The organism is Marinibium conchae, from assembly GCF_015595035.1.
Classification (GTDB): domain Bacteria; phylum Pseudomonadota; class Gammaproteobacteria; order Enterobacterales; family Alteromonadaceae; genus Glaciecola.
Map to the genome: position 1 here is coordinate 1095761 of NZ_JADNRN010000001.1, position 57671 is coordinate 1153431.

Genomic DNA, 57671 nt, shown 5'->3' on the forward strand with positions numbered 1-57671 from the left:
GATAGAACTCGTGAAGGTATTCGTAGAGCCAATATTTTCTACAATGGCAACCCAAATAGTCGTTTAGGGACTGCAAGCGAGACTAGTCTTGCTGCGGCAATGAATGACCAAGATATCGTGAAAATGACGATGGCTGGGACATTAACCGACTTCGTGCTCGAGACATCGGGTGGCAGTGCTACAGAAACTAGCTCTTTAGGGGGTTATACACTAGATCCGGCAGATAGCATTAACTATGTGTCAAAACACGATAATGAAACACTGTGGGATCAGTACAATTATAACTTACCAAATAACCTTAGTTTGGAACAAAGGATCCGCGCACAAAACATTGGTATTGGCATTCCGATGTTGTCTCAGGGTATTCCTTTCCTTCAAGTAGGTGGTGATTTCCTTCGCTCTAAATCAATGGATAGAAACACTTTTGATTCTGGTGATTGGTTCAGCCGCATAGACTTTTCTATGGAAACGAACAACTGGAATGTTGGTTTGCCAATGGCTCAAGACAACGAAGGAATGTGGGATACTATCTCGACCTTCATGTTTGCTCCTGAGCGCGCCGCAGCAATGTCTGATATTGAAATGGCGGCTGAGGTTTTCCAAGAGTTCTTAAGCATACGCTCTGGTAGCAAGCTTTTCCGTTTAACAACGGCTGAAGATATTAAGCAGCGTTTAGGTTTCCACAACATTGGCGCTCGTCAACAGCAAGGTTTGATTGTGATGAGTCTTGATGATGGTATTACGCCTGACAGCGCTGTTGAGCTAGATGATCTCGACCCAATGCATGATGCTATTGTTGTAGTGGTAAATACTGGTTATGAAGAGAAGTCAATTGAAGTATTAACAGCTACTGGCTTCGAGTTACATAGTGTTCATGCTAATTCAATCGATCCAACTGTGCGTAGCGCAACTTTCACCGAAGGTGCTGATGAGTCGGGTAACGGCACATTTACTGTTCCGGCCCTAACCATGGCTGTTTTTGTAAAGAATCAGGGTACGGAGCGTGGATACGGATTATCTGCTATAGCGACATCTGGCGCGCCTGATATTGTGCCATTTGGAGATACTGCAGTATTCCTTCGTGGGTCAATGAACGATTGGGGTGAATCTACTCAATTCGATTATAAAGGCGACGGTGTGTATGAAGTAGCGTTTGAATTAACAGGTGCAACTTCTTATGCCTTCAAAGTAGCATCAGCAGATTGGTCAACCGTGAACCTTGGTGATTCAGCTGACCCTATTGTTGTCGAAGATGTTGCAAAAACACTTGTACCTGGTGGTGAAAACTTGAGCTTTACGCCAAGCATTGACGCAACTTATGTGTTCAGTCTTGATGCAAGCGATACCTCTGCGCCAGTATTAACTATTGTTAATGAGGAGCCTTACGTAGGTAATCCTATCTACCTTCGTGGCGGTATGAACGGATGGGGTCTTGACGATGAATTCAACTATGATGGCGGACGCTTGTACTCGGTAGCCGTTAATTTGAATGCTGAAGAGTATCAATTCAAAGTTGCTAACGAAGGTTGGGCTAATCCTAACTTGGGTGCATTCAGCGAAGATGATATTGATGACACCATTGTGCTTGGCCAGAACACTTTCTTAACTGAAAATGGCACTAACCTGTTCATCTCGGTAGCGGAAGCAGGCGATTATGTATTTATCTTTGACAGTACAGACCTTAGTGAACCTAAGATACGCGTATTTGCTGAAGAGTTCTTCGGTGCCTCTACAGTGTATGTGCGCGGTAGCCTAAATGGTTGGGGTGAAGTAGATGCGCTTGCCTACCAAGGTGATGGTGTTTACTCGGTAAATATTGACTTAGATGGGGCAGATGTTGCTTTTAAAGTAGCAACAGGTGATTGGTCTACAGTTAACCTAGGTGCGGCGTCGGACGAAACTGCTGCTGTTACTCTGGGTGAAGCTAAAGTCTTATTCCAAGATGGAAACAGTTCAAACCTAACCTTGACTGCCCCGGCAGCAGGTACCTATGAGTTCAGGGTTGAAGGACCAGACGCTACTGCACCAAAAGTGACAGTAACTGCTGTAGATTAAAGCTTTCCCCCGAAGCTTTAGTGTGTGATAGCCAGCGCTCTGCGCTGGCTTTTTTTATGCACAGAAAACACGATGCACAGAAAACACGATGCTCAAAACACGCAGACCCAAACACTGAGGCTAGCGCTACTAATTACATTCTACCTTAGGAAAATGCAAAGAAACGAGCGGGAGAGGGTGACAGGGTTGGTGCGAGATACAAGGGAGCGAGCGGGCTACATCAACAGCAGGCGTGGGCTACATCAACAGCGGGCGTGGGCTACACCAACAGCAGGCGTGGGCTACATCAACAGTAGATGTCAACCCAGTGCCTTATGCTGCATATAAATTATAGTAGACTGTTAATGGCAGCAATGTTTGAATCTATTGCACTACCTATGGCGCCGGCTAATTTTGCTCTTTTGTAGTAGTGCAATGACTCGCCATATCTACCTTGTTTGAATTTAATCTCTGCGATTTGCAGATTATACAAACCATTGTGGGGTAATGCATCGGCTAGAATTTGCAGCGTTTTAGCTCTCATCTTATGGTTGTCACTGGTCGTGTAGCGCTTTAGGCTCAACTCCATCATTTGCAACCAGCCCAGTTTTTTTAAATAAAAGTCTTGGCCAAGCTGTTGTTGCCAATCGGCAGGCGCCGGTAAGCTTGGTGTCTTAGCTTGGTTTGTAAATGGATAGTCGGAGGTTAGACTTTGAATAGTAGCAAAGCCATAGTACTCTTCTTGAGGCAAAATAAGTCTCTCGGCCCATGCTTGCGCAATACTTACCTTTTGAAACTTACTTGAGAAGACATGCTCCGGATTACGCGACTGAGTAAATAACTGTATAATTCCTTCGTAAAAGCTATTGGAAATAACAAAGTAGCCGCGTAAGTTAGGGTGAAGGTGCTCCAACATAAGCGATTGACCAATAATGCCATTTTTACTTCGAATTTCGAGTTCTTTTTCAGCATCAATAAGTGTTGCTGAATAGTTATCTGCAAGCTCCCTAATAATTTCATTCATCGCTGTAGGGGCTCTAAATCTCAATAAATCATTGTTGATTGCTAACTGATAGTGTTTTTTTGCAATAGTAATTAAATCAACGCGCTCAGCTAACTTAGCGATCTTGAAGTGAAGGTTAGCAGACTTTGACTTTTCTAAAGTCAGTGTTGCTTTTCGAATCGTCTTCTTTAACTCGTCGTTATTCTTTTCATTCAATATCACGCTCATGCTTCGTTCGAAGGAGGGCTCTGCTTCGATACTTGAAAAAGGTGCTTGGTCCTTGTGGTTACTTGCTATGGTAGAAATAAGGACTGGAATCCCCGCTGATTGATATTTTGCTAATAGTCTACTCAGGTTGGATTTAAATTGGGCTAACCCATCGTGGTAAACCGCAGAGTCATATTCGATAGATCTATTTTTAGCAACTTTCGCCATAAAGGTCCTAGAGCGTTGGTTTTCTCTCTCCTGAATACTTTTATCATCAGTTATTTCGCTTGCGCTTGGCTTTGCCGGCATTTTGCCCATAGAGTAAGCGGCTGCTTGTAAAAGTTGCACAAGGCGCAGTTCTTTTAAGCGCATATACCATCGCGTAGTCGTGCTTGAGCCCATTGCGGTGAAGTTTGAGCCTACTCCTAAGATGCCTAAATATTCATTGTGACCCGCGTAAATCAATACAAGATCAGGCTCTTGCTCAATTATTTCATCGGCCATATCGAGCAATGTGTATGAGTTCACCGCCGACATGGCAGTATTCAATACTTCTACATGGACTCCGGGTAAGCTTGCTTTTAAACGTTGCTCCAATGTACCGGCAATACTGGCTCCCAATCCGTAAGGAAAGCCCGCGGCAGTGCTTCCTCCTTGCACGACAACGCGAAAACCTGAGCTAGGCTTTTCTTTTAATATAAAGTTGGCTTCCATTGTAACCGAGGGTTTTTCGGCGTTTTTAGGAAAGTATCGATTCAAAATATCAGGGCGTGGCAATACATAATGCGGGTTGGCGGGGTTTTCGATGAAAAGCGGGTAACTTTGCCCAACACCAGCAAGGCGAAGCACTAACTCGACAAAAATAAAAAACATCAATGGTAACGAAAAGGCAATAGCGTACATGAGTCTTTTTCTTTTTACCGATGTAGATGAAGCTATAGTAGATTTCACCTTTTGATTTGCTGCTTTTTTCATGAATGCGTTCTCGTATGTATTGTGAGTGAAGCCTGGCTTATTGCTCTGATATCATGTGCTTAATGCTTAATGCGCGCCGATGATTAGGTTGTTGTGCTAATAAAGCATTGATTCGCTGAAGTGACTCATCGCGATTACCTGATTTAAACAAGGCTTCTGCAAGTGTGAGTGTAAAATTGGCTAGGTCTCGTTTGCCTACCTCGGTATTGGTAATTTCGCCAGAGGAGGTCTTAAGTAAGTTCAGTGCGCGCCGCGCATAATACTCTGCCAAACTAGCTTGCTTCGCTTTGAGATAAAGCTGACTGGCAATTCTCGCTGTTTGCTTTCGGGTTTCAATCTGATTATTTGGCAAGGAATCAAAGAGCAAACCAGCAACCGTTGCGGCACTTAGCCAATCTCCTTGCTCTTGATAAAGTGTGAGTAAGGATTGTTGAGCTTCCAACCATTGCATACCGCGAATGCGCTCAACCGCAATAGTTTCAACCTTGTCTTGTGCTGTTGGTATCAAAACTTCCTGTTTGGTTTCCACGAAGGGGTAGTCAGCGACTAGAATGGCAATTTTATGCTCTGCTAGCAATACATCTGATGCTAAAACGGGTTGGTAAGGCCACGCAAACTCTGGTTCTAAGTGCTTTGCATGATAAGTAACAGGTGCCGCTAATAATTTATTTTCTATTAGCGCATTTAAAAATGCGTCAGCTATTAAAAAGTAGCCTCTCACATTTGGATGGAGGTGCTCTAGCATATGCTCTTTGCCAATAATAGCGTTTGAACTGTCATCACGTATCGTGCTTTCAGCATCAACAAGATAGACATTTGGCTGCTTTGTGAGTGTTTTTATGATGGAATTAAAATGGCTTGGGGCTCTAAATCTGAGTAAGTCGAGGTCACGTGCTAATAAATAGTGGAGTAATGCATCATTGGGGTGGGTTGAGGCTTGGGCCTTGGCAACAGCGAAGGCTAAATCAGCAGAGCGATCTCCTTCTGCAAGTAGTCGAGCGCCTTGCTGAATAAGTCGTTTCGTAGAGCGGGGCACCGATGGGTTAAGAAGTTTGTTAGCGTTTTGAGAATTTTCTGAAGAAAAAGGAGCCTGATCTTTTTCGTTGGAAGCGAGAGTGGAAAGCAACACAGGAATGCCCGCTTGTGAAAACTTTGCTAGCAAGCTTTGCATATTTTTTTCGAACTGCATTTTGCCTAGCTCGAATATTTCAGAATTCAATGCGATATCTTTATCCTTCGCCACTCGTGCCATTAAGGTTCGTGAGCTATCGCTGTGATCAACTGCACCGTAAGGTGTTGGCTGTTCCAGACCAGACGTGTCGCTAGCGCTTGAGAAAGCATAAAAAACTGACTGCATTGCCTGATAAAGCGCTAAGTCTTTTAATTTTAAATACAAGAGATTTGCTGCATGGGAGTTAAAAGCGCTAAAGGTTGAGCCAATACCCATTACGCCAAGGTACTCATTGTGACCTGCGTAAATGAGCACGTAGTCGGGAGAGATGTTGATCACTTCGTCACTAAAATCTAATAGGGCGTAACTGTTGATACTTGCCATGGCAACCGATATCACTTCAATTTCCTGCTCGGGATAAAGTGCCTTAAGGCGTTGTTGCAACATGCCAGCGGGTGAGCCAAAACGACCATAGGGAAAGCCAGCAGCGGTAGAGCCACCCATTAACACAATTCTTATCGTGTCTTCTGCTTTATTTGTGTTGAACAGAAAAGTGTCCGGGGATACAGGAGGCGCGAGTTCTGGCCGAGGGAAAAAGCGTTTTATCACATCGGGATTAGGCTGAAGAATAACAGAATCACTTGTTTCCTTGTTATTTACTTCGATGAAAAGTGGGTAGCTGTTCCAAGCACCCGTTGCACGCAATGCAAACTCTATCACTAGCAGAAAAATAAAAGGTAAAGCTATTGCAACAGCATAAAACGCAAAGCGGTTTTTGCCAGCATCATCGGCTTGATGGTTTTGTTTCTGCATTACGTTTGTTGTCGCTTTGTTGACCATGTGAGGACTCATAATACAAGTAATTACTTGTTAATTCGATGTTGCATACGTATGCGTAAGAAAAATAGCACTTTTCTGAGCATTTAAACTAGTTAGAAGCCTAAATATGAGTACACTAGTTAGCATTCTATTAACATATTACTCGCGTTGGTTTTTACATGACTCAGATAATCGGGATCTCAGCTTATTATCATGATAGTGCGGTGGCATTTATCCGTGATGGCGAGATCATTAGGGCAGCGCAGGAAGAGCGATATACGCGTGTTAAGCACGATGCTAGCTTTCCCACAAATGCCCTTGAGTTTTGTTTGTCAGGCTTAGCGCTTGAAACCATCGACGCCGTTGTGTTTTACGATAAGCCCTTGTTGAAGTTTGAGCGTTTATTAGAGACTTATCTAGCAAGCGCACCAAAAGGGTTTATGTCTTTTGCCAAAGCCATGCCGATTTGGTTGAAGGAGAAGCTGTATTTAAAATCTGTCTTGCGAACTGAACTACGCAAAATAGTGCATCGTCAACGTGCGATGCAAAATGGTAGTTCGCTTATTGAAGAGAGGGAGAAAGATAAAAAGCCCAAAATTCCTAAACTCTTATTTTGTGAACATCATGAATCGCATGCTGCGGCTGCATATTTCCCAAGCCCTTTTGATGATGCAGTTATTCTCTGCTTGGACGGTGTTGGCGAGTGGGCGACTTCTTCAGCATGGCGCGGAAAATCTGGCCAACTGAGTCCCTTATTTGAAATACACTTTCCGCATTCCTTAGGTTTACTCTATTCGGCTTTTACACAATATTGTGGTTTTCGTGTGAATAGCGGCGAGTACAAATTGATGGGGTTAGCACCTTACGGCAAACCAAAGTATGTTGACAAAATAAAGCAGCATCTTGTGCACATTAATGCCGATGGGAGTTTTTCCCTCGACATGAAGTACTTTGATTATGCGTCGGGTAAGACCATGACTAATGCTCATTTCCACGATTTATTTGATGGGCCAGCAAACGCTTATGATGGTGAGATAAGCCAAAAAGAAATGGATCTAGCGCGCTCCATACAAGTTGTGACTGAAGATATTGTCTTAGCGATAGCCAAACACTTACATACGCAAACAGGTGCTTCAAAACTCTGTTTGGCGGGAGGTGTAGCGCTAAATTGTGTTGCCAATGGTAGATTACTTCGCGAAGGGCCTTTCGAAGATATATGGATACAACCGGCCGCAGGTGATGCCGGCAGTGCCATTGGTGCAGCGCTGCAAATATGGCACAAGTATTATGGTAATGAAAAGAGGCACGCGGCAAAAGATCACTTCGATGCGATGCGAGGTGCCTATCTCGGAAACCGTTATTGCAACCAAGAAGTGATAGATGCTTGTGTGAGGCTTTCCCTAACGTATAAGCAATTAGCACCTGATGAAGTTATCGATACCACCGTGACCGCGATAGATAGCGGTAGGGTCGTTGGTTGGTTTCAGGGCGAAATGGAGTTTGGCCCGCGTGCTTTGGGTAATCGTTCAATTATTGGCGACCCGCGAAATGCCACTATGCAAGCCCAAATGAATCTAAAAATAAAACAGCGTGAATCATTTCGTCCTTTTGCACCTGCTGTATTAGAAGAGGATGTGTCACATTGGTTTGATTTAAGCACTGTTAGCCCTTATATGCTGTTGGTTGCGGACGTGAAGAAAGCGCATCACAGTAAAATTGTGAAAGCGCACAAGCATAAACAGCAACACAACGATAGTCATGGCGATGTTCATAGTTCTGCTAGGGAAGTCAATGAGACGACAGATTTACAAGGCCTTGATAAAGTTAATGAAATAAGAAGTACGGTGCCTGCAATAACCCATGTTGACTATTCAGCGCGTGTTCAAACAGTAAGCGAGCATACCAATCCTAAATTCCACAAGCTGATCAAGCGATTTAAGGCTGTTAGCGGAATTGGCATGCTTATTAATACTTCATTTAATGTACGAGGAGAGCCGCCCGTTTGCTCTCCCGACGATGCTATTCGCTGTTTTTTAGCGACCGATATGGATTTATTGGTGATGGAAGACATTGTATTAGACAAGAAAATAATTTTAGAAAGTGCTAATGGTCAACAACAAATCGCGGCAGCAAAAGCGATCAGTTTTGAGATGGATTAACACATGTACTCAATAATCAAAACAATCATGTTACCGCTGGCATCAAAGCAAGATATTCCAGCTTTGCGCTCTTTTGCTGTGGTTATGAGCAGTGCTTTTCCCATTGTTTTCATGTTGCTACTTCCATGGCTATTTAATCACTCTATGCCTTGGTGGCCGCTCGCGGTGCCACTTATATTGATGTTGCTACATTTGTTTCTGCCGCAAGCTCTCTATTTCCTTTATCTAGCATGGATGATTTTGGCGTCAATTTTAGGCTGGTTTAATACACAACTACTGTTAGCGATTATCTACTATGGGCTCATTACCCCGATCGGTTTGGTGATGCGAGCTTTGGGAAAACTACAATATAAAAAACGATTACAAACCGGTTCGAGCTGGGTAATACGTGAACATAACGACTATTCAAAAGATAAAAAACGATTAGAGGAGCCTTTTTAACATGACTGAGTTTCTGCAAGACCTGTGGGCGTTTTTACGCGTGAGAAAAAAGCTCTGGTTACTCCCCATTATTATCATCATGGCATTTCTCGGTTTTATTGTTATTGCAACCCAACAATCGTCACTCGCCACTTTTATTTACACATTATTTTAAAGGATTACTATGTCTTCTATTTTCAAACGAAGCGTACTGTTAGGAACATTGTCGGTGATAATATCATGTAGCCCTAATCAACAAGATGAGCGAGAAGATGCTTACTCTTTGCGCGATGCTCAGGGGGGCTACGTTCATCCTCATTTCTCTCAAGGTGACGGAAAGCCCGTTGTGTATCAGGTTTTCACACGCTTGTATGGTAATAAAAACACCACCAACAAAGCTTGGGGGAGTATTGACGAGAATGGCGTAGGGAAGTTCAGCGACTTCGATAACAAAGCCTTGCAAGACATCAAAGCCTTGGGAACATCATATATTTGGTACACTGGCGTTCCTCACCATGCTGTTATTAATGACTACACAGACTATGGTATTAGCTTGGACGACCCTGATGTAGTGAAGGGCAGAGCCGGCTCACCTTATGCCGTTAAGGACTACTATAATGTAAACCCTGACCTAGCCGATCAACCGGAAAATCGTTTACAAGAGTTTGAAGCTCTCATTAAGCGCACTCACGAAAATGGCATGAAAGTGATTATTGATATTGTGCCAAATCATGTTGCCCGAGGCTATGAATCACTTACACGCCCCGACGATGTGAGCGATTTTGGCGAGAACGATGATACTAGCCTTGAGTATGCTCGAGACAATAATTTCTATTACGTGGTTGGCGAGTCATTCAAAGTACCAGAGGGAGAGAATGGTTACCGTCCACTCGGAGGTGAGACGCACCCCTTAGCAGATGGTAAGTTCAACGAGAACCCAGCAAAATGGACAGGCAATGGTGCGCGAGCGCCTCAACCCGGCTTCCATGACTGGTATGAAACAGTCAAGGTTAATTATGGAGTTCGTCCGGATGGAAGCTACGATTTTGATGAATTACCAGCAGACTACGCCAACAAGGACTTGAGCGAGCACAGGGCGTTTTGGAAAAACAAAGATGTGCCCGATTCATGGGTGAAATTCGAACAAATTGTTCATTATTGGTTAGATAAAGGCGTTGATGGCTTTCGCTACGATATGGCCGAAATGGTGCCCGTAGAGTTTTGGTCCTACCTCAATTCATCAATCAAAGAAAAGAAGCCAGAAGCCTTCCTGCTTGCTGAAGTTTACAATCCCAGTTTATATCGCGACTATCTAGCATTGGGAAAAATGGACTACCTTTACGATAAAGTGGAATTCTATGATTCACTTAAATTACTGATGCAAGGGAAAGGCCCAGCGCAACCCTTGGAAGATATTCAAGCCTCACTCGCAGACATTGAGCTAAATATGCTTCACTTTCTTGAAAATCATGATGAACAGCGTATTGCGAGTCCTGAATTTGCAGGTAATGCGGAAAAGGGGAAACCAGCCTTAGTTGTATCTGCACTGATTAGCCGCTCACCGACGATGTTATATTTTGGGCAGGATGTTGGTGAAGATGGCTCTGAGGAACCTGGTTTTGGTGATCCTAGCCGTACGTCAATCTTCGACTATATGGGAGTGCCTGCGCATCAACGCTGGATGAACAACGGGGCTTTCGATGGTGGTCAATCAAGTGTTCAGGAAGTTGCTCTTCGTGCTTATTATGAAAAAGTAATGAATATCTCAGCAACGCATCCCACAATGCTAGGAAAATACGCAAGTCTGCACTCATTTAACGTTAAAATCGCCGAAAATGATGTAAATAATGCTTATGCGGAATCTATGTTTTCATTTGTTCGCTACACCGATTCTAGTGCGTTGATTGTGGTAAGTTCTTTTAAAAACGAAAAAATAAATGGATTGAAAATTTCTCTTCCAGTTGCTTTGTTAAGCGAATGGAAATTAGTTGAGGGCAGCTACGCAGCGGTGGGTATGCTAAACGGTTTTGAGTATCAATTAGACGTTGGTAGAAAGCGTTCAGCGGCCAGTATCACCTTAGGATTACCCGCTTTTGGCTCGGCAGTTCTTGAAATTAATCTAGCGCCAACAAAACCATGAGAATAGTAATAATGAAAAATATCCGAATAAAGCATTTTCGAAGAAGTTTATCTATTTATTTGGCTAAATCGAAGATGTTAACAGCATCTAAGTCTGTTCTTTTACTTGCGTGTATGAGTGTTAACTCTATCGATGCATTCGCCCTCAGTGACTTGCAAGCACAACACCCAAGCGTAGCACAAACGGCGCCACTCAGTGTCTATCGGGAGGCCTTAAGCCATCAGCATGAAAGCAATAGACTCGATATTCAATTAACTGATGGCGCTGTGAGCATTACAGCATTGAATGACAACAGTTTCGAAGTGTTTTATCAGCCATCACATACAAAAAATCTACCATCTTTTGCGATAGCTGAGGGGGTAAGTGCGCGAACTGGTATCAATACCACGCTGACTAAAGCTGATAATAGTTTGCGCTTTAGCGCAGGAGAGCTGAGCGCTAATATTCAATTGAAGCCTTTTCAGATTTCCTATTTTCGTGGAGATACTTTGCTAGTTAAAGAAGAAGTGGGGCTTTTTAATCATGAAGCGCTGCGTGGTTTTCGTTTTTCTTTGAACGATGATGAGAAAATCATGGGCGGAGGGCAGCGTGTGCTAGGCATGGATCGCAGAGGTCAGCGCATGCCACTATATAACAAAGCACACTACGGCTACACAACCGAGTCGTCACAGATGTACTACGGATTGCCGGCAGTAATGTCAACAAATATGTATGTTCTCGCGTTCGATAATAGCGCCAGTGGTCACTTGGATATAGGTCATACACAAGCCAATGTTTTACAATTTGAAGCTTCATCTGGGCGCACTTCTTATATTGTCAGTAGTGGCGCAACCTATGCCGAAATGGTCAAGAACTTTGTCGATATCACAGGCAAGCAACCACTACCACCGCGATGGGCTTTAGGTAATTATGCTTCTCGATTTGGCTACAAAAGCCAACAGCAGGCCTTGGAAACCATCGAAAAATTCGAAAAAGAAGACTTTCCGGTTGATGCCATTGTGCTAGATCTATACTGGTTTGGCCCTGATATAAAAGGCCATATGGGGAATCTGGAATGGGATAAAAACACTTTTCCCGAACCTGAGAGAATGATCCAGACACTCGCCGACAAGGGGGTTAAAACCATTTTAATTACTGAGCCTTTCATTTTAACTACGTCGAAGCAGTGGAAGTCAGCTGTCGAGAATGACGCCCTAGCAAAAAGTTTAGGCGGTGGGCCACGTAAATTTGATTTTTACTTTGGTAATACAGGCTTGGTTGATGTTTTTGATGAAGATGCTCAAGATTGGTTCTGGCGTTTTTATGAAAGTTTAGACAAACAAGGTGTCGCCGGTTGGTGGGGCGATTTGGGGGAACCAGAAGTTCACCCTAGCGATAGTTTACATCGCTTCAACGGAGATTGGGTCACTGGCGATCAAGTGCACAATGCCTATGGTCACAAATGGGCTCAAATGGTGTATGAAAAACAAAGTCAGTTAACACCTAATGAGCGTCCTTTTATTATGATGCGCTCGGGTTTTTTAGGGACGCAACGCTACGGTATCATTCCGTGGACAGGGGACGTATCTCGGGAGTGGGGCGGCTTGAAACCTCAGGTTGAGTTGAGCCTACAAATGAGTATGTTTGGTCTGGCCTACACACATTCTGACCTTGGCGGCTTTGCTGGGGGGGAAAGTTTCGACCCAGAGCTCTACATCAGATGGATGCAATATGGTGTGTTTCAACCAGTTTATAGGCCGCATGCCCAAGATAATATCGCACCTGAACCTGTTTTTCATGATGAAAATACCAAAGACATTGTGAGAGAATTTGTGAAACTGCGCTACAGGATGCTTCCATACAACTATTCGCTGTCATTCGAAAACTCCCTTTATGGCAAGCCAATGATGCGTCCTACCTTTTTTGATTCTGCGACTTCGGATATTAGCAATAACAATAGCTATATGTGGGGCTCTGCTTTCTTAGTTCATCCGATAACCTCACCCGGTGTAAAGGTGGTGGATATGAAGGTACCAGCGGGTGTTTGGTTTAATTATTGGAATGACGAAAAGATAGTTAATAACGACGACAGTGAGATTAGCTATGCAATGAAAACATCACTCAATACACTTCCTGTTTTAGTGAAAGCGGGTTCCTTTGTTCCCATGGCAAAAAATATGAAGAATACTGAAGCTTACGATCAGAGTCAGCTTGTGGTGCATTATTATCATGATAATAGCGTCGCTAATACGTCCTATATTATGTATGACGATGACGGGAGAAGTGCTGATTCAATTGACAATAATAATTTCCAATCTCTTCGCTTTAGCTCTTCGCAAGGCTTAGCTGAGGAAAGTGAAAGCACGGTGCTGAATCTTGACCTTGAAGTTTCGGGGAGCTTTGAAAGTGCACCCAAATCGCGTGATATTACTTACGTACTGCACGGAATATCGCAAAAGCCCAACGCAATCCTTGTTAACGGTGAAGCAGTAAAGTTTTTAGATGCAAGTGACTTTAGACAACGCCAAAGTGGTGCATACTGGAACGAGAGTAGCCAACAGATTAGGGTTAAGGCTCGCTTAGAAACACAACTATTGCTTAGCGTAAACTAGGAGCTTCACTCTTAGTTTGGCTTGTGCTCCGATAAAGATGCAAGAGCAACGCTATGTTCTTCAAAATGTTGAGTATTATTTAATATGTACTCTTGCATTTGTCGCATAGCGTGCTCTGGTAGCTTGTTTTCTGTTTTAATTTCTGGAAACGCACCATAACCGGCCAATAAACAAAACCAAGATACCGCAGGATAGTAGGACGTCATTTGGTAATTGTTTAACACCGTATTAATGTCTCGAGCCGAATACCAAGACTCTAAGACTGCTTCTAATTGTGGCGATAACTGTTGATTGTTCCGGTTATCTATCCAGTATTGACTATCGTTTCTAGTATTCAGCTTGTAGTGTGCAACGATATAATCCCGAACGCCTTCAAAACGCTTACGGATCTTATCGTTAAATTTGTCTTTAAGCTCTCGTGCCTTTTCATCCTCAACGGTATTGCTCAGTACATCAACAGGTTCGCCTAGCAGCTGTATGAATTGTAATATTGTTTCTTGAACTAAGTGCAATGCAGTGGCTTCCAAGGGTTCAATAAAGCCTTGTGATAAACCCAGTGCCAGTACATTTTTGTGCCAGTGTTTAGTGACTTGCCCTACCTTCATGCGTAAGTGTTTGATCGCAGGCAAATTAGGATTAGCACTCTCATACTCAACTTTGCTTTCGTAGCCAAGTGATTTTAGGAGCTCCAACTCAGCCTCTTCAGCCGAGATGTATTTACTGCAATATACATAGCCATTCCCCGTTCTATTTGTAAGAGGTATATGCCAAGACCAGCCGTTTGATAATGCTTGTGCCTTTGTTTCTGATGGCAAAGTGCTCTCAGATTTAGTGGGAATAGCAACTGCAGCATCATTGAAGAGCATATCTGAAAAACTATGAAAAGGGACTTTCAAGGATTGTTGAATTAAGCGTGAAGAAAAACCTGTGCAATCTATGAATAAATCAGCAGAGTACTTGTTTCCAGACTGCATGCTAAGACTGCAAATATTGCCAAATTCGTCATAGTTAATGGCCGATTTGTGGGAACTTAATTCGTCTTCTATGTGAGTAACACCGGCTTCTTTTGCTTTTATTGATAGAAAGTCTCCCAGTTTGGCGGAATCAAAATGGTAAGCGTAGTTTAATGGGATTTGTGGCTTGTTGGGCTTAGGTTTTGGGCTGAGTTTACGCTGAGCCAGCTTTGCTGACAGGAAAAAGTCATCAGGGCAAACTGGTACATCCATGCCTTGAGAGCGTAACTTGCTATGATATAGAAAAGCCGACCCTGTTGCGCGGTCAAAAGGCGAAGGAAAAGGATGGAAATAACGATTATGTTGGGTATGTTCAGTCCAATCAACAAAGCTAATGCCGTTTTTGTAGGTAGCATGGCAAGCAGGCATCCATTCGCTCTCTGGTATGTCTAAAATATCGAAAAACTTCTTTAATTGGGGGGTTGAGCCTTCGCCGACACCGATGATGCCAAGCTGCGGCGACTCTACAAGCGTGATGGCGTATGAGCGTCGATTTAACATTTTGGCAAACAGATTCGCCGCCATCCAACCCGCCGTTCCTCCGCCCAAAATCAGTATTTTTTTCATATTTGATGGTAACCACGTTAAAAAGAGTGAAACAAATGCAAAGATGTATTCTGCGATGAGAATGCTACCCCAGATGTCACTGCCAACTGACTGAATACGTATGCACTTTACTAGTCATCCATAGTCATTTTAAACACTTAGCGTTACACTTAGCGCAATTATTTAACAGACAGTTTACATTATTCGGTTGTGAAGAGAATGTCTTCCAGCTCGATAAGACAACAATAACAAGAGAAAAATATGCAAAAACAACAACCCCAATTAAGTTTTTGGCAATTATGGACAGTCAGTTTTGGCTTTTTGGGGGTTCAGTTCGGTTTTGCTCTGCAGAATGCTAATGCAAGTCGAATCCTAACTGACCTTGGCGCAGACCTACACTCTCTATCGCTGTTTTGGTTAGTTGCTCCAATTATGGGTTTACTCGTACAACCAATTGTTGGCGCCGCCTCTGACCGAACATGGAATAGGCTTGGTCGTCGTCGCCCGTTTATCCTCGCCGGTGCGATTGCCGCAGCTATTGGCATGTATTTAATGCCAAATGCGTCGCTCGTTGTTGCATTCATTGCGCCAATGATATTTGGTGTATTAATGCTAGCGCTCATGGACGCTTCATTCAATGTTTGCTTTCAACCTTTTAGAGCGCTGGTATCCGACATGGTACCCCCTCAACAACGCAATTCTGGGTATTCGATTCAGTCTCTTTTGATAAACGTGGGTGCAGTAATTGGGTCCATCTTGCCATTTGTATTAACTAACGTAGTTGGGCTTGAAAATACAGCTGAGGCAGGCAAAGTTGCTCCTTCAGTTGTGTGGGCTTTTTATATTGGAGCAACGGTATTATTAGGCTCAGTGTTGTGGACGGTGTTTCGGACTAAAGAGTACAAGCCAAAAGACTACTACAGCTACAAAGGTTTGGATGCTACAAAAATGGAAGCCGAGTTAGCGCTGAAAAAGTCACTCAAGACAAAATTGTCAGAGTTTTTTAAATTAGTATGGACGATGCCTGATACTATGCGCCAGTTGGCAGTAGTTCAGTTCTTTTCGTGGTTTGCGCTGTTTATAATGTGGGTTTATACAACCCCTGCAATTACGCAACATATTTGGGGCGTGGAAGTGAAATGGTTCGATCCAGATTATTTGTCATCGGTCGATGTTCCCGCGTCAATTGTTGCAGCAAAAGGTGCTGCAGGTGATTGGGTGGGTATTTTGTTTGCCGGTTATTCATTATTCGCAGCAGTCTTTTCAGTGTTTCTTGCAAAGTTAGCCGATAAAATAGGAAGAAAGGTGGTGTATGCAAGTTCACTCTTTATCGGCGGTCTCTCATACATTAGTTTTATGCTTTTTGAGGACCTAACACCAACTACTGTGAATTTGTTGATCACAGAAGTGACCGTTCCCTTTGGCGCAGTGTTACTCATGTTGCCAATGATAGGGATAGGTATCGCATGGGCCGCTATTTTAGCGATGCCTTACGCCATGTTAGCGGGTTCTCTCCCAGCAAATAAAACTGGCGTCTATATGGGAATATTCAACTTCACCATTGCTATGCCGCAGATCATTTGTGGTCTTACCGCTGGTTTCATATTGAGCAATGTATTTGATAATAACGCAGTGTACATTATTGTCGTTGCGGGCGTGTCGATGCTGCTTGCGGGTTTCGCTGTGTTTGGTGTGAAAGAGCACGTACAAGTTACCGAATCATAAAGTTTAAAGCCTTATCCCTAGCTTTCCCAATAGCAGCGATGCTATTGGGTTTTTTTGTTCAAAAGAAGAGACTTATTTCGAGCTATTGACGCCACATGATTGTCGGATGATAAGCTCGGGCGGCATAAGATAATCTGTAACGGGTTCATTATTAATCATTTTCAATAGATTAGTCACTAAGAGTTCACCAGCAAGCTGCGTATTTTGATGTACCGTGGTAAGTGGTGTTGAGGCAAACTCACTTATTTGAATATTATCGTAGCCTACAACTGCTATATCCGCCGGAACCTTAAGCCCTAAGCTTCTCACTGCTCTTATTGCACCCATCGCAATGAGGTCTGATGCGCACACGATGGCATCAGGACGGTTGTCATTCAATATCTTAAGTGCTGCTTCATAGCCTGCTGCTTCAGTTGATATTGCGTTCTTCTGCACTACATTTGATGAAGGCAGGGCATTTTCCAAAAGCACACTCATGAAACCATCAAACCTAGCCTTAAACTCGGGAGCCGTCTCGTCGGCGTAGCCAATGAAGCCAAAGGTTTTATGGCCTAGCGAAAGCATGTGTTTAGTTATTTCAACGCCACCTAAGTAGTTATCGCAGCCAATGGATACGCCGGGATGTTTCTCATCAGGCGCGCCCCAGCGAAGAAATCGCGTACCTTGTTCCTCTAGTTGACTGAGTTTATATTCGTAATCAGTGTAACTACCATAACCTAATAGGATAAGACCATCGGCTTTATTACTGTCTTCGTAAACAGCATGCCAATCGTCCTTCAAATTTTGAAATGACACCAAAAGATCATAACCGGCAGCCGCAGTGGCTTTGGTAATACTACCTAGCATTGAGATAAAAAACGGATTGATGAGAGAGTCATCGGATGTTGGATCTTCGAAAAAGAGCAGGGCAAGGGTTTGACTATGCTGCTTTCGCAGATTACTCGCGTTTTTGTCAACTTTGTAATTGAGTTCTTTGGCTATCCGTTTCACTTTTTCCCGAGTTTCCTGATTCACCAGCGGACTATCGCTTAGTGCTCTTGATACGGTCGATTGGGAAACACCCGCCATGTGTGCGATGTCGAACGACGTTGCTTTGCTTTTCATTGTGGACTTCTTGTCAGTGAAAATGTCTATTAAATGAGAACTTCATATTACTGAAAATCTTTCATGTAGTGTTTTATACACCACTGTGCATATCAAGTTCAAATTCTTTGCAAATATGCTCTAAATTGACGCTATTGAAATGAAAACAAAGTGATATACTCGGAAAAATTATTTAAATCTATTTTTGAGGAAATACACGAAATGGCCGAAACTGAACATCGCCCGTCCAACTTTATCAGACAAATTATCGATAAAGACTTGAGTTCAGGCCTACATCAGAATGTAGCAACCCGCTTTCCACCAGAGCCAAATGGTTACTTGCATATAGGTCATGCAAAATCAATTTGTTTAAACTTTGGCATTGCACAAGACTATAAGGGCACTTGTAACCTTCGTTTCGATGATACTAATCCTGAAAAAGAGGACATCGATTACGTTAATTCGATTAAAGAGGACGTTACCTGGCTTGGCTTCGATTGGCATGGCGAGACGCGTTACTCATCGAACTATTTTGATCAGTTGCATGGATACGCTGTCGAGCTAATCGAAAAGGGCCTAGCCTACGTTGATTTCTCTAGCCAAGAGGCGGTGCGAGAAATGCGTGGAACCTTAACTGCACCCGGAAAGAATAGCCCATATCGCGATACTAGCATTGAAGAAAACCTCTCTCACTTCGCGAAGATGAAAGCGGGTGAGTACCAAGAGGGAGAATGTAGCTTACGCGCTAAAATAGATATGAGTTCGTCGTTTATGTGTATGCGCGACCCTATTATCTATCGTGTGAAGTTTGCTCATCATCATCAGACTGGTGACAAATGGTGTATATATCCAATGTATGATTTTACCCATTGTATTTCTGATGCGATAGAGGGGATCACGCATTCTTTGTGCACACTTGAGTTTCAGGACAACCGTCGTTTATATGATTGGGTGATTGATAATATTTCGATTGAGTGTACGCCTCGACAATACGAGTTTTCACGCCTAAATCTTGAATATACTGTTCTCAGCAAACGAAAGTTGATTCAGCTTGTAGAAGACAACATTGTCTCGGGTTGGAACGATCCGAGAATGCCAACTATCGCCGGTATTCGTCGTCGCGGCTACACGCCTTCTGCTATGCGTGAGTTTTGTTTACGCATTGGCGTGACCAAAATGGATAATTTAGTTGAAATGAGTATGCTTGAGGCCTGCATAAGAGACGAACTTAACGTATCGGCAGAAAGAAGGATGGCAGTGCTTGAGCCCTTAAAGGTGGTGATTGAAAACTACGAAGAGGGTAAAACCGAATGGCTTGATGCGCCCAATCACCCCAGTGATGAGACCATGGGAACACGCAAGGTGCCTTTTTCTAAAGAGCTTTGGATTGAAAAAGAAGACTTTAGAGAATCTGCAAATAAGAAATTTAAGCGTTTAGTGATAGATAAAGAAGTACGCTTGCGTAATGCCTATTTTTTAAAAGCTAATCGCTGTGATAAAGACGAACAAGGCGAGGTAACCACAGTGTATTGTACTTACGATCCAGATACGCTTGGCAAAGACCCTTCTGACGGTCGCAAAGCGAAAGGGGTTATCCATTGGGTCAGTGCTGAGCACGCAGTTGAAGCTGAGGTACGTCTTTACGATCGTTTGTTTACTGTTCCCAACCCCGCGGCTGAAGAAGATTTTGCAGCAACGATTAACCCTGAATCGCTGGTAATAAAAACAGCCTTTGTTGAGCCTTCATTGCGCGAAGCTAACTTACACCAGGCATTCCAATTTGAAAGAACAGGATACTTCTGTATAGATGATGACAGCTCTTCAGCACAATTGGTGTTCAACAGAACGGTCGGTTTGCGTGATACTTGGGCAAAACAAGGTCAATAAGAAATAATATATCATGTAAAAGCCCAAACTATGTTTGGGCTTTTTGCTAATGGCTATTAATCACTTTGGTTGGCAATGGAAAGTTTTGCCATTGTGGTCATCGCTGTCATCAGAAGCGAGATAAAGATAAGTAGGCATAATGTCTAAAGGGGTTTTGAGTTGGTCCTGCTTCTCGCCAGGAAAAGCTTTTGCTCGCATGTTTGTGCGTGTGCCTCCTGGATTGATGCAGTTAAAGCGAAGTCCTGAGTTTTTATGCTCGTCAGCCAGCACTTGCATCATGCCTTCTGTTGCAAACTTCGACATGCTGTAGCTTCCCCAATAAGCTCTTCCTTTATGACCAACTGACGAGGTGGTGTAAATAACGCTGGCTTTATTCTGTTTTTTCAAGAGCGGAAGCAAGGCTTGAGTTAGTAAGAATTGGCTGTTTACATTAACTTGCATAACAGCATTGAATTCTTTTTCACTAATTTGCTCGAAGGGGCACAGGTTGCCAAGAATACTTGCGTTAAATAACACTATATCGATGCGTTTATATTGCGACTCAATACTTGCTACCATGTCTAAATAATTTTGTTGTGTTGCGCCTGCAAAATCAATCGGTACAATGATGGGCTCTGGGGCGCCAGTGGCGATAATTTCATCATAAGTGACTTCCAGTTTAGAAACGGTTTTACCCAGAAGAATGACTTGAGCGCCACATTTTGCGTAAGAAATAGCTGCTTGCTTTCCAATACCATCGCCAGCACCGGTTATTAACGCTATTTTATTGCTTAATGCTTGATTACGAGCTACATATTGTAGGTGAGTATGCATTGTGTTCCTTTGCTAATTGGTTTTAGGATCGAAAGAATGAATAATATCGTACAAGTCACGTAGTCTGAAGTTAATAACGCAAATTTGTGGTCAATTGATATTTTTCCTTACAAATGATTAACAAACCTTTGCAAAGTGACAGTAAAGCCAATACTATTAAGATTATTATAACTGGTCATACTTGTTAGACTATCCGCAATACCATGACGTTAATAAAAAGTATAAATGTTATGGATAACTATTATCTGCAAGCAAGTGGGGAGAAAGAATGAATAAATTGTTAATTAGCGCAAGTGTTTTAGCGGCGCTAGGACTTAGCGGTTGTGGTGGAGGCGATAGCCTAAGCGACATCAGGGAAGAAACTGAAGTACAAACTGCATTTTCAAGAGTGGTTTTTGATCCTGCAGGTGGAAACCTCAACATTCCAAACGACCTTTTGATGCTTCCTGGCGATGATGGTTTTTTTGACTACACACTTAATATACCGGTCGCAGACCCAACAGACTTTGGTGACCCTCAAAACGCACTTAATGTGCTGGATGGATGGTCGACAACACAACCATTCGTTATCAATGTGGAGACGCCAGACGAGGTTAGCTTAGACGCTTCAACCTACCCACAGGGCCTACACATTTATGAAGCCACGCTAGGGCTAAATCAAGCCGACCCAGATTGTGCTGCTATTCAAATTCCAAGTGCGGGCTGTAAAATCGGCGACAAACTAACATACGGCGTTGACTTTATTGCTCAACCTGCTGACGGTAGCACCATTACTATCATTCCTCTTCGCCCGCTGAAAGCAGCGCAGGGCTATATGTTAGTCATGACGACAGACCTTAAAGATAGCACGGGCAAGAGTGTTCAAGGCTCAACTACCTGGGATTTGGTTAGCCAAGACATAAACAGTAGTCCTCTTGCCACCGAGTCACAACTAAGCTTGCAAACGCTAATTAATTTACACTTAGATTCACTTGCTGGCGCAGGTGTCGATACAACAAATGTCACATACGCTTCGGCATTTACTACGCAATCGACGTCAACGGTTCTTGATACTGTTAAGCAATTGATGATTGCCGAGTTTGCTCAACGAGCTGCTCTACAAGACCCAACTGCGGGTCAAGCGCTGCCTGCTATTGTCGCTAGAGATGTAGCTGCAGCGCCAAACACAATGGAATTTTTAGGGCTCGTTAGCGAAGACTTAGTTGCAGGCGCGGTGATGTTAGGCGTATCTCAATTGCCTGCAGAAGCAGCTCCTCTGATTCCTGCAATCAATGCATCAGATTTTTCATCGTTTACGACTTGTGCGGGCTTATTAAACGGTGCAGGCGGTGGTTTTGGTAGTCAGATTCCTCAAGTGAATGAGTTTGCTGCGGGCGTTGCCTCAGGTATTTTGGCTCAGGCGGGTCCTTTCTGCGCAGCTACACGCTTTGAAGGGAATATTTCATTGCCTTATTACTCAGGCGTACCTTCAATAGAAAATCCACTTGCTCCAATTAACGCGTTTTGGACATCAGCATGTGATAGCGGTATTGTGCTAGCTGGTGCAGCGGCCTTACTTCCAAATGCTGAGCCAGGTCCAAATGCGGCATTGTGCTCAAATGTAGGTTTAGCCGATGTTCGTTTGAACGGTCAGTTGCTTGATCGTGACAGAAACTTAACCAAGTTTTCACCGGTGCCACAACTCACTGGTCGTAACAGTGGTACAGAGCAATTAGATGTTCAAATTACCGTGCCTAATGCACAAGTTGCGGCAGCGCTTGGGTTTACTATTGAAATGCCTGAAGCTGGATGGCCTGTGGTTATGCTTGCACATGGCATCACATCGCGCAAAGAAGATATGCTAGCGGTTACCGGTGCCTTATCTTTAGCAGGTTTTGCCACAGTGGCTATTGACCAACCGGTTCATGGTAGTCGTGGTTGGGATGTTAACGGTGATGGTAACGACGACTTAAATGCGACCACCATTTCTGCCACGCATTATCTGAATCTTGCTTCTTTGCCTACTGCTAGGGATAACCTGCGTCAAAGCGTGTCTGACCTGCTAGGGTTGCGCTTGGGCTTAAATGCAGTCGCCGACACTACTGCGACACAAGCCATCAATCTTGACGAAAGAAATGTATCAATATTTGGCGTATCGCTAGGGGCTATTACTGGCGGTAATTTTGCCGCTGTTGCAAACACAAGCTTTGATGGGCCTCTTGCTGCCTTCAACGATTTCTTTGCTGTTCAAACAGCTTCTTTAGAATCTCCTGGAGGTGGCACTGCTAACTTCCTAATTGAATCTGCGGCCTTCGGACCATTGATCAAAGGTTTATTACTTTCTCAAGGTTCACCTGACTTCCAAGCGTTTTTAGTTGCACAGTTTGGTTCTGTTAGCGTTACAGAGGCACAACTTGTTGGCGCAGTTACTGCCTTTTTAGGGGCGCTTACGCCAGAACAAACAGCGGCTGCGAATGGCTTATTTAATCAATTCGCTTTTGCAGCACAAACGATGATTGATTCAGCTGACCCTATCAACTACTTTGAGAACTTGGCAAGCAATACACCTGTTCACATGATGACCGTTGTTGGTGATGGCGGTGAGGAAAACCTTCCTGACCAAGTCATTCCTGTTACAACTGCTTTACCGCTTGCTGGTCAGCAGGCATTGGTTAACATTATGGGCTTAGAACAAGTGTCATCTACTGTAGTTGGCGCTGAGCCAAGCAGTGGTGTCGTATTCTTTAACCAAGGTCAACACGCAAGTAGCTTAGACCCATCACGCGGGCCTGCTGTGACTGCAGAAATGCAAACACAAGTAGCTAACTATGTTGGTTCGGGTGGTAGAGCGATCGTGATTACTAATGAAGATGTAGTTTCCAACTAAATCTTCTCGATAATACGCGATGTAAAAGCCTGCTTTGCAGGCTTTTTTGTTTTATGGCTAGCCATAACTTGAATGATAAGAGAATGTGTTAGAGCAAATATATTGCTAAAATTGTGCGTAAAATTTGGTATATAATGCGACGCGCTGAAGATAGTATGATCAGCTCAATTAATGCGAACAGGAGTTAAGTTTGGAATTTTTATTTGAATATGGGTTGTTTTTAGCTAAAGCGATTACCCTTGTGGTGGCAATTGCGCTAGTGGTTGGTTTGATAGTTGGAATGACTTCAAAACAAAAACAACCCAGTGGTAACTTAGAGTTTGTTTCTTTGTCAGAACATTACGACGATATTAAAAGTGCAGCTCAAAGTGTGTTACTCGACAAAGATGCACTTAAGAAGTTAGAAAAAGAAGAGAAGCAGAAACAAAAAAAGAAAAGCAAAAGGAAAGGTATCGAGCAAGCTCAAAAGAATAATTTATTTGTGGTGAATTTCAATGGTTCGATGGACGCTCATGAAGTAGACATGCTGCGTGAAGAAATCACCGCCATTTTGTGTGTTGCGAGCAAAAATGATGAAGTATTGGTTAATGTTGAGAGCGGTGGCGGTGTAGTGCACGGATATGGCTTAGCTGCGTCACAGCTACAACGAGTCAAAGATAAAGGTATTAAACTAACAGTAAGCGTTGATAAAGTCGCTGCAAGTGGCGGCTATATGATGGCATGTGTTGCGGACAAAATACTCAGTGCGCCTTTTGCTATTATCGGGTCTATTGGTGTTATTGCCCAATTGCCTAACTTTAATAAAATACTTAAGAAAAATGATATTGAATTCGAGCAACATACAGCAGGTGACTTCAAGCGCACACTTACCATGTTTGGAGAGAATACAGACGCTGGACGAGAGAAATTTCAGGCCGAAATTGAAGATGTTCATTTAATGTTTAAAGAGTTTGTTAAGCAGCACAGACCCCAACTCGATATTGATAAGGTGGCTACCGGAGAGTATTGGTATGGACAAAGAGCTAAAGAACTAGCCTTGGTCGATGAGCTACTAACGTCTGATGACTATTTAATGCAAGCGAACGACAGTCAAAAATTGTATAAAATAAGTTATGCAACCAAAAAGACCTTGGCGCAAAAGTTGGGTTTTGCTGCTTATCAATCGGTTGAACAGATGTTTATGCGTTTGTTCGATGCGGGAAATAAGCTCTACAAGTAAGTTTGTTGTTTATTGGGTACAAAAAAAGCGGCTGTTTAAGGCCGCTTTTTTTAGCTTTCTGATTAACTTAACGCGGCGCGCGTGAACCAGGATTAGCTTCATTAATTTGTTGCGTGTAGAAGTCTTTCACAGAAAAAGATGATGCGGCTTTTTTCGCCTTTGCCTTTTTCGGAGCTGCTTTGGCTTTCGGTGCGCTCGCTTTTGGAGCTGCAGCTTCTTTCTCTACTTTTTTCTCAGCTTTTTTAGGCTTTTCAGCTTTGGCTGCAGGAGCACTACCGAACTCGTCGGCCATTTCGTCAAGCTGTGCTAAACGGACGTTTTTACCACCGTCAACGCTGTACCAACCACCTTTTGCTTCGATTACTGGTGTCTTTCCGTTTGCTGCTTCGTAAGCTGCTGTGAATTTTGCTAAGACGCTATCTTTGTCTAGTTTGCTCATACGTTCTTATGAACCCTTTTTGTTGAGTTGATGTTAATATACCCACAGTGTAAACCTTTTTTATTATTAATGTCTAATTTGAGTGACTTGGAGCTGGATTTTTGTGAAAAAACATGATTTTTTATCGTTTTTAGAAGATATTTTGCAAAGTAACTTGGTTAAAGACTACTGTCCTAACGGCTTACAGGTAGACGGTACAGACGATATTTGTTCCGTAATGACAGGTGTTACCGCATCACAAGCTCTTATTGATAGAGCAATCGAACAAAAAGTAGACGCTTTGCTGGTACATCATGGATTCTTTTGGAAAGGGGAAAGTCAGGTTATCACTGGCATTAAGAAAAATCGTATAAAATCCTTACTAGATAATAATATCAATTTAATTGCATATCATTTACCACTAGATATCCATCCGATATATGGCAACAATGCTCAACTGGCTAAAGTGCTTGGCCTGCAAAATGTTCGAGCTCACCAAATGGCAGAGCCCAAAGGGATTGTGATGATGGGAGAGTTGACAACTGAAGTCGATAAAAAGGGGCTTTCTGAATTGGTAGCTGCCAAATTGGCGCGCCAGTGCTTATTCATCGACGGCTCAAGCAAATCGCGTGTTAAAAAGTTGGGCTGGTGCACAGGTGGAGGTCAAAGCTACATAGATAGTTTTACGTCTGCAGACATTGATGTGTTTATATCTGGCGAAATATCTGAACAAACAACTCACAGTGCAAGGGAGCTTGGTATCGACTTTATCTCTGCAGGGCATCATGCTACCGAACGCTATGGCGTTAAAGCGCTAGGAGAGCACATAGCAAACATGACCGATATTCGTGTTGAGTTTGTTGATATTCCAAATCCAGCCTAGCATCAGCATAATGTCACTTAAGAAGAAGCAAGAACAACAAGCAAAGCTAGCACGGCAAAGGGATACTCTTTTTGATGGTATTGCTAACAAGTTTGATGCAAATATCTATGGCACGACAAAGGGGCAAATTAGGCATTTGTTATTGTTGCATTATTTAAGTCCTTTTCTCAACTCAGATAGGGCTTTGCATGTTTTAGATGCTGGGGGCGGCACAGGAATGATGTCTTTGCCTTTCTGCGAAAAAGCGCATGATGTTACTTTGTGCGATGGCTCACAAGACATACTAAAAATTGCTGCAAAGCGCCTTGCGCGTTTTGACAATAAGAAATTGCTGCACTGTGACATTTCGAACTTAAACAAGGACTCAAGCTTTGATCTAGTGCTTTGCCACGCTGTGTTGGAATGGGTGCAAGAACCATTTCGACTTATTGATGATTTGATGTTACACGTGAAGAACGCGGGGCATTTATCACTTAGCTTTTTTAATAAAGATGCAGCACTCTTCAATAATGCTATTTGGGGTAATTTTGACTATATAGACAATGGCTTGAATGTGAGAAACCAAGTGCGCTTGAATCCCCACAATGCTCAGAAACCAGCAGAGGTACTTGCCTACATAAGCAACAACTATCCAAACAGCGTAATTACCCATAAGGCGGGAATACGTTGCTTTCACGACTATATGCAGGACAAGACTAAACAGAATGATGAGTTTGAACGACTCTTAGCCCTTGAAAAAGCACATGGCGCTACTGAGCCGTTCATGTGGCTTGGAAAGTACTTTCACATCTTAATTAGGAAGTGAGCTTTCACAAGTTTGCCTGCTTAGAGCAAGGCTAAAATGTCACTTTCTATCTGTTCCGGCTTAGTGGTTGGGCTATAACGCTTTACTACTTTACCTTCTTTATTAACTAAGAACTTCGTGAAATTCCATTTAATACGCTTGCTACCGAGTAAACCAGGCGCCTCTTGTTTTAACATTTCGTAAACTGGCGCAGCATTAGCGCCATTGACATCGATTTTTTTCGATAGAGGAAAAGAAAGATTGAAGCGCATTTCACAAAACTGCGCTATTTCATCATCTGAGCCAGGCTCCTGATGTCCAAATTGGTCACAAGGAAAGCCTAATACTTCTAAACCATTTTCTTTATGTTTTTTATAAAGCGCTTCTAAACCATCATACTGCGGTGTAAAACCACATTTGCTGGCAGTATTAACAATGAGTAGCACTTTGCCTTGATAGGCTTGAAATGAGATGTCTTCGCCATTGTTTGCAGTGTAATTAAAGTCGTATATTGATGAAGTCATTTTATGTCCTTTTTTTGCTTATCATACCAAGAAAGCATGTGTTCGACTAAGTATTATCTTCATCTCTTTAAAGCTGCGTTAGTGCAAAAATGGAACATGAGCCTATGATTGATATCTAGGCAACGCTCTCGGTGAGTTCATCCTCAATTTCGTTTACCGTAAACACGTCTGGGTTAGCCTCCAATTTCTTTTTGATGATGGTGAAACGTTTTAGATTTGAAGGTGACAGTTCTTTGTCACGAAGTGCATCTACCAGAAGAAGCGTTTTTTGGCCTTTGTAATCGGCCCTGCGTAAATCACTTAAACACTGCAGAAGATTAAGTGTGAAGGCCGGTACATCTGGACATAACATATGCGCTCTGTAAAAGAGATCCACTGCTTCGTCGATTTTATTTCCGAGGTAATGCACCATTCCTTCATCATTGATTTTTTTCGCTTTCTCTTCAGATAAGCCGAGTGCTTTTTCGGTTTCTACAATCAAGTTGTCGGCCAGAATTTGATCAATTTGGTCGTCTTTCGCCGAAAGTTTTCTATCGCACTCTACCCAAATTTCCCTTGCTTTTTCTTCATCGCCTAAGCCAAACCACACTTTAATCGCATCGACCATGGTGGTTAGCTTTGCGTTTTTAGCATCACCAACAGTTTTGTCGTGTACTATTTTTTCTGCTCGCTGCATATCGCCTTCTAATAGACTGGCTAACGCTAACATGAAGTCACGTTGATGCTGTGTTTGTTGGTCTAAAATTGTTCTATTAGCATTTCCAATAAGACATTTTGCGGCATTCAATTTCGGTGCCCGATCGTTGAGTGCGGAAGACTCAGCAAGTTGCAAGTGGTAGCGCGCAAGCTCGATGGTATATTCGTCAAAGCGTTCTTTTACGGTGAAATTACTTTGTCGTTTCTTTTCCAGCAAGCGAATAGCGTCTTCGCTTCTGCCTTGCATTTTATAACTCAGTACTTTTAATTTTGTGGCCGGAATTGTCAGGTCGTTTTCTTTGATGTTATCGAGCAAACGTTCGGCCAGGGAATAATTCTCTTTACCTATCTCAACACAGGCCATCCACTCATAGGCTTTGTCTTTTGTGAGCTGTTCATTTAATAAATTGTTCAGCATATTTTGGCAGTGTCGCCATTGACCTGACATATATTCGCTTTTGATTAGCCCCCAATGCGCCCACAGCACATTCGAGCTTTTATCGAGCACATTCTTGTATAAGTCGGCGGCTTTTTCATATTGTTGCTCATTGATTAATAATCGACCCTTGAGTTTGGTGAAATCTGATCGAGCGCGTTTACTTAAACCTTCTTTCATCGACTTATCGATGAATTTAAGCGCCTGAGAAGGCTGTTCAGCGTCTAGGTACTCTAAGGCTGGCAGGAGCTTTTTGCGCATCATTAAGTAATGATGCATGGAAGAGTGTAAGGTTTTTATTGTGTACGGCTTAATGATCAAGACGTCAGGGTGTATATCAAGTATCTGACTAATAGTCTGTGGGAGCCTGTCAGATGTGAGGAACACTAAGCCAGTAGACGCTTTGAGTAACTTAGCTTCAATTAGGTATTGAATCCATTCAACCCCATTTTTGCTTTGCCCAAGATGAAAATCGGTGACTACTACGTCGAACTCTATTGTTCGTAAACCGTTGCGCAGTTCCTTGCCATTGCTATAGCTTGCGATATCAAACTCGCCAAGCGCCATGAGGTGGCTGCGCAGATTCATTCGCGCTGTAGCGTTGTCCTCAACAATAGCTATTTTGGTTTTGTAATTTGCCATTAATTTACCATCCTCCGAGTTCTCATAAGCATAACAATTGATTTTGTACATTGCATGTGACTCACCCCGTTAATGCGCGATTTTGAAGTATGCTTCAATATACATAGGTCTCTGGCTTTGCTCACAGATTGCACTCTTTACTATTTTGTAACAATAACTTTACATGACTGGCTTCACGTGCTTATACTTTACGTTTACGTAAAGGTTATGTGCGTTTACTGTATGGCCTAAATTGTAACTCAACTACTGCCTAACATTTAAAAGGTTGAACATGAATAAAATAGAGCAACTTATCAACGGCCAGTTCGTTTCTTCTGCCACCTCTCAATTTATTGAGGTAACGAACCCAGCTGACAACTCTGTTATTGCGCATGCCCCGTGCGCAACCGATGCAGAACTTGCAAGTGCAATCAGTAGCGCCGAGACCGCTTTCTCAACGTGGAAAAAAGTACCCGTGCCAGAACGCGCGCGACTTATGATGAGATACCAACACCTATTAAAAGAACATCACGACGAGATTGCTACTATATTATCGGAAGAAACAGGGAAAACCTTTGCCGACGCAAAGGGTGATGTTTGGCGTGGTATCGAAGTCGTTGAACAGGCTGCTAACGTTTGCTCGATGATGATGGGTGAGACCGTTGAAAATGTGGCAACCAACATCGATACCTACAGTATGATTCAGCCTTTGGGGGTGTGCTTGGGTATTACTCCTTTCAACTTCCCTGCAATGATACCGCTTTGGATGTTCCCAATGGCTATTGCCTGTGGAAACACCTTTGTTTTGAAACCATCAGAGCAAGACCCCAAAACACCAATGAAGCTTGCTGAACTCTTTTTGAAAGCAGGTGCACCAGATGGTGTTTTGAATGTTGTGCATGGCGGTAAAGATCAAGTGAACTACCTACTCAATGCGCCTGCCATTAAAGCGGTTTCATTTGTGGGTAGCGTTCCGGTCGGGCAACATATCTATAAGACTGCAACCGACAATATGAAGCGAGCACAGTGCTTTGCTGGTGCTAAGAATCATTCAGTGATAATGCCTGATGCAAACAAAGAGTTTGTATTGAATAATTTGGTTGGCGCCAGCGTAGGCGCTGCCGGTCAGCGTTGTATGGCTATTTCTGTGGCTGTTTTTGTGGGGGATAGCAAGGAGTGGATCCCTGAGTTAGCTGAGCGTATTGCAAAAGTGACTCCCGGCTTATGGAATGATGACAATGCAGGCTATGGTCCACTAATAAGCCCTCAAGCGAAAGCTAGAGTGTTGCAGAAGATTCAGGAAGGTAAAGAGCAGGGCGCAACATGTTTAGTCGATGGTAGCGACTTCACGCTCGAAGGTTATGAAGGTGGAAACTGGGTAGGTCCGACAGTTTTCTCCGATGTGAAAGTAGATATGAGTATTTACCAAGAAGAGATTTTTGGGCCAGTATTATGTTGCATGGTGGTAGACACGTTAGAAGACGCAATCAAACTTGTGAATGCCAACCCTTACGGCAATGGCACATCTATCTTTACAGCAAGTGGTGCCGCTGCTCGCAAGTATCAAAGTGACATCGAAGTCGGGCAGGTTGGTATAAATGTGCCAATACCCGTGCCTTTGCCATTCTTTTCTTTTACCGGATGGAAAAACTCTTTCTACGGTGATTTGCACGCATACGGTAAACAAGCCGTTCGTTTCTACACTGAGACTAAGACAATTACCGCAAGGTGGCTAGACGATGATATTCCGTCGGGCCCGAACATGACCATCGAACTAAAGTAAATGTGAAATACGAGGTAGAAAAGTATGGATTTTGAATTAAGCGATGATCAAAAAGCATTTGCTGAGACAGCGAAGCAGTTTGCTGATCAAGAGCTAGCGCCGAATGCGGCAAAGTGGGACGCAGAGCATATATTTCCAATTGAAGCGATCAAAAAAGCAGGAGAACTGGGCTTTTGCGGTTTGTATACCCCAGAAGAGTCTGGCGGACTGGGGCTGTCGAGGCTTGATTCATCAATTATTTTTGAGCAACTGTCGACTGGATGCACCACGACCACTGCGATGCTTACCATACACAATATGGCGACTTGGATGATTGCGACTTGGGGAACCGACGAGGTCAAGAGCGTGTGGATGGACGACCTCGTAAGTGGTGAGAAAATCGCAAGCTATTGCCTCACCGAACCCGGATCTGGCTCTGATGCAGCCTCTATGCGTTCAAACGCAAAAAAAACCGAAAAAGGCTATGTTTTAAGTGGCTCAAAGGTGTTTATTTCGGGCGCTGGTGCCACACAAGTGCTAGTGGTTATGGCAAGAACAGGCGGAAGCGGTGCCTCGGGAGTGTCAGCTTTCGTTGTCCCAGCTGATGCCAAAGGTGTTGAATACGGCAAAGCGGAAGAGAAAATGGGCTGGAATGCTCAACCCACAAGAATGATAACCTTCGATAATGTCGAGCTAGACGCATCGGCTTTACTCGGCGCTGAGGGAGAAGGCTTCAAATTCGCAATGCAAGGCTTAGATGGCGGTAGGGTCAACATAGCAACATGCTCTATTGGTACTGCTCAACAAGCGCTTAATACTGCGCAAGCGTATATGCAAGAGCGCACACAATTTGGCAAACCACTGGCTAGCTTTCAAGCTTTACAGTTTAAACTAGCCGACATGGCGACTGAATTGGTTGCAGCTCGTCAAATGGTAAGACTGGCGGCAAGCAAATTAGATCATAAGCATCCGGATAGAAGCACTTATTGCGCAATGGCAAAGCGTTTTGCTACCGACATTGGTTTTGAAGTTTGCAATCAGGCTTTACAAATACATGGTGGCTACGGCTACATCAAGGAGTACCCGCTTGAGCGTCACGTTCGTGACGTGCGCGTGCACCAAATTTTAGAAGGTACTAATGAAATCATGAGAGTGATTATAGGTCGTAGGCTGATTTCTTCGGATATCGAAATTTTGTAGGAGTGAGCAGATGTCCACTGTAAATGACGGTATTGTGTTGGCAGAATTGCTTCCCATCAAACAGGGTGCGAAGCTAGGTATCCTCACCTTGAATAAACCCAAATCACTGAACGCGCTTGATCTTCAAATGGTCGAAAGCTTGCTCGCAAAGCTCAAAGAATGGGAAGCCGACAGTAGCGTTAAAGCCGTCATTCTGAAAGGGGCGGGAGAGAAAGCCTTTTGTGCCGGCGGTGATGTAGTCTCTATGTATAAATCAATGGTAGAAGAACGCAGAAAGCAAGCAATCGAGCCAACAACGGATTTAGCTCGAGCGCCGGCTTTTTTACAAGACTTTTTCACGCGGGAATATGAGCTTGATTTCTATCTTGCCAATTATCCTAAGGCGCTAATATGCTGGGGCAATGGAATTGTCATGGGAGGAGGCTTAGGCCTGTTTGCCGCATCAGCTTTCTCGGTGGTTACTGAAAGCTCTCGCATTGCTATGCCTGAAATAACCATAGGTCTTTTCCCTGACGTTGGCGGAAGTTATTTTCTGAATCGAATGCCTGCTGGATTAGGTTTGTTTTTAGGTGTCACTGGTGCCAGTTTCAATGCTATTGATGCCAAAGAGCTTAGGCTAGCGTCGCATGCGATTGATGCAGATTTGTTTTCGAGTTTAATTGAGGGCTTATCAAGTTTAGAGAACATTAGTCATGACGCGGTTCGCAAGCAGCTTGAGCTTCTTGAGGCGAAAAGCAAGGTAGTCAATAAACTAAGCGCTAAGCTTGTTAGTTTATCCAAGGATTTAGCGACTTTAGACACTTGTACTAACAGCCAAGAGCTCACGAGCGTCATCCATGGTTTAGTTGAAAAGCACCCTGGAAACACTTGGCTGCAGAAAGCAAGTGCAACTCTCGATAGAGGCAGCCCTATTACCGTCCGTTTGGTGATAGAACAGCTCATTCGCGCCAAATCAATGAGTCTCGCCGAGGCATTTCAGCAGGAGCTATCCATGGCACTTTCTTGCAGTTTATATGGCGAGTTTCAAGAAGGCGTTCGCGCGTTGCTCATCGACAAAGACCAATCGCCTAGGTGGCGATATAGCTCCGCTGAACACGTTCCGGATAGCTTGATTGAGGCGCATTTCAATTATTTCAATGATGAAAATAACCCGCTCAGCCACTTGAGCACGAGGTAAACGATATGAATATTGCATTTTATGGTTTAGGAAATATGGGCGCATCGATGGCTAAAAACCTCGTCACTGCCGGTCATAGCGTTAAAGTATACGATTTAGTAGAAAGCCAAGTTGATATGCTTGCCAGCTTTGGTGCTACGGCATGCGCTAGTGCAATTGAGGCCGCTGTTGATGCTGACGTGATCGTATCAATGTTGCCCGCTGGTAAACATGTAGAAGCCTTGTATTTTGGAAGCGACACAGCACCTGCGCTACATAGTGTGCTTCCGAAGGGTGTTTTGTTTGTTGACTGTAGCACAATAGAATCGAGCACTGCGAAGTCTATTGGTGAGAAACTTATGCTTAACGGGCACTCCTTTGTTGACGCTCCGGTATCAGGAGGGGTTGCTGGGGCAGCAGCCGGCACATTGACTTTTATTGTCGGTGGCAGCGATGCTGACTTTGCTACTGCTAAGCCAATATTGGAAGACATGGGTAAGAATATTTTTCATGCGGGTGCTATCGGCGCTGGGCAAGTTGCAAAAATCTGCAACAATATGCTCCTAGCGGTGCTGATGGCAGGTACTTCAGAAGCCTTGCAACTTGGCATTGACAACGGTCTTGACCCCAAAGTAATGTCGGAAATAATGCTGCAGAGCTCGGGTAGAAACTGGACACTTGAACTTTATAACCCTTGCCCGGGTGTTATGGATTCAGTCCCGTCATCAAATAATTATGCAGGAGGCTTTATGGTTGATTTGATGAATAAAGATTTGTCGCTTGCCATGAGTACAGCAAATAATCACCAGTCCCTTGTACCGATGGGTTCGATGGCAAAGTCATTATTTCAATTACATAGTCGTTCTGGCAATGGGAAACTAGATTTTTCGAGTATTTTTACTGCTTTTAAAGCAAAATAATAACTTTACAAGCGGCCAGTAAAAGCCTAATTTCTGAGTTTACCCCTTGTTCAGACATAGGCTTTTGGCGCTAGGCTATGATATTATTGCGCTAACTTAACAAAACGGCTTAGGCTGACAACTATGTGGCGATGTCCGCTTTGCTACGAAGCATTTCAATCTGATATAGCGCTCAGTGCATGGCAATGTACGAATAAACACAGTTTCGACCGCGCAAAGCAAGGCTATGTGAATCTGCTACCCGTTCAAAACAAAAATTCGAAAAGCCCCGGTGATGACCAGGGCATGATACAAGCTCGCAGCCGTTTCTTCCTTTCTAAACCATACTTAGCGCTAGCGAAAAACGTGGCGAGCTTAATTCAACAACACCTCTGCGCTGACATTTCGGAAAATACAGACAACGTTATTGAACAAGACTCAAAAAATGCAAGTCAGTCCGTACCGCGTAACGACGGAGTTCCTTATCTTGTCTATGATTCTGGTTGTGGTGAAGGACATTATATAGACCAGATTTCAGCATTATTAGGCCCCTCGTTTAGCATAAACGGGCATGATATTTCTAAATCTGCAGCGCTGGCAGCAGCAAAGAAAAATAAAAACAGCCAGATTGTGGTTGCCTCAACAGTGAACATTCCCTTAGTGAATGAAAGTCAAGATGTTGTGTATCAAGTATTCGCACCAGCATGCGATAAAGAGTATTTTCGTGTATTAAAGGAAGGCGGATTGTTGGTGATTGTTGAACCAGCAGAACAGCACTTACATGAACTTAAAAAACAGATTTACGACAACCCAGTGTTGCATGAGTGTCACGATAAAGAAATGTCAGGCTTCTCAAGAATAAGCGCAAAAAAGCTGAAGTTTGATGTGCCACTTGAAAATGCCGAGCAGCGTTTGGCCTTGTTGCAAATGACTCCTTATTTTTGGAAAGCATCAAGTCAAGCTAAACAAGATATTCAAGATAGCTTGCATAGTGTGACAGCGCACTTCTATATTCAGGCATTTATCAAGATCAATCTAAAAGCGGCTAACGAAAGGCAAGATATCACGGATGAATAATTACGACTCCACGACAGGGAACGTGCTTGGCATAAAGTCTATCGTGAACTCGTCGCATGACGCCACATTTGCAGGCCAAGATGCTACAACTAGCGTTGCTACTCAACTACTTTTGCTTGACCGCGATGGCGTTATCAACATCAATCATGGCTACGTGCATAAATCAGCTGACTTCGACCTTGTTGACGGCATTGTTGACTTGGTTAAACGAGCTAATGTCGCCGGTATTAAAGTTGCCGTTGTGACCAATCAATCAGGAATTGGTCGCGGAATGTATTCAGAAGAGCAATTTGTGGACTTGAGCCAGTGGATGTTTAGAGTCTTTCAACAACAAGGGGCTTGGATAGACAAGGTGTATTATTGCCCACATCATCCGCAGGCTGCAATTACAGCTTATAAGCAGCAATGTCAGTGCCGAAAACCTGAAACGGGTATGCTTGAGCAAGCCATCAGTGATTTCGGCGTGCTTTCTCAAAATTGCTCGATGATTGGCGACAAAGCCTTAGATGTTGAATGCGCAATAAGGGCAAAACTGGCTAAGGCTTTTTACTTTCCTGCAGTAGCAGGTGACAGAAGTGACGCTAACATCGGGAGTGGGCACGAATTACTTGAGCTGCTCAGTCGTTATGAAGGCAGTAACACAAAAGTGAGCACTATTGGCTCACTTTCAGAAGTGATGTTTTAGAGCACCAGTTTGCTTCTGGTTTAGCGCTCAGAGAACTCGGTGATATGTTTTATCGAACGGCTTAGCAAATGAGTATCAATTTCTTTCAGCACTTTTTCATTTGTCATATATTCACGGATCTCGAAGCTACCGTCTTTGCTAACCTCGGTGATTAGACCGTCATGTAATACCACCAAATGACGCCCTTGAGTACTTACCGACCATGCTCTAGTCGGATTTTGTAGCGACTGACCAATGGCATAGTTGCTGGGTGTAGCATTACAGCCAAGTTGCTTGAGGATGGTAGGAGCAATATCTTCAGTGGTAGAAAGCGATGTTTGAAGCATAATATTTGTGAATAGTTCACGGTAAGGTTTGCCTTCTATCTGAGCCACCACCATAACCGTGACATCTTCTGCAAGCGCAGTGAGGTCAATTTCTGCGTACTGTTCAACACTGATATCTGCAATATACAAACCAGTGCCTTGAGTTCTCATTGCGCTTGAAAATGTTAACCAATCATTCGCATAGAAAGGTTGAATTTGTGTTGAATCACTCTCTTCATTATGCGCCTGATGCATGCTCACATCGAGATTAAAAGCTTTTGAGAGCGCGAGTAAAACAGGTTGATTGTCGGTGACACTCGACAGTAAGGCTTGAGGTAAACCATATACAACTGAATTCAGATAATCGCCGTTTAAGCTGGAACTTACAAAATGATAGCCGCTAGAACGTAAGCCCGCAGGCGGGGTAGCAATATCGCTTTTCCGTACACTTAAAAAAATGACTTTTTGACCTGCATCTACAGAGCAATATATCGGTTTTGGAGGGTAGGTAAAGGCAAAGTCGGTATCAGTAAATTGTAGGGTTTGGCGTTGTTTGTAGTCTTGTAAATCGAAAACACCGATGCGTGACATCAGCGTTTTTGCTGTTGCCGGATAGGATAGTGGCAACATATTGTCTTGTTGAAGTACTGGCGCATATAGTTCCGCATCAGCCCACACGTGAATAGCATGACTGGAGACGAAACATAACAAAAACCCGCTTGTGACATAAGCACCAATTTTGACCTTCATAAAACGTTTGATGCGTTTGTGTATAGCGTTTGCCAGCACAAGCTGAAACATCAACCAAACAACGACCAGCAGCAATAAGTAGAACCACTGTAGCCAAGTAAAGGCTCCCATATGTCCCTGAGCTTCACTTTTGAGTAATTCTGCAGACCCTAAACTAATATGAAAGCCAGTTTTATTATAAAGTAAGGCATCAAAGGCAAGTAGCGCTAAACCGATTGCTGCTACAACTGAGCCAATCGCTTTTAACAGGCTCGGTTGTTTAATTTTGTAACAAAAGGGAAGTAGCAGTACGACAAAGCCAAAAAAAGTGATAAAACTGATGTGACCTAACCAAGTCGCGAAGGTATAGACGATACTGATTGGAGTGCTTGCGATTGGAGACGACAACAAATAAACCGACGAAATTACAATAGCAATTAGGATATTTGCAAAGGCAAACCAGTGCCCCCATGCGACAAGTTCGTTTATTTGTTTCCTACGTGGTGATTCGTTGAACATCATAGGCGACTAATTCCCTTTCGCTGCTTTTTTTAATACGCCGCAAAACTGTTCCACCATAGCATCGCGATGTTCAGGGCTGACTTGCTGAGTGAATATGTTCGATAGCACGTTACCTAAAACCATCAGTGATAAGTCTCGGTTGGCATTATTGCGCTCAAGTGCGACAAAAACATCCTGCATGGCGGTTTCAAATTCGGCATTTGAGTAACGTGATTGCTGTGGCATCAACATGTCCTATGATTTTTGGTTAAAAACTGGGTACAATTACCCTTATTCGCGAATCGTTCTCGCATACGATAAGTAATTGTCTTGTTAAATCATCGTAATTGCAAACAGCGATTACAACAAATTCTGCGTTAAACAGTAGTTTAACACATATTAAAGGTAGTCTAATTAGCATATGAGTGCACTCATTCATCAATTTGTAGTACATCGATTGAGTTTGTCCGACGACGGCAAGCTTCACTTCATTCCGCGGTCAGCTTGCTTTGACGTAAGCAAAGAGATTGAAACCTTAGCACAACAACTCCACAGTACCTTCAACAGTAAACCAGGAAAGGGCGTAGGAGGATTTGCAAATGAAAGTGAGGTCGATTTTGCAGCGCAGTTAAATCAAGCCTTACAAAACGAAATAGACTTTCATGAATTTAGTGTGAAAAGTGGACAGTTTTTACTGGAAACCTTAGTAAAAGAAGAAATGGTCGAAACGGGCTTTCTTATTTACAGTCAGTATGAGTATTTGGCTACTCAGTATTTAATGATCGCGCTGATTGACACTAAGCAACATGTGGCGGTGAATCAAAACATGGATTTGGACTATAGTGACCACCTCGATTTTTCAAAAATGCAACTTGCCCTGCGTATAGATATTACTCAATGGCAAATCACACCTGAGCAATTCCGCTATATCAGCTTCCTTAAGGGAAGAATGGGTCGAAAGGTTTCAGATTTTTTCATGCGCTTTATTGGTTGCGAGGAAAAGGTTGATGTTAAACAGCAAAACAAACAACTTATGCAAAATGTCGATGAGTACTTGTCGCAGGAGCAATGCGACGCTTATGAAAAAAACCAGCATAGAGGCAGCGTTGCCGCTTATTTCAAAGAGCAAATAGACAATGGTGAAGACGTTAGCATTGACGATATTGCTAAATACCTCCCGCAAAACGAAGATGAGGGCCAGTCTTTCAAAGACTTTAACGAGCAACAAGAAGTGCCTCTTGAACCTAGCTTTCAACCCGACCGAGCAGTAATAAAAACGATGGCCAAATTTAGTGGCGCGGGTGGTGGAGTAACACTGAATTTTGACCGTCAATTACTCGGTGAGCGCGTGCTTTACGATCCGAATACAGATACGCTTACCATTCGCGGTATTCCACCAAATTTAAAAGATCAATTGCTTCGCGCCAATAAAGGGTCATAAGTCTGATGAAACTATTTGTAAATGACCTAACCGTGATGGACTTTTCCTATTTATGTCCGCGAAGGGGCATGGTAGGCGAGAGTTGGATCGTTGATATCATACTTGACGGAGGCCTGAATGAAGAAAGCATGGTTCAGGATTTTGGTAAGGTCAAAAAAGAGTTGAAGCATGTTATCGACGAATATGTTGACCACAAGCTAGTAGTTCCAGTTGATTGCGATGGAACAATCATTACGCATGATGACTCGAATGAGCGCGTTCGCGTAGACTTTAGCTATCAACACAACGCTCATTCGGATCTGGCAAGCATGCATTTGTACTGTCCGCCAGAGGCCTATGCTTTTGTGTATGCAACGGAAGTGACTATGTCTTCCGTTACTCGTTATTTAAAGGAAGTAATAAAGGTTCACTTGCCTGAAAATGTACATGAAGTAGAGATATTATTGCGTGAAGAAGAGATATCTACTGACTTCTACCACTACACTCATGGCTTAAAAAAGCACGACGGAAATTGTCAACGAATTGCTCATGGCCATCGCTCTAAAGTACTCATTGAGGAAAATGGAGAGCCTAGTCAAAAATGGCAGTCGTATTGGTCCGAGCGTTGGGCAGATATTTACATCGCAACGGCTGAGGATTTAGTTGACGAAAGTGAACTGAGTTTCAAGGTCGATGCTATTCATCCAGAACAATACTATTGCTTCAAATACCATGCGTCGCAAGGGGTATTCGAAATGGCCATTCACAAATCGGCTTGCGAAATAATTAACACTGACTCAACCGTTGAATGTCTTGCTCAATTCATGTTTGATGAATTGAAGCTGAAAAGCGACTCATGCTTTACGGTTAGGGCATTTGAAGGTGTCGGTAAAGGGGCTATTGTCAGCGATGCGTAACACGCTTAATTTCCCTAGTATTGTTGCATGTATTTTTACACTGATTGTCATCACAAAGTCGACAGGCCTTATTGCTGGTAATTTACCGTCGTTAGCGCTGAATGCATCAACAAATATTGAACAACAAGGCTCTGATTTGCTGTTGAAGGGACAATTTACGCAAGGTGCGTTATTGCGTGGTCAACTGCCTCCAAGAAGCAAAGTCTGGTTGAATGGCAAAAGCATAGCGACTCATCCAAATGGTAGCTTTGTGTTAGGCTTTGGTAGAGATGCGGCGCTTAGTCATCAACTCGAATGGCAAAAGCACGATCAAAGCGTTAAGCATACTCAGGACATCTTGCTGGAAAAGCGAGAATATTCCATTCAACGTATCGAAGGAGTTGCTTCCAAATATGTTTCCCCACCAGAATCTGTACAAGCTAGAATCAAAGCAGACAACCAAAAGATCGCAGCTGCCCGACGGGTAAATAGCCTTCTCACCGGCTATTTAGAAAGTTTTATAATGCCTGCAAAAGGGCCAATTTCAGGTGTTTATGGTAGTCAGCGTGTTTTTAATGGTGTTCCCAAACGCCCTCATTTTGGTTTAGATATAGCCGGGCCGGTAGGCACCGAAATAATTGCCCCAGCCTCTGGAAAGGTTAGCTTGGTGCACAGCGACATGTATTACTCTGGCGGTACGCTTATTATTGACCATGGTATGGGCATTTCGTCCACTTTCATTCACTTATCAAGAATTACAGTGAAAGAAGGCGATGTTATACATCAAGGTGATAAAATTGCTGAAATGGGCGCGACCGGCAGAGTGACCGGCCCGCACTTAGATTGGAGAATCAACTGGTATCGCGAGCGTCTCGATCCGGCTCTGTTGCTTGAAAATGGGTTAAGCAAATAAGGCTGAACTATCAGGAATTCAGCCATTGTGCAAAGTGCTCATCATTACTCACGGTAAGATAAACGGTGTCGAGAATAGCATTTTCTATGGTCAACTCTGAAGAGTAAACTCGGCCTTGCCTGAGGGCGATCACTTGGCAAGTATCGTTTGACTGGGCATCAATTAAGGCTTGCAAATTGTCTTCATTAACTTGCCAGTCAGCAATGCTAATGATCAGGTCACCCACTTGCAAACCCGCTCTGCTGGCCGGCGAGCCATCTTGTATGGATTGAATGAGCACACCACTACCATGGTTTTTATAATTTGCGCCAAATCCATGCTTGACAGCAGTGTCGCTTGGTTTGCCACCGGCATCTTTAAGCTTCTCTCTAGCTCGAAAGTGTAAGTCGACACCAATCGACGAAAGCAGTTGGCTAAGTGGCAGATCGATAGTGCTATACAGCGCAATTTCTAAAAAGGGACCGACATCAATATTAAAGTGTTCTTTACATAGGTCTTGAACGACGCTGTCATGTGTTCCAATATTTTTACTTCCATATTCATGCCACATGAGCGCAGTAAGATCGCGTAATGAATAGCGAGCTTTGCTCAGCTGGCGAATAGTCAGGTCTAAGCACAAAGCAATGATCGCCCCTTTATTGTAGTAGCTCACAATATGATTATGTGAGTTGGCATCTTGCTTGTAGAATTTTGTCCATGCATAAAAACTTGAGTCAGTTACCGACTGTTTATGTCTTCCTTGTGTACGAATTAAGCGCGTAATGTTTTGTGCTAGTAGCTCCAGATAACTTTCAAGACTGACTAGTTTGGTTTTTGCCAGGCTCAAATCATCAAAAAAGCTAGTGAAACCCTCATATATCCAAAGTTGCTCCATATAGCTTTCTTTATCGAGTTGTGGCGCTATCATTACTTCAGGTTTGCTACGCTTGATATGCCAAGTATGAAACAATTCATGGCTACACAGGCTTAGAAATCGCTGATAATTAGCATCAATAATCGTATTTGTGTCGGTAAATTTGTTTTTCATTGGTAAATGAAAACGTGGATACATCAAAGCGGTAGAAGCTCTGTGCTCTAAACCACCGAAACCATCAACGGTGAGCAGAGTGATAAACCAATATTCTGCTTCAGGAAAGCCGCCAAACATCTCTATGTGATGCTCACAAATAGGTGCTAGGTCTTTGCAGATTTGTTCGATATCGGTCTCGTTTTTTCCAGATAGAACCAAGTGAAAAAGAGTATCCTTCACTTTAAAGCTGGCTTTTTCAAACTGACCCATCAAAACTGGATGGTCGATCAGTTCTTGGTAATCATTGCACTGATAAGTATTACAGGGAGCCAGATCCTCTAACTCTAATAGTGTTTTGCACATTTCCGAGAGCTCTATATTAGTGTGGGGTCGCAACGCGCTGGCAATTCTCCAACCTTTGTCGAATTGCTTATTCACTATAGTCACTTCGCACGGTTGATCTTCGAGAGTATCCACTTGCAAGAATGTACTGGTGCCATTGAAAAATGCATATTCGTCGAACAAATAAGCGCCGCGTACAGATAAATCAAAAGCAAAGACTTGATAGTTTATATAGCAAGCTTGTTTATTTGTTGTGACTTCCCAGCTCTGTTTATCAACGGGCTTGAGCTTTAATGCCTGGTTATCGGAATCAAATGCACAAATTGAGTGAATATGTTGGGCAAAATCTCTGATCATGTAACTGCCAGGGATCCAAGCCGGCAAAGAGAGTGATACAACATCACAGTCTAATTGAGGTATTTCAATGACGACTGAAAATAGATGTTCAGAGATTGAATGAGGAATGATTGTATAGCGCAGTGTCGAATCCATTATTTTCCTATTTAACTGGTGTGCACCCAAGTAAAATCTGATGTAGTGTCTTGAGTGATCATTTATTCAGATGTAGACTACAACCAAACGGGGGGAGTATAAAGCCCTTATAGACGCCAAATAGAGGTCAGGTATGCGTGAAATAGAACGACTCATCAACAAATATGGTGAAAGTCACACCAATAAAACAAATATACTCATTCATGCTGTGGCTGTACCTGCTATATACTTCGTTACGATTGCCTTAATTTGGTCAATTCCTGTGCCGGGGTTTATGGTAGCGATGGATATCACTTTTGCACATGTTCTTGCAATTCCGACTTTGTATTATTATTTTAAATTGTCGGGTCCCATCGGTGCTGCTATGACCTTGTTAACACTAGCCTCGTTCGGGTTAATACAACTATTAGTCATGTTTGATATCTCAGTATGGATGTTCAGCCTTGCTTTGTTTATATTTATGTGGATATTGCAGTTTGTTGGACATAAAGTGGAGGGCAAGAAGCCTTCTTTCTTTGAAGACCTTCGCTTTCTGCTTGTTGGTCCAGCTTGGTGGTGGGTGCATTGGCTCAAGCGAATGAACATCAGCTATTAACCGGCGAGTGTTGCCAAAAGCGTTACCCTAGCCGAGTGATTTTCTCAAGAATATCAACCGAGTAACTATTTAAGCCTTTCTTCAAGCTTCGACTTTCTTCTAGGCCGACGAGCACTGGTTTTGTATGACTTTCTCCAACCATCATACCCTTTGCTCCATTCAATATGCTCTCAACTGCGAATGTGCCTAAGCGTGTTGCAAGCAACCGGTCTTTACTCACAGGAGACCCGCCGCGTTGAACATGACCTAAAGTGAGCACCCTCACGTCAAAGCCAGTTTCTGCCGTTAATGAGTCGGCCAATACGTGTATTCCTCCAGGCCAAAGGTTCTCTGTAACTATAATAATATGACTTGGATTTGTTTTGTTTCTTTTTCGGATGGCAAGTTTATCCAGAATGCCGACAAGCTCTTCTGCGGCAGAGCTGAACAACTCTGGCACTAATACATGGTCTGAACCGGAACTAATCGCCGAGTCGAGGGCCAGATTTCCCGCTTCTCTTCCCATTACTTCTACTAAAAAGATACGTTCAAAGGCCTCGGCGGTATCGCGTACTTTGTCTATTGATTCAACAGCGGTTTGAATAGCGGTATGAAAGCCAATAGTAAAATCCGTGCCTGCAATGTCATTATCTATCGTTCCGGGTACTCCTATCACGGGTTTCTTCCAGACTTTTTGCAGGTGTTCGCCACCAAGAAATGAGCCGTTACCACCGATAATAATTAATGCGTCGACCTCTTGTTTGTCTAGGTTATCTGCGGCAAGCTGAACGCCTTCGAGACTTTTGAACTTCTCGCATCGTGCACTATAAAGAATGGTACCACCGCGCTGAATAAGGTTGTGCACATCGCTGGCATGCAAGTTTCGGGATTCTTGTGTGAGTAAACCGTTGAATCCATGATTGTAACCGAGGGTCTTTATACCTTCGTGTTCGCAAGCTAAGCAAATGGCGCGTATACAAGCATTCATGCCGGGTGCATCGCCGCCAGAAGTTAATACTGCAATTTTATTTATCGACATTTGAATCCTTATGGAAATGTAGAGTCGTATAAGGCTAGAATAGCAAAACTTTCACAATGGAGAAGATGGAAGTGAAGAAATTTATTGTATTGTTAACAATACTTGCCTTGAGTGGTTGTTCCGCGAAGTTTGCCTACAACAATATTGATTGGTTAGCTTACTGGTATATCGACGATTATATTGAGCTAACTGATGAGCAAGAAGAGGCCGTAGATAAAAAGCTACTCTCTTGGATTGCTTGGCATCGAAATAATGAGTTACCTCAGTACTATCAGCATTTAGCTGAGTTATCCAAAGACATACAGTCAAAAAGTATGAGTGTGGAGCGGATGGAATATCACCAAGAAAAAGCGGCCGATCATTGGTATCGTTTGAGGGAGCGAATCGTGCCAGATCTGGTTGAGCTTTCTCCTATGCTGACTAGGCAGCAGGTGGTAGCAATGTTTGAGGAAATAGATGAGCAAAACCAAGAGGAAAAAGAGGAACGCAGGGAACGCGAGGCAAGAAGCGACGATAAGAAGAAACGCGATTCAATAAAACGAAATAAGAAAAATTTAACGCGTTGGTTAGGTCGGCTTACTTCAGAGCAAGAGAATTTGATTGAAAATATGTATGGTGAGTATCATCGTAACGGTGAGCTATGGCAACAATACAGAGAAAGCTATCAGGGCGAATTGAAGGCCTTGCTTTTACAAGAGAAACGAGACGACGCATTCAAAACTAGGCTCAGTGAATTGCTATTAAACCCAGAAGCGTTCAGAAGTGATGAATTAAATCAAAAAAACAAAGAAAACTCTGACACCTATAAGAATTTCCTGCTGTCTGTCGACGCACTCGCCACAGAGAAGCAACGCGAGCATCTAATCGATGAAATTGCTGAGTTTAGTGATGATATTAAAGAGTTGATGGCACCCTAAATCGACGGAATAGCTTTCTGACCGTGGTGTCTTTTAGAGGCTTCACTAAGTACGCTTTAGCACCGTGAGCGATGGCATCATCAACCATCGCTTTGGTCTTGTTACCTGTTAGCATAACAATAGGTGTTTCTTCGTTTAATGCACCGCGTGATAGAGCTTGCTTTAATAAATCGATGCCTGACGTGTCTGGTAAGTTAATGTCCATCAAAATCAAATCATATTTTTCCGTATTTATTGCCTGTAGTGCAAACTCACCATTGCTTGCCGAGTAAGCCTTAACGCCAGCTTTAGCAAGCAGTGTTTTACTCAACTGTAAACTGATCATGTCGTCTTCGATAATCAGTATTTTGGCTCGGTTGTCTTGGGTGCTGAGTTGCTTTTTTCTCTTTTGATATTCGCTTTTTTGGGAGCTTAGGCTTTCAATTTTAACGATATCGAGAGGTTTCATGAGAATTTGACTTGTTTCAAGGTGATCTAAACAACGATGCAAAAGCTCAACGGTACGTTGCTTCACAGTCTCACTTCTCTCCAAAGGTATTTTGTTAGACCGTGTCAGCAAGGTTGACAGCAAATTTTCATAATTGATGTGAGGTAGCTCTCTTTGGTTTATGTGTAGCAGAGCTTTATCTAGCTGTTTACAAGTGAGTTCAGAGGCGTCTAGTGTTTTATCATGAATCTCCTTTTTATGTTGTATACCATCCTCTATTAGTTGTATCAGTTCATCCGGGTAGTGGCTTGCGGCTTGTTTGAAGTCGGCGACATTGTAGTGTGCAAAATTTCTTAACTTCAGGTTTTGCAGCTGATTTTCGACTATTTGTACGATGCGAACACGTTCATAAACAGGTCGGCACACAAGGTAATTGTCTATTACATGGTCCTGATATGCTTGAAAGGCTTCATTCTCGGAGTTCTTAGCGATACCAGCAAGCATTTTGTGCTCGCAGCATGGCACTTTTTGCGTGATTGAAATGCACTTGTAATATGAGGCTAAACAAAAGGAGAGGGTGTCACCAAGAAAAATAAAGAGCTTTGATTTGGGCTCAATAAGTAAGTGGCAAACGCGCTTTAAGTCTTCAACGACTTCGACTCGTTTGAAATAGTCATGCACAAGCTCAATAAACTGCGAGTCTGCGCTGATATCAGAGCTGACAATAACGATGTGCGGAGAATTGCTCTGTGCTTCAGTCAAGATTTTTCGCCATTTCTGCATCAATATTGTAGCTTATTAACTCACCATGAAGCGCATTGAGCTCTTGCTGAACATCTTGCCATTGAGTGTTGACTTGTGTGGCATCAATGTCTAGTTGGCAGAGTTCTTCTAAGCCTTGGCAGGCCTTGTTAAGGTCCTTTGCTCCAATAATCAGAGCGCTGCTTTTCATGCCATGTGCAAGGCTGCCTAATTGTATCCAGTCCTTTTTTGCAGCATAATTTTCAAGTTCAACCTTAGCGCTAATAAAATTGTCAATGTATTGTTCAAAAAAGCTGCGTAAATCCTCTACAGAAATCTCGCCCAAAATATCGACCAATGCTGCGATATCAAATTTGCTAGCATCACAACTATCATCTTGCATGTCGTTAGTGCTTGAAGATTCTGAGAGGTTTTTTACTTGTAATAATTCGGCGATGCTATGAAGTGTGAGGGGTTTCATAATTATATCGCTCGCGCCTGCGAGTTTGCAGCAATCTAGGCAGTGTTGGGTTTTATCGGCGGTAACCACAAACATCGGAATTGCGGCTCTGCCATCAGTCTGCTCAATTTTCCGTAAACTGCTAATCAGTTCGGCACCGTTCATTCCAGGCATTTGGTAATCACTCAGCACAACATCAAAAGACTCTTCCTTAAATTTGGCTGGTGCCTCAAGGGGATCTAACAAAAAGTCTGCTGTTACGCCTATTTTTTCAATTTGGCGTTTTAATACAAACATATTGTCTGCGTTATCTTCAACGACCAACACTTTACAATGACCATAAACTGGATTTTCGCTACTAAACTTGCCCGCTTCCGAAGTATTGCCGCTTTCGTCATTCATGCTTGGGGTGAAGTTTGTGTCGACATCACTGAAGTTACCCAAAATAGTGTCAATAAAGCTATTTAGTTTTAGAGGAGAGTTTGAACAATAGTCACTTCTGTGTTCTCGTTTTTGGTTGGACAATAGAAAGACCTGACCCTCATATTCAATATTATTAAGTAGGTCTTGCCCTCGTGCATTGGCCTTATTGGCGAAGAGTACTTCGTCATCTTCTAAATGCTCTGGCAACTCTTTGCAAAACTTTGTTTTGAAGTGGAAAAAAGGCTTATAGGCATTCATTGCTTTTAAAAAGTAGGGACTATCAGTAATCAGTATTTTCTTATCAGCCAGTTTGTTACCCAGGTAGTGGGAGAGAGGTGTTGGTCTGGCTTCACTATTTAGAGGGAAGGCGAAGGTAAAGACGGTGCCTTTATTTAGCTCACTTGAAACTTCCAAACTTCCGCCCATTAACCATGATATTTTTTGGCAAATACTTAGCCCGAGTCCACTGCCACCAAATTGACGATGCGTTTCCGTTGAGGCTTGCTCAAAGCCGCCAAAAACATACTTTTGTTGTTCTTTAGATATGCCGATACCGTTATCTTTAACGGCGCAATAGACATGATTTTTCTCGACATCGTATAGCACTGTTAAAGACAATTTAGGATGAGCCGATCTATTGAATTTCAGGCCATTGCTTATTAGGTTATTGAGTACTTGAGTAAGACGTATATCATCAATTAACGCACACTCAGGGAGTCGCGGGTCCACCATCAACAACAGTTCTGTATTGGTCTGATTTGCGCTGCCGGCAAAATTCTCTATTACTTCCTCAAAAAGTGGACGAAGTTTAGTTGTGACGGGGGATAGTGTCACTTTGTTGGCATCGAATTTGGCAAAATCCAATACGTTGTTAATAAGACTAAGCAAATTATCTGCGTTTTTTTGAATACGTTTTATGTAGTCATTTTTGGCAATGTAGTCATCCAAAACGCATAAGTCGAGCATGCCAATTATGGCATTTAGGGGCGTTTTTACTTCATGGCTCATCGCTGCCATGAAGCTATTTTTTGCTTTGCTAAGTTTCTCGGCTTCCAGACAGGCGTTTTCAAACTGTTTATGCAGAGCGACAATAGAACTCTCGTCTGAAAAGATGCCAACCCGATAACCATCAGGGGTGATAGAATCTTTATAACGTAAGAATCGGCCATTAACATTCTCGAACTCGACATTAATCGGCTTCATAGTGGTGATTTGGCGATGGATAAATCGATTGACCACTTTTATACTGAGGTCGTTGCGGTGCTCTATGCCTTGACTAATATGATTTAAAAGAGAGTCTGTTGATTGCTCTAAGAAGCTATTTTTGCCTTCGCCCGGAAATAGGTGTAGAAAGGTATCATTGACATACACGACGCTGTGGTTTGACGATACTACAATGACACCATCAGATATTTTATCCAGTGCGAAGAGTAGTTGTGATGATGTTTTATCTATGATTGTCATGAATGTACGCAAGCCGGATTTTTTAGTTAGAGTGCTCAAGCACTTTTGCATACAGTTTTAACGGCAATGTTGCGTAAAGCTTTAAAGACTTCGAAGCGGACTTTATTGCATCACTTTTTCAATATCATCCTGAATTGTTTCAAATTTTTGTTTGTGTACATCTCGTAAAGGCATGTTTTTTACAAAGCGGTAATGTTCTCTACATTCTTGTTGTAAGGCGTTATTCCCAGCCTCGTTATTTTCAAGCAGTTTTACAATACTTTGAAGAAGGTTAAGCGTCACGCCTATATTCGTCGGTGAAATACTTTTTGCTTCCTTGAAAGTATCATAAGCACTTTGATACTTGCCCTCACTATAATCCGAAATCCCCAATTTGTTTAATCGAATATAGTTCTTTTGATTTTCAGCTGCGGTGTCGAATGATGAAGATATAGATAAAGCCACATTGGGGTCGAGCTTTTCCCCTTGTTTTTCTAACGACTTTTTAACTTTTAAAGCTTCTTCGAAATCGCCTAAATCTAACATTAATTTAAGGCTATCTGCTGCCAATGCCGCTGGGTAGTCAACAAACTGTTGCTCAATTTTGATTTGAGCTTCCTCAAGACTCACTTTGCTCTGTGTAATGTTATTATTCAAGTGTAATATTCGTGCATTAATTAGCTTCTCAAACACCTCAAAATCAAAGCCTTTTTGTATTTTTAAGGCGCTCTCATCAAGCTTGATTTTTTTAACAGTAAGTTCCGCTTCTTGCATTAAACGTATGCTTTCTTTCTTTTGATCTGCATGCTCTGCTGCATCTAAAATACTGCGAACATAACTACACATATGATTTACGTCGCGGTGCACCGAACGTTGCGATAATTCAAAAATGGATTGGGAGGACTGCATCGCGGTATTAAAATCACCATTTGCTCTTGCTATCTCACAAACTTTAAATTGTCTGTCTATTGACAGAGGTGATAAAGCGATAGCATCTTTGATGTATTTCAGCGCGTCTTCGGGCATGTTATTTTCAAAATAAGCCTGCGAGAGTATGTCATATGATTCTACATCGTTACGAGATGCATCTATTGCTTGCTTGGCTAAATCAATCGCGTCTTGGAATTCTTGTTTCAACAGTTTTGTTTTTGCCATTGCACTCAAGGCCCACTGGATGGAGCGCTGCTTAAGTAGCTTAGACAGTATTGCTTCGGCTTTGTCATATTGTTCGGTCTTCCAATACAACTGCACTAAAATCTGAACACAGTGCGCCGTATATTTAGTGCCAACCTCAAGAAAATGTTCGCAGGTATCAATACTTAATTCATATTTCTCATGTTCAATTTGACTGTAAAGCGCAGACAGCGCTAAACGCTTGTTTTTTGCTCGAGTAATTCTGGCGTTTAACTGTGCTTGAGAGAATGGTTTGACAAGGTAATCATCTGGTTGCTTTTCAAGTGAGCCAAGAACCATTGAGCGCGCACTGTCACCGCTTATCATGATAAATACTGCTGAGGGCTTTATCAGATGGAGCTTGCGAACCTCTTCTAAAAATTCGAAACCGTTTTTTCTGTTTGTACCGAGATGAAGATCGCAAACAATAATGTCGTAAGCCGCTTTCTTACACGCTTTTAAACCGGTTTCAGCCGACATTTCGGTATCTATTTTTTTTGCACCCAAGCTACTTAACAAACCCTTTAACAGATTTAAAAACGGTCGTCGGTCTTCAACAACGAGGCAACGTTTGTCAGCGTAATCTAGCTTATCCATAATATAAACTATCCATTAATGTGTAGGCCTTTAGTTATTGTCATTTGTTTGCTTCATTGGCGCCTGATAGTCTGTCAAATATTGGTGAGCAGAGTCAGAACAATCAACATGTTTTAGCTGTGTTTTCTCATTCTGTTATCGCTTCGGTGTTAAAAAACTTGAGTTTTTACCTTGTTACGACGATAACAAATTATAGCCAATTTAACTATGCGCACAATGGATAAAATCGCAAGCCAATACATTCAACAAGAGCTTAAACTTGCTCGTAGCGCACATTCTGCGACGCCTAATAAAAGCTTGTTTTATCTATATTTATCAATGCATGAGCAAGTGCAGGCGCAGGAAATTCGGTTTCCCATCCTAGAGGAAGGTCAAGGTTCTGGGAATGCAAAAGCATCCCTTGATATAGAAAATAATCACTATCGGCATCCAGCACTAGTTATCAATAACAAGGATTTCAGCCGTCAACAGGAATATACTACCGCTATCGAACATGGCAGCGTAAGTACTTTACGCTTGCTCGCTGCCATGCACCCTCAAAGTTTGTCTTACACTAACAACGCCTTTGCTATCGATGATGCAGTGATAGAGAATGCGAGTTTGCGTGCGCAGCGAACGATGCTTCGAAAAAACCTAAACAGTGAAGATGGCAATTTGCACGCTGAAAATGACCTTGTTATCGAGTCACAAGCCACGCCGACTCAACTGTTTGAACTCATACCTAAAGCTAACACTTTTTCACAAAGTCTTTAAAGCGCCAACGCTTTCTGGTATTGTGCGCGCGCAATTTTGCACTGGTTTTACGTTCCAATAAGCAAAAGGACAAAAAAATGAACAACTACCTCGTGTGTGCCTTATACAAATTTGTGTCGTTAAATGACTATCAAGAAATGAGAGTGCCCCTCAAAAATTTCATGGAAGAAGCGAATATAAAAGGAACGCTCTTACTTGCCTCTGAAGGCATCAACGGCACGGTCTCAGGAAGTCAAGATGCCATTGACGCCTTACTTGAATATCTCAACGCAGACGAACGCATTAATCCTATCTCTTTCAAAACATCTTGGCATGAAGAACAGCCTTTTTATCGCACTAAAGTAAAGTTAAAAAGTGAAATTGTGACCATGGGAGTGGAAGGGATCGACCCTCTCAATACCGTTGGAACATACGTAAAACCGAAGGACTGGAATGATCTGATTTCTGACCCTGAGGTTACGCTTATTGATACTCGCAATGATTATGAAATTGAAATTGGTAGCTTCAAACACGCTATTAATCCGAAAACAGAAACATTTAGAGAGTTTCCGGACTATGTTGAAAAAAACCTAGACCCAGCAAAACATAAAAAAGTAGCTATGTTCTGTACCGGTGGTATTCGTTGTGAAAAATCGACGGCCTATTTAAAAGAGCAAGGCTTTGAAAATGTATATCATCTTGAGGGAGGGATTCTGCAATACCTTGAAGATGTGCCGAAAGAGGAAACCTTGTGGGAAGGTGATTGCTTTGTTTTTGATAACAGAGTGGCAGTTAATCACGATTTAGAGAAAAGTGACTACGACCAGTGTTACGGATGTCGTCTACCGATTACCGATGAGGATAAAGCAAGCGAACAATATGAGGCTGGCGTTTCTTGTCCAAAGTGTTTTGGAACACATACAGATGAGCAACTTGTTCGATTCAGAGAGCGCGAAAAACAAGTGCGCCTAGCCAAGCAACGACGAGAGGAGCATGTAGGCACAGAAGCCCGCTTGGTCATGGAGAATAAGAGAAAGGAAAAGGCTGCTCTACAGAGAGAGCGCAGTATGTTGAAAAACAAACAAAAATAGAGCTTTGCGCGGATTTGTCCTAGACTTCCGCGCATACAAGAGAGTAAACTAGACCCATAAAGAAAAGGTCACGAGATCAAAAAATGAGCCAAGACAAACAATTAAGCGAAGAGCAAGTAGCTGCAATCAGAAAAGACTTCGATTTTTTCGATAAAGACTTAAATGGTCAAATTGATTTGCACGAGTTTATTGAATTGCTTACCGTTATTTCGCCAAAGACCAAAGCCAGCAATGTGCAAGAAGGCTTCAGTATGATAGATGAAAACGGTGATGGCTTTATCGACTTTGAAGAGTTCCTAGATTGGTGGAAAGAAGGTTGGTGGGAGTACTAGCCTTATCTCTGCGATGTATTTCAATATCCTAAATGACGGCTACTTGCCGTCATTTTTCGTTTAGCCGCTAGGCTATGTGGTGTAGCTGCCAGACTATATGCTTGCATGATATTTATTATGCACACCCAGTTTATCAATGTCCCTTATAGCACTGAAAATGCAGCGTTAGCTAGATGACAGCGATTATCAGTCGTCCGGCTGTGTTTTAGTCAAATCTATTTCGCTTTTATCAATATCGGATTCGGCCTCAGGGAGTGGTGCGACTTTCCTGCGTTTCATAGGGGCAAACCCAATATCGCTTCCGTCCATCGTAGTGATTCTTTTCTTCTTTGCTTTAATGGCTTTTGGTTTCGTTTTCTGTTTCGCTTTTCCGATAAGGTCACTTTTCAGCTTCGGTTTTGCTTTGCTACCAGCATATTTTGTATCGATGCCATCGAACACGGAAAAGGGATAGTCTTGACCGAACTTTGCCTTGATTGCTAAGAAACTATGCCAGTCTTTTTTGCTTACGAAAGAGACTGCATTTCCTTTATTGCCAGCCCGGCCAGTTCTGCCAATACGATGAACGTACTCGTCTGCAAATTTTGGCAGGTCATAATTAATCACAATAGCCACGTTGAGGAGGTCAAGGCCCCGTGACGCTAGGTCTGTTGTGACCAATACAGCCTGTTGACCTTTCGAAAAGGCATTAATGACACTCGAGCGTTGCGACTGCGCTAACTCGCCATGCAATGCGATAGCGTGCAAGCCTTTCTCGTTAAGTTGCTCTGCAATTCTTCCGGTATCTTCTCTGGTTGCAGTAAACACAATTGCTTGTTCACGGTTAATGAGTTGTAGGGCTTTCAATAGAAGTTTATCTTTATGGCTCACACCGTCCGACAAATAAAATGCTTGTGCTATATCAATATGTGGTTGCGCTGCGTTGTCGATAACGACGATTTCTGGTGACTTCAATAATTTCTCGGTCATTTCATGCACTGCGGCGCTGTCAATCGTTGCAGAAAACATCATCGTTTGTCTTTTCCGATGGTTTGCAGCTGCGTGTATCTGATCTAATTGCTCTTTAAAGCCAAGCTCGAGCATTCTATCTGCTTCATCTAAAATAAGTAGTTCAATGCCGTGTAAAAAAAAACTTCTGCCGTTAATATGGTCGGCGAGTCTGCCGGCAGTTGCAACAATCACGTCGGGGTTCTTACGCAATACTTTTACTTGGTCGTTGAAGTTTTCTCCCCCCACCACGAGGGCAGTCGATACACCTTGGTTAGCGCAAAGTTTCTTGGCTTGCATGAAGACTTGCTTGGCGAGCTCACGAGTTGGTGCAAGAATAATCGCCCGAGGGTCCTTCCTGCTTAGTGCTTTACTCGTTAATAAGCGATTAATAGCAGGAACAAGAAATGCAAAGGTTTTGCCTGAACCCGTTTTCGCACCCACTACAAGGTCTTTTCCCTTTAAGCTATGGGGAATTGTTTTTTGTTGAACCTCTGTCATTGTCTCTATCTGTTGTATCGCTAGTGACTTAATGATGCGGTTATTGATTGGAAGTTCGGAAAATAACAAAGTGCAACCTCGACGTGATAATTGCTGGGCATTATCCGCTAAATAGGCACGGGATAAAAGCAAAACCCTGAAGCTTCTTACAAACACAGGGTTTTACATGATTAAATTGGAGAATCGGACTGCGCTTGGAAAGCTGCTAACCGTTTAGATGGTCATTTCAGGTATATCACCTTCAACAACGAGTTTACCTGCCGTTTTTTCCTCAATTTCTTCTATTGACACCCCTGGAGCACGTTCTCTCAAGTAAAAAGCCTTATCTTTTACCTCAAGAACGGCTAAATCGGTAATAATGCGAGTAATACAATTTACACCAGTGAGGGGGAGAGTGCAGGCCGAAAGTAACTTTGAATTCCCTCGTTTATCCGCATGAGTCATGGTAACGATAATATTTTTAGCTCCAGCTACTAGGTCCATTGCGCCGCCCATTCCCTTAATCAGTTTGCCTGGTATCATCCAAGACGCAATGCTTCCATTCACATCCACCTCAAATGCCCCTAAAACAGTAAAATCCACGTGACCGCCACGTATCATGGCAAAACTCTCAGCAGAAGAGAATATTGATGCGCCTTTGCTTGCGGTTACGGTTTCTTTACCTGCATTTATCATGTCGGCATCAACTTCATCCTCGTGCGGATAAGCTCCCATCCCTAGAAGACCATTTTCGGATTGCAACATTACTTCAATGTCTTTGGGAACGTAGTTTGCTGCCAGAGTAGGTATGCCAATACCCAAATTTACATAATCACCATCTTTAAATTCCTGAGCGACACGCATTGCTATTTGTTCTCTAGATAAGGCCATTTTTATGCTCCTTTCGACGTGACAAGTCGTTCTATGCGCTTTTCAAAATTACCTTGAATAACACGATCTATGTAAATTCCCGGCGTATGTATTTGGCTAGGTTCCAACTCACCAACGTCCACGATTTCCTCCACCTCAAGAACGGTTATTTTCCCCGCCGTCGCTGCCATCGGATTGAAGTTCATCGCCGTGTGTCGATAGATGCAATTCCCAAACTTGTCGGCTTTCCAAGCTTTTACAATAGCAAAATCAGCCGTGATTGCTTCTTCCATAATATAGTCTCGACCATTGAAGTTACGGCTTTCCTTACCTTCTCCTACTGGTGTTCCATACCCTGTAGCAGTGAAGAAAGCGGGAATACCAGCACCGCCGGCACGCATTTTTTCCGCAAGCGTGCCCTGAGGTGTTAATTCCACTTCTAGCTCACCATTCAACAGTTGCTGTTCAAACAAGGCATTTTCGCCAACATAAGACGAAATCATTTTTTTAATTTGTTTGTCTTCAAGCAGAATACCCAATCCAAAACCATCGACGCCACAATTGTTGGATACAACGGTAAGGCCATTTGTGCCCATTTTTTTTATCTGTGCAATGAGGCCTTCGGGAATACCACACAAACCAAAGCCGCCAGCAATAACGGTCATGTTGTTTTGCAAACCCGCCATTGCCTCTTCATAACTTGATACTACTTTATTAAAACCAGCCATTATTAAGTTACCTTATTTTTTACCATAATGAAGTATTGATGATCCTCTGTCTTTTGTAAAATTGATTTATCAGTTAGACTAATAAAAATATTTTATTAATAGCCTTGTTGGATTTTCTTATTACTATATCGATAAAGCAGCTTAATGCCTTCGTTAACGTCGCCAAATTTCAGTCTTTCGCTGAAGCAGCCGAACAGCTAAATTTGTCTCAGCCGGCGTTATCATCAGCGATTAAAAACATGGAAGACTTTCTAGGCGGCGAGTTATTCATGAGGTCAACAAGAAGGGTCGAGCTCACCCCTGAGGGCGCTTCATTTTTGCCTCTTGCTAAGCGAATTTTGAGCGATCTCGACACCGCAGTTTTTGATGTAAAGCAATTATTTGAGCTAGAGAATGGTGTAGTAACCGTTGCAGCAATGCCATCATTTGCACATAGTAAATTACCTAAAATACTGACCTTCTTCGGTTACGCGCAACCAAAAATTGGGATTAGGATCATCGATGAGGTGATGGAAAGTACAATTCAACACGTTAAAGATGCTAGAGCAGAATTGGGTTTTGTCTTTTCACCAGATGATACTTCAAACCTACACTTTACTCGCTTATTTGATGACGATTTCATCCTTATTTCACCAAATGGCCATGAGCTAAATCAGCAGCTTAAGCCTTCATTGGCACAAATTAGCAAGCATAAATTTATTGCCATGAATAGGGGATCGAGTACCCGTAAATGGGTTGATTTAGCTTTCGATAAAAAGGGACTGTCGCTTGACGTAGCTTATGAGGCAAGTCAATTTGAAACAATAGGCAACTTAGTGGCAAGTGGCTTGGGCGTGTCCATCGTGCCGAGTATGTGTAGGCAGCAGATGGAGGTGAAGAACTGTGTTTGTCAGCTTGTAGATGACCTAGATATAACCATAGCAGTGGGCTACATACGCTCAGACAAACAGACACTCTCGGTTGCAGCCAAAGCCCTCATTGCAATTATTGACGATCATTACCTGCGATAAAGCATCACCATTTCTTTTTGGGGGCAAATAATTCGTCAATTTCTTCGCTTTCTTTCGCTTTATCAGCAGCGACTTTGGCTAAATTAGCTTCTTTCATCGCGCTTTCTAAGCTGTTAAGTATTTTTGTATAGTCTTCAATGCGTTTTACCGTGTATTCGTCTTGAGGCTTATGACCGTTGAGTGCGTTCACTGCTTTTTCCAAGTATTGACGAGCACTGCCTTGCATACCGGTAGCCATCGCGTCATGTGCTCTTTTTCCTAGTGTTTCAACGTTCACTCGGAGTTGAAGACGCTCAAGACTTTTATCCTCGAAAGCAAACACTTTTGGGGTAATATTGCCTTTTCCCTGTTCCGACCGCAGAATGACTCGCAATTTTTTTACGGCTTGAATATATTTAATAATGTTTTTATCGTTAGAAGGAAGCTTGAAGCTATTATGATCGGGCGGTGCCTGGCTCAAATCAATGTTTTTCAGTTTTGCAGCCGTTTCTCCTAAGCGTTGCTTCAAATCAGGGTTTGGGCTTTGTTCAAGACTGGATTTTATTGCATTGTGAATACGTTTTAGCAATATAGCGTGTAGTTGTTGTGATGCAGGCATCTGACTTGCAGCAGCTAGGGCCGCCTCAGTTTCTTCAATGATTGCGCGTTGGCGACTGACTTCTTCACGCTTTTGGGATTCTTTGCGTTCTTTGTGCTGCTGCACTGCGCTGGCCGAAATACCAGCGATAATGAGAATTGCAATAAGTAAGATAACAATGGTGTAACTCATTTTATGATTCCATGTTGGATTATGGCTACGTTTCCATTAGGGTAGTTTTACTGAAAAAATACTACCACCGGTAACACTGCTGTTCGTTAACTCTATACTTCCATGTTGGTTATTGTTTTTATGGGCTTGAGCTATCATTCTTGCAAAGTATAGCCCTAGTCCGGTTCGGCCTTCACTTATTGATAAGGAACTCATTTCTGCATTGCTTATATCTAACATACTTTGCGGATAGCCCTGACCATCATCCTCCACTGCTATACTCAAACAATCGTTTTCGACGCTAGCCGAAATCCTTATAACTGAAGCATCATAGCGCATAGAGTTTACTACTACGTCGTTTAGAAGTAAAAATATTAGATCTTTATCGAGATACCATGATAAGTCTTCATTTACATCCAGTTCAATCGCGATATTCTTTTGCTTGGTGTAGGTCGCATTTGAGTCTGCTAGTTCTTCGAT

General features: G+C 42.8%; 47 protein-coding genes (2 of these 47 running past the window's edge). 27 read left to right on the forward strand and 20 right to left on the reverse strand.

The features are described from left to right. Positions 1–2055 carry the 3' portion of a pullulanase-type alpha-1,6-glucosidase gene (pulA, locus tag ISG33_RS04635; RefSeq protein ID WP_195733036.1) on the forward strand. Its footprint begins 2340 nt before the window's first position, so 2055 of the gene's 4395 nt are visible here — the last part of the coding sequence; its start codon lies beyond the left edge, outside the window; its stop codon occupies positions 2053–2055. 328 nt (positions 2056–2383) lie between these two features. Here pulA and ISG33_RS04640 read toward each other — a convergent pair whose 3' ends face one another. Both ISG33_RS04640 and ISG33_RS04645 read right to left on the reverse strand, forming a co-directional pair. Beyond that, a complete protein-coding gene (locus tag ISG33_RS04640) occupies positions 2384–4219 on the reverse strand; it encodes an SGNH/GDSL hydrolase family protein (protein ID WP_195732348.1) in 1836 nt (611 codons plus the stop codon). Positions 4220–4256: 37 nt separating this feature from the next. Continuing rightward, positions 4257–6203, reverse strand: coding sequence for an SGNH/GDSL hydrolase family protein (locus ISG33_RS04645; protein WP_195732349.1), 1947 nt, complete (start codon positions 6201–6203; stop codon positions 4257–4259). A 185-nt stretch (positions 6204–6388) separates the two neighbouring features. On the opposite strand from ISG33_RS04645, the gene ISG33_RS04650 reads away from it, so the two are divergent. Genes ISG33_RS04650 through ISG33_RS04670 form a run of 5 tightly spaced genes read left to right on the forward strand, consistent with a single transcriptional unit; the run spans position 6389 to position 13519 of the window. Beyond that, a complete protein-coding gene (locus ISG33_RS04650; protein WP_195732350.1) occupies positions 6389–8368 on the forward strand; it encodes a carbamoyltransferase family protein in 1980 nt (659 codons plus the stop codon). A 3-nt stretch (positions 8369–8371) separates the two neighbouring features. Beyond that, on the forward strand, positions 8372–8809 hold the full coding sequence (locus ISG33_RS04655; protein WP_195732351.1) for an SxtJ family membrane protein: 438 nt from the start codon (positions 8372–8374) through the stop codon (positions 8807–8809). 1 nt (position 8810) lies between these two features. Further along, positions 8811–8963 (forward strand): DUF5989 family protein, encoded by a 153-nt coding sequence (locus ISG33_RS04660; protein ID WP_195732352.1) that lies wholly within the window; start codon positions 8811–8813, stop codon positions 8961–8963. Positions 8964–8972: 9 nt separating this feature from the next. Further along, positions 8973–10928, forward strand: coding sequence for an alpha-amylase family protein (locus ISG33_RS04665; RefSeq protein ID WP_195732353.1), 1956 nt, complete (start codon positions 8973–8975; stop codon positions 10926–10928). A gap of 11 nt (positions 10929–10939) precedes the next feature. Beyond that, complete coding sequence (locus ISG33_RS04670; RefSeq protein ID WP_229333451.1) at positions 10940–13519, forward strand: glycoside hydrolase family 31 protein; 2580 nt, start codon at positions 10940–10942, stop codon at positions 13517–13519. An 11-nt stretch (positions 13520–13530) separates the two neighbouring features. Here the strand turns inward: ISG33_RS04670 and ISG33_RS04675 are convergent, their stop codons facing one another. After that, positions 13531–15099: a tryptophan halogenase family protein gene (locus ISG33_RS04675; protein ID WP_195732354.1), complete on the reverse strand. Its 1569-nt coding sequence runs from the start codon at positions 15097–15099 to the stop codon at positions 13531–13533. Positions 15100–15339: 240 nt separating this feature from the next. On the opposite strand from ISG33_RS04675, the gene ISG33_RS04680 reads away from it, so the two are divergent. Continuing rightward, complete coding sequence (locus ISG33_RS04680; RefSeq protein ID WP_195732355.1) at positions 15340–16803, forward strand: MFS transporter; 1464 nt, start codon at positions 15340–15342, stop codon at positions 16801–16803. A 72-nt stretch (positions 16804–16875) separates the two neighbouring features. On the opposite strand, the gene ISG33_RS04685 is transcribed toward ISG33_RS04680, so the two are convergent. Beyond that, positions 16876–17907: a LacI family DNA-binding transcriptional regulator gene (locus tag ISG33_RS04685; protein ID WP_195732356.1), complete on the reverse strand. Its 1032-nt coding sequence runs from the start codon at positions 17905–17907 to the stop codon at positions 16876–16878. A gap of 201 nt (positions 17908–18108) precedes the next feature. On the opposite strand from ISG33_RS04685, the gene glnS reads away from it, so the two are divergent. Further along, positions 18109–19773 carry a glutamine--tRNA ligase gene (gene glnS / locus ISG33_RS04690; RefSeq protein ID WP_195732357.1) on the forward strand — a complete coding sequence of 555 codons (1665 nt, stop codon included), beginning with the start codon at positions 18109–18111 and terminating at the stop codon, positions 19771–19773. A gap of 60 nt (positions 19774–19833) precedes the next feature. On the opposite strand, the gene ISG33_RS04695 is transcribed toward glnS, so the two are convergent. Next, on the reverse strand, positions 19834–20586 hold the full coding sequence (locus tag ISG33_RS04695) for a YciK family oxidoreductase (protein ID WP_195732358.1): 753 nt from the start codon (positions 20584–20586) through the stop codon (positions 19834–19836). A 268-nt stretch (positions 20587–20854) separates the two neighbouring features. Here ISG33_RS04695 and ISG33_RS04700 point away from each other — a divergent pair, with 268 nt between their 5' ends. Both ISG33_RS04700 and sohB read left to right on the forward strand, forming a co-directional pair. After that, positions 20855–23452, forward strand: coding sequence for a VolA/Pla-1 family phospholipase (locus ISG33_RS04700; RefSeq protein WP_195732359.1), 2598 nt, complete (start codon positions 20855–20857; stop codon positions 23450–23452). A 190-nt stretch (positions 23453–23642) separates the two neighbouring features. Then, positions 23643–24671 carry a protease SohB gene (gene sohB, locus ISG33_RS04705; RefSeq protein WP_195732360.1) on the forward strand — a complete coding sequence of 343 codons (1029 nt, stop codon included), beginning with the start codon at positions 23643–23645 and terminating at the stop codon, positions 24669–24671. Between the two features lie 67 nt (positions 24672–24738). Here the strand turns inward: sohB and ISG33_RS04710 are convergent, their stop codons facing one another. Further along, the gene (locus tag ISG33_RS04710) at positions 24739–25110 is read right to left on the reverse strand and encodes a hypothetical protein (protein ID WP_195732361.1); all 372 of its coding nucleotides are present in this window, start codon (positions 25108–25110) and stop codon (positions 24739–24741) included. Positions 25111–25207: 97 nt separating this feature from the next. On the opposite strand from ISG33_RS04710, the gene ISG33_RS04715 reads away from it, so the two are divergent. Both ISG33_RS04715 and ISG33_RS04720 read left to right on the forward strand, forming a co-directional pair. Next, positions 25208–25972, forward strand: coding sequence for a Nif3-like dinuclear metal center hexameric protein (locus tag ISG33_RS04715; RefSeq protein ID WP_370545303.1), 765 nt, complete (start codon positions 25208–25210; stop codon positions 25970–25972). Positions 25973–25982: 10 nt separating this feature from the next. Continuing rightward, the gene (locus ISG33_RS04720) at positions 25983–26777 is read left to right on the forward strand and encodes a methyltransferase (RefSeq protein ID WP_195732363.1); all 795 of its coding nucleotides are present in this window, start codon (positions 25983–25985) and stop codon (positions 26775–26777) included. A 20-nt stretch (positions 26778–26797) separates the two neighbouring features. On the opposite strand, the gene ISG33_RS04725 is transcribed toward ISG33_RS04720, so the two are convergent. Then, positions 26798–27280: a glutathione peroxidase gene (locus ISG33_RS04725; RefSeq protein WP_195732364.1), complete on the reverse strand. Its 483-nt coding sequence runs from the start codon at positions 27278–27280 to the stop codon at positions 26798–26800. A 115-nt stretch (positions 27281–27395) separates the two neighbouring features. Then, a complete protein-coding gene (locus ISG33_RS04730) occupies positions 27396–29054 on the reverse strand; it encodes a response regulator (protein WP_195732365.1) in 1659 nt (552 codons plus the stop codon). Between the two features lie 271 nt (positions 29055–29325). Between ISG33_RS04730 and ISG33_RS04735 the strand changes: the two genes are divergently transcribed. The 6 genes from ISG33_RS04735 to ISG33_RS04760 all read left to right on the forward strand — a co-directional run bounded on the left by ISG33_RS04735 (position 29326) and on the right by ISG33_RS04760 (position 35812). Then, the gene (locus tag ISG33_RS04735; protein ID WP_195732366.1) at positions 29326–30816 is read left to right on the forward strand and encodes a CoA-acylating methylmalonate-semialdehyde dehydrogenase; all 1491 of its coding nucleotides are present in this window, start codon (positions 29326–29328) and stop codon (positions 30814–30816) included. 24 nt (positions 30817–30840) lie between these two features. Continuing rightward, the gene (locus ISG33_RS04740) at positions 30841–31995 is read left to right on the forward strand and encodes an acyl-CoA dehydrogenase family protein (RefSeq protein WP_195732367.1); all 1155 of its coding nucleotides are present in this window, start codon (positions 30841–30843) and stop codon (positions 31993–31995) included. A 10-nt stretch (positions 31996–32005) separates the two neighbouring features. Then, positions 32006–33172: an enoyl-CoA hydratase/isomerase family protein gene (locus ISG33_RS04745; protein ID WP_195732368.1), complete on the forward strand. Its 1167-nt coding sequence runs from the start codon at positions 32006–32008 to the stop codon at positions 33170–33172. 5 nt (positions 33173–33177) lie between these two features. Further along, complete coding sequence (gene mmsB / locus ISG33_RS04750) at positions 33178–34071, forward strand: 3-hydroxyisobutyrate dehydrogenase (RefSeq protein WP_195732369.1); 894 nt, start codon at positions 33178–33180, stop codon at positions 34069–34071. A gap of 123 nt (positions 34072–34194) precedes the next feature. Next, positions 34195–35127 (forward strand): putative RNA methyltransferase, encoded by a 933-nt coding sequence (locus ISG33_RS04755; RefSeq protein WP_195732370.1) that lies wholly within the window; start codon positions 34195–34197, stop codon positions 35125–35127. After that, complete coding sequence (locus ISG33_RS04760) at positions 35120–35812, forward strand: D-glycero-alpha-D-manno-heptose-1,7-bisphosphate 7-phosphatase (RefSeq protein ID WP_195732371.1); 693 nt, start codon at positions 35120–35122, stop codon at positions 35810–35812. Before ISG33_RS04755 ends, ISG33_RS04760 begins: the two co-directional genes overlap by 8 nt. Before the next feature lie 20 nt (positions 35813–35832). Here ISG33_RS04760 and ISG33_RS04765 read toward each other — a convergent pair whose 3' ends face one another. Then, the gene (locus ISG33_RS04765; protein WP_195732372.1) at positions 35833–37368 is read right to left on the reverse strand and encodes a DUF3413 domain-containing protein; all 1536 of its coding nucleotides are present in this window, start codon (positions 37366–37368) and stop codon (positions 35833–35835) included. Between the two features lie 6 nt (positions 37369–37374). Then, entirely contained in the window at positions 37375–37593 is a 219-nt protein-coding gene (locus ISG33_RS04770) for a YejL family protein (RefSeq protein ID WP_195732373.1), read from the reverse strand. A 175-nt stretch (positions 37594–37768) separates the two neighbouring features. Between ISG33_RS04770 and yejK the strand changes: the two genes are divergently transcribed. From yejK to ISG33_RS04785, 3 genes are read left to right on the forward strand one after another with little or no spacing between them, the layout of a single operon-like run. Then, a complete protein-coding gene (yejK, locus tag ISG33_RS04775; protein ID WP_195732374.1) occupies positions 37769–38788 on the forward strand; it encodes a nucleoid-associated protein YejK in 1020 nt (339 codons plus the stop codon). Positions 38789–38793: 5 nt separating this feature from the next. Beyond that, the gene (locus tag ISG33_RS04780) at positions 38794–39684 is read left to right on the forward strand and encodes a 6-carboxytetrahydropterin synthase (RefSeq protein WP_195732375.1); all 891 of its coding nucleotides are present in this window, start codon (positions 38794–38796) and stop codon (positions 39682–39684) included. Then, positions 39677–40576, forward strand: a complete 900-nt coding sequence (locus ISG33_RS04785; RefSeq protein WP_195732376.1) for a M23 family metallopeptidase — start codon at positions 39677–39679, stop codon at positions 40574–40576. The genes ISG33_RS04780 and ISG33_RS04785 overlap by 8 nt, the downstream gene beginning before the upstream one ends. A 10-nt stretch (positions 40577–40586) precedes the next feature. Here the strand turns inward: ISG33_RS04785 and ISG33_RS04790 are convergent, their stop codons facing one another. Further along, complete coding sequence (locus ISG33_RS04790) at positions 40587–42419, reverse strand: M61 family metallopeptidase (protein ID WP_195732377.1); 1833 nt, start codon at positions 42417–42419, stop codon at positions 40587–40589. A gap of 133 nt (positions 42420–42552) precedes the next feature. On the opposite strand from ISG33_RS04790, the gene ISG33_RS04795 reads away from it, so the two are divergent. Beyond that, positions 42553–43014, forward strand: a complete 462-nt coding sequence (locus tag ISG33_RS04795) for an Mpo1 family 2-hydroxy fatty acid dioxygenase (RefSeq protein ID WP_195732378.1) — start codon at positions 42553–42555, stop codon at positions 43012–43014. A 22-nt stretch (positions 43015–43036) separates the two neighbouring features. Here the strand turns inward: ISG33_RS04795 and ISG33_RS04800 are convergent, their stop codons facing one another. Next, positions 43037–44032 (reverse strand): ATP-dependent 6-phosphofructokinase, encoded by a 996-nt coding sequence (locus ISG33_RS04800; protein WP_195732379.1) that lies wholly within the window; start codon positions 44030–44032, stop codon positions 43037–43039. Positions 44033–44103: 71 nt separating this feature from the next. On the opposite strand from ISG33_RS04800, the gene ISG33_RS04805 reads away from it, so the two are divergent. Further along, positions 44104–44949, forward strand: coding sequence for a DUF6279 family lipoprotein (locus ISG33_RS04805; protein ID WP_195732380.1), 846 nt, complete (start codon positions 44104–44106; stop codon positions 44947–44949). Here ISG33_RS04805 and ISG33_RS04810 read toward each other — a convergent pair. The 3 genes from ISG33_RS04810 to ISG33_RS04820 all read right to left on the reverse strand — a co-directional run bounded on the left by ISG33_RS04810 (position 44927) and on the right by ISG33_RS04820 (position 50213). Further along, positions 44927–46138: a response regulator gene (locus tag ISG33_RS04810; protein WP_195732381.1), complete on the reverse strand. Its 1212-nt coding sequence runs from the start codon at positions 46136–46138 to the stop codon at positions 44927–44929. The genes ISG33_RS04805 and ISG33_RS04810 overlap by 23 nt on opposite strands. After that, the gene (locus ISG33_RS04815) at positions 46131–48464 is read right to left on the reverse strand and encodes a hybrid sensor histidine kinase/response regulator (RefSeq protein ID WP_195732382.1); all 2334 of its coding nucleotides are present in this window, start codon (positions 48462–48464) and stop codon (positions 46131–46133) included. The genes ISG33_RS04810 and ISG33_RS04815 overlap by 8 nt, the downstream gene beginning before the upstream one ends. A gap of 102 nt (positions 48465–48566) precedes the next feature. Next, a complete protein-coding gene (locus ISG33_RS04820; RefSeq protein ID WP_195732383.1) occupies positions 48567–50213 on the reverse strand; it encodes a response regulator in 1647 nt (548 codons plus the stop codon). Positions 50214–50429: 216 nt separating this feature from the next. Here ISG33_RS04820 and ISG33_RS04825 point away from each other — a divergent pair, with 216 nt between their 5' ends. From ISG33_RS04825 to ISG33_RS04835, 3 genes are all read left to right on the forward strand, one after another. After that, positions 50430–50966, forward strand: coding sequence for a hypothetical protein (locus ISG33_RS04825; RefSeq protein WP_195732384.1), 537 nt, complete (start codon positions 50430–50432; stop codon positions 50964–50966). Between the two features lie 77 nt (positions 50967–51043). After that, a complete protein-coding gene (gene trhO / locus ISG33_RS04830; protein WP_195732385.1) occupies positions 51044–52036 on the forward strand; it encodes an oxygen-dependent tRNA uridine(34) hydroxylase TrhO in 993 nt (330 codons plus the stop codon). A gap of 83 nt (positions 52037–52119) precedes the next feature. Next, positions 52120–52368, forward strand: coding sequence for an EF-hand domain-containing protein (locus tag ISG33_RS04835; RefSeq protein ID WP_195732386.1), 249 nt, complete (start codon positions 52120–52122; stop codon positions 52366–52368). Between the two features lie 186 nt (positions 52369–52554). On the opposite strand, the gene ISG33_RS04840 is transcribed toward ISG33_RS04835, so the two are convergent. The 3 genes from ISG33_RS04840 to ISG33_RS04850 all read right to left on the reverse strand — a co-directional run bounded on the left by ISG33_RS04840 (position 52555) and on the right by ISG33_RS04850 (position 55433). Beyond that, positions 52555–53925, reverse strand: coding sequence for a DEAD/DEAH box helicase (locus ISG33_RS04840; RefSeq protein ID WP_195733038.1), 1371 nt, complete (start codon positions 53923–53925; stop codon positions 52555–52557). 144 nt (positions 53926–54069) lie between these two features. Continuing rightward, a complete protein-coding gene (locus ISG33_RS04845; RefSeq protein ID WP_195732387.1) occupies positions 54070–54726 on the reverse strand; it encodes a CoA transferase subunit B in 657 nt (218 codons plus the stop codon). A gap of 2 nt (positions 54727–54728) precedes the next feature. Next, complete coding sequence (locus ISG33_RS04850) at positions 54729–55433, reverse strand: CoA transferase subunit A (RefSeq protein WP_195732388.1); 705 nt, start codon at positions 55431–55433, stop codon at positions 54729–54731. Positions 55434–55540: 107 nt separating this feature from the next. Here ISG33_RS04850 and ISG33_RS04855 point away from each other — a divergent pair, with 107 nt between their 5' ends. Beyond that, positions 55541–56443: a LysR family transcriptional regulator gene (locus ISG33_RS04855; protein ID WP_229333452.1), complete on the forward strand. Its 903-nt coding sequence runs from the start codon at positions 55541–55543 to the stop codon at positions 56441–56443. Positions 56444–56447: 4 nt separating this feature from the next. Here the strand turns inward: ISG33_RS04855 and ISG33_RS04860 are convergent, their stop codons facing one another. Together ISG33_RS04860 and ISG33_RS04865 are read right to left on the reverse strand one after the other, a co-directional pair. Next, positions 56448–57212 (reverse strand): hypothetical protein, encoded by a 765-nt coding sequence (locus ISG33_RS04860; protein ID WP_195732389.1) that lies wholly within the window; start codon positions 57210–57212, stop codon positions 56448–56450. Positions 57213–57248: 36 nt separating this feature from the next. Beyond that, positions 57249–57671, reverse strand: the 3' portion of a protein-coding gene (locus ISG33_RS04865) for a sensor histidine kinase (RefSeq protein WP_195732390.1). The gene runs 309 nt beyond the window's last position; the window shows 423 of its 732 coding nt (coding positions 310–732); the start codon falls outside the window, past its right edge; its stop codon occupies positions 57249–57251.

Coding starts and splice junctions, on each gene's coding strand:
- ISG33_RS04640 (WP_195732348.1), bottom strand. CDS start 4,219: ATGAAAAAAGCAGCAAATCAAAAGGTGAAATCTACTATAGCTTCATCT.
- ISG33_RS04645 (WP_195732349.1), bottom strand. CDS start 6,203: ATGCAGAAACAAAACCATCAAGCCGATGATGCTGGCAAAAACCGCTTT.
- ISG33_RS04650 (WP_195732350.1), top strand. CDS start 6,389: ATGACTCAGATAATCGGGATCTCAGCTTATTATCATGATAGTGCGGTG.
- ISG33_RS04655 (WP_195732351.1), top strand. CDS start 8,372: ATGTACTCAATAATCAAAACAATCATGTTACCGCTGGCATCAAAGCAA.
- ISG33_RS04660 (WP_195732352.1), top strand. CDS start 8,811: ATGACTGAGTTTCTGCAAGACCTGTGGGCGTTTTTACGCGTGAGAAAA.
- ISG33_RS04665 (WP_195732353.1), top strand. CDS start 8,973: ATGTCTTCTATTTTCAAACGAAGCGTACTGTTAGGAACATTGTCGGTG.
- ISG33_RS04670 (WP_229333451.1), top strand. CDS start 10,940: ATGAAAAATATCCGAATAAAGCATTTTCGAAGAAGTTTATCTATTTAT.
- ISG33_RS04675 (WP_195732354.1), bottom strand. CDS start 15,099: ATGAAAAAAATACTGATTTTGGGCGGAGGAACGGCGGGTTGGATGGCG.
- ISG33_RS04680 (WP_195732355.1), top strand. CDS start 15,340: ATGCAAAAACAACAACCCCAATTAAGTTTTTGGCAATTATGGACAGTC.
- ISG33_RS04685 (WP_195732356.1), bottom strand. CDS start 17,907: ATGAAAAGCAAAGCAACGTCGTTCGACATCGCACACATGGCGGGTGTT.
- glnS (WP_195732357.1), top strand. CDS start 18,109: ATGGCCGAAACTGAACATCGCCCGTCCAACTTTATCAGACAAATTATC.
- ISG33_RS04695 (WP_195732358.1), bottom strand. CDS start 20,586: ATGCATACTCACCTACAATATGTAGCTCGTAATCAAGCATTAAGCAAT.
- ISG33_RS04700 (WP_195732359.1), top strand. CDS start 20,855: ATGAATAAATTGTTAATTAGCGCAAGTGTTTTAGCGGCGCTAGGACTT.
- ISG33_RS04710 (WP_195732361.1), bottom strand. CDS start 25,110: ATGAGCAAACTAGACAAAGATAGCGTCTTAGCAAAATTCACAGCAGCT.
- ISG33_RS04720 (WP_195732363.1), top strand. CDS start 25,983: ATGTCACTTAAGAAGAAGCAAGAACAACAAGCAAAGCTAGCACGGCAA.
- ISG33_RS04725 (WP_195732364.1), bottom strand. CDS start 27,280: ATGACTTCATCAATATACGACTTTAATTACACTGCAAACAATGGCGAA.
- ISG33_RS04730 (WP_195732365.1), bottom strand. CDS start 29,054: ATGGCAAATTACAAAACCAAAATAGCTATTGTTGAGGACAACGCTACA.
- ISG33_RS04735 (WP_195732366.1), top strand. CDS start 29,326: ATGAATAAAATAGAGCAACTTATCAACGGCCAGTTCGTTTCTTCTGCC.
- ISG33_RS04740 (WP_195732367.1), top strand. CDS start 30,841: ATGGATTTTGAATTAAGCGATGATCAAAAAGCATTTGCTGAGACAGCG.
- ISG33_RS04745 (WP_195732368.1), top strand. CDS start 32,006: ATGTCCACTGTAAATGACGGTATTGTGTTGGCAGAATTGCTTCCCATC.
- mmsB (WP_195732369.1), top strand. CDS start 33,178: ATGAATATTGCATTTTATGGTTTAGGAAATATGGGCGCATCGATGGCT.
- ISG33_RS04755 (WP_195732370.1), top strand. CDS start 34,195: ATGTGGCGATGTCCGCTTTGCTACGAAGCATTTCAATCTGATATAGCG.
- ISG33_RS04760 (WP_195732371.1), top strand. CDS start 35,120: ATGAATAATTACGACTCCACGACAGGGAACGTGCTTGGCATAAAGTCT.
- ISG33_RS04765 (WP_195732372.1), bottom strand. CDS start 37,368: ATGATGTTCAACGAATCACCACGTAGGAAACAAATAAACGAACTTGTC.
- ISG33_RS04770 (WP_195732373.1), bottom strand. CDS start 37,593: ATGCCACAGCAATCACGTTACTCAAATGCCGAATTTGAAACCGCCATG.
- yejK (WP_195732374.1), top strand. CDS start 37,769: ATGAGTGCACTCATTCATCAATTTGTAGTACATCGATTGAGTTTGTCC.
- ISG33_RS04780 (WP_195732375.1), top strand. CDS start 38,794: ATGAAACTATTTGTAAATGACCTAACCGTGATGGACTTTTCCTATTTA.
- ISG33_RS04785 (WP_195732376.1), top strand. CDS start 39,677: ATGCGTAACACGCTTAATTTCCCTAGTATTGTTGCATGTATTTTTACA.
- ISG33_RS04790 (WP_195732377.1), bottom strand. CDS start 42,419: ATGGATTCGACACTGCGCTATACAATCATTCCTCATTCAATCTCTGAA.
- ISG33_RS04795 (WP_195732378.1), top strand. CDS start 42,553: ATGCGTGAAATAGAACGACTCATCAACAAATATGGTGAAAGTCACACC.
- ISG33_RS04800 (WP_195732379.1), bottom strand. CDS start 44,032: ATGTCGATAAATAAAATTGCAGTATTAACTTCTGGCGGCGATGCACCC.
- ISG33_RS04815 (WP_195732382.1), bottom strand. CDS start 48,464: ATGACAATCATAGATAAAACATCATCACAACTACTCTTCGCACTGGAT.
- ISG33_RS04820 (WP_195732383.1), bottom strand. CDS start 50,213: ATGGATAAGCTAGATTACGCTGACAAACGTTGCCTCGTTGTTGAAGAC.
- ISG33_RS04825 (WP_195732384.1), top strand. CDS start 50,430: ATGGATAAAATCGCAAGCCAATACATTCAACAAGAGCTTAAACTTGCT.
- trhO (WP_195732385.1), top strand. CDS start 51,044: ATGAACAACTACCTCGTGTGTGCCTTATACAAATTTGTGTCGTTAAAT.
- ISG33_RS04835 (WP_195732386.1), top strand. CDS start 52,120: ATGAGCCAAGACAAACAATTAAGCGAAGAGCAAGTAGCTGCAATCAGA.
- ISG33_RS04845 (WP_195732387.1), bottom strand. CDS start 54,726: ATGGCCTTATCTAGAGAACAAATAGCAATGCGTGTCGCTCAGGAATTT.
- ISG33_RS04850 (WP_195732388.1), bottom strand. CDS start 55,433: ATGGCTGGTTTTAATAAAGTAGTATCAAGTTATGAAGAGGCAATGGCG.
- ISG33_RS04860 (WP_195732389.1), bottom strand. CDS start 57,212: ATGAGTTACACCATTGTTATCTTACTTATTGCAATTCTCATTATCGCT.